The following is a 56,331-nucleotide window of genomic DNA, read 5'->3' as shown; positions in this document are numbered from 1 at the left end:
AGTCAACGATTGCGTATGTGGCAACAAATTGCTTTTGCGATTGGAGAGTCGCCATGGTGGGGCTATGGCTGGAATCAGACGCCAACCGCTTCCGCAGCCGGGGCTATTGCATTCCCTGGCCCGGGCCCCTATACCTATGCGCATAACTTTGTCATGGATCTCTTGGCTTGGAACGGCTTGCCCTTGGGTCTTTTGTTAACTGGTGCCATCGCTTATTGGTTTGTCACGCGCATCTGGAGCAGCGCTGGACTAAGTGCCGTTCATGCGATGGCTTGTCTCTTGCCTTTTGCGGTTCATAGCATGGTGGAATATCCATTTGCCTATGCTTACTTTCTGATTGCCGCGGGTTTGATGGCTGGCGTCGTCGAGGCGGCGCGAGGAACCGCAAAATCGTTGACGTTGGATTTACGGTGGGCTTGGAGCTTTTGGCTTGTATGGGTGGCCGTCGGAAGTTGTCTAGCGTACGAGTACTTTTTGATTGAAGAGGACTTCCGAATTGTGCGGTTTGAAAATCTGCGCATCGGAAAGACGCCAGAGGCCTATGAAATCCCCAATGTGCAGCTCATGTCGCATATGGCTGCAATGTTGAAAGCATCCCGGCAGCGACCTGAGCCGAATATGGCAAAGGCCGAAATTGAAACTTTGCGTCAAGTGTCAGAACGATTTGAATTTGGACCAATTCATTTTCGCTATGCCATCGCCTTGGCTCTAAATGGAAACCCTGAAGGTGCCAGTCATCGCCTCGCTATCATTCGGGGGGTGTTTGGTGACTTCTACTTTAAAGCCTGCGTGGCGGAGATGCGGCGTTTAGAAGAAGAGAAGTATCCGCAGCTTGCACTTGTCGCGATTCCCTGAACTATCGCCATTGTTGAACCATGAATTTAACCGTCGATGCAGTTGTGACAGCAACTGAGAGAGAAGACAGCTGCACTGCAATTTGCGAAACCACTACTTACTAATCATGTCTGCTATCACCACTCATTTCTGGAAAGTGCGCCTCAAAGCTGGCAGCATTCATTTCGCGATTAGCGTCCTGATCGCGGTTCTCGCGGCTGCGCTGGTGTTTGGGCTGTGGTACCCCTACCCATACCGGGAGATATCCGGTGGGCGAGAGTTGTTTTCAATAGTCGTTATTGTGGATGTCCTTTTGGGACCACTGATCACACTGGCCATTTTTAATCCCAGCAAATCGCGTCGCGAACTTCGATTGGATTTGCTCACCGTCGCTCTATTGCAACTTAGCGCACTGGGGTACGGTATGTGGACCGTGTTTGTGGCGCGCCCAGTTCACATGGTGTTCGAATATGACCGTTTTCGCATCGTGCACGCGGTCGATATCCCGCCCGAGTTGCTGAGCAGGACTCCACCCAATTTGGCTGCATTGCCGACAATGGGACCGACACTGCTTTCTCTGCGGCCATTCGTGAACGCCGATGAGCAAATGAATGCGACCATGATTGCCTTAGAAGGAATATCCTTGAGCGCTCAACCGGGTCTGTGGCAACCCTATGCCGATGCAAAAAGTGAAATTTGGAAAGCTTCCAAGCCGATTTCAGAATTGAAAACTCGGTTTTCTAACCAAGCGGCCGAGATTGACGCCCTGATCGCAAGCACCGGTCGCCGGCCGGAAACGTTGGCCTACTTGCCGTTGGTGGGACGCCAATCTTTTTGGACCGTGTTTTTTGATCCCATAAGTGGCGAGATGATTGCTTACATGCCGTTGGACTCGTTCTGACCGAAAGCAGCGCAATCTCAGGAAGTAGAAATAAGACCCAGAGCTACTGGGTCATGTTTTGAGTCACGTGTCGTGAGCGCTGCAAGCGCTAGGAAAACGTGAACTGTGGTCCCAATTCCTAGGCAAGTACATCACGTTCCATTAATAAAGCTCCCTGACTTCCCCCCGTGTTTTTCTAGCAACTTGACGTTGGTAATCGTCATACCACGATCAACCGCTTTGCACATGTCGTAGATGGTGAGCAGGGCGATTTGGACGGCGGTTAGGGCTTCCATTTCGACGCCGGTGGGGCCGACGGTCTCAACCGTGGCGGTGCAGCTGATGCTGGCCACGCCGGAGGTGTCCACCAGGCTGGTCTCAAATTCGATCGCCACGCGGGTCAGCGCCAAGGGGTGGCACAGGGGGATCAGGTCGCTGGTTTTTTTGGCGGCCATGATGCCGGCGATGCGGGCAATGCCCAGCACGTCACCTTTTTTGGCAGTTCCCGACTGAATGATGGCCAGGGTCGCAGGCAGCATTTCAATGCGGCCGCCGGCAACGCCGATGCGGTGGGTATTAGCCTTGGCGGCAACGTCCACCATGTGGGCCTGGCCTTGGTCGTCGAAATGGGTGAGTGAGCTCATGGGCAATTCAGATTGGGGGGGTAACAGGGGGTAAAAGGCGGGCGCTGAAGCTAATTTACAGAACCTTCATACAGATCACGCATCATACGGGCATGACATTGCCACCAAAGCACCTCAGAACCTCCGTTGCGCAGCAGCTCGCGAATGGATCAAACCATGCGTCAAAGGTCGTCAAACCGATTTACATGCCAAATTGGACCCTAGCCCCCGTACAACAGGCGCTAATAGCTCTACTTTTCATAGCAATAGGCATGGCAGGAGTCAGCCCACTGCACGCGCAGACTGTCACGCCGGCCCGCAACACCTCCTCCAGCCAACTCCCCACGCTGGGAGACGGCAGCGACATGACGCTCAGCGCAGAGCGTCGGCTGGGGGACCGCATCGCCCGCGGCATCTATCGTGACCCTGACTACATCGACGACCCGGTGTTGACCGAGTACGTACAAAACATCTGGAAGCCATTGATGGCGGCCGCTCGCCTGCGGGGCGATTTGTCGCCCGAACTGCAAGAGCGCTTTGCCTGGGAGATCATGCTGGGCAAAGACCGCACGGTGAATGCGTTCGCGATGCCGGGCGGCTATTTTGGTTTGCATCTGGGCCTGATTGCGGTGGTGACCAGTCGCGACGAGTTGGCCTCGGTGCTGGGGCACGAGCTGAGCCACGTCACGCAACGGCACATTGCCCGCCTGATGACCAGGCAGAGCCAGCAAACCCCCTGGATGATTGGCGCCATGGTGCTGGGCGCACTGGCGGCCAGCAAGAGCCCGGACGCCGGCAGTGCTTTGATTGTGGGTGGCCAGGCCATGGCCGCCCAGAACCAGCTTAATTTTTCCCGGGAGATGGAACGCGAGGCGGACCGTGTGGGTTTTGGCGTCATGACCCAGGCGGGTTTTGAGGCGCAAGGCTTTGTCACCATGTTTGACAAGCTGCAGCAAGCCTCCCGGCTGAACGACAACGGCGCCTACCCTTATTTGCGCAGCCACCCGCTCACCACCGAGCGCATTGCCGACATGCAGGCGCGCCAGCCCCTGGGCGCCAGCAGCGCGATCAACGCCACCTTGACGGCGGAACACGCCATGGCCGCTTCCCGAGCCAGCGTGCTGGCCAATGCTGGCATGGACGCCTTGCGCAGCGTGATTGCCGAGGCCGACAGCACCCGACTGGCGCAACAGCCAGCGGCCAAGCGGGCGGGCGTGTTGTATGGTGCGGCGCTGGCGGCCACCCAGCTGCGCGACTTCAAGCAAGCGCAGGCCTATCTGACTCGCTTGCGCACTGCCGTCGAGAGCGATGCACCTGCCACGCGGCTGACTGATCTGCTGGCCGTTGAGATAGCGCTGGCAGCGAACCAGGTGCCCCAAGCTGCGCAATTGATGGCGGCTTTAAGCGCCACGGCAAAACAGCGGCCTGAGTTGATGCTGGCCGCTTCCGTGGCGGCGCGCTCCGGTCAGCGCGCCTTGGCAAGTGGCGCCGCACAAAATTTGCAGGTTTGGGTGACAGATCACCCGACAGATGCCGGGGCTTGGCAGCAACTCGCCACGCTGTACGCGGCGCTAGGGCAAACCCTGCGCGCCATTCGGGCCGAAGCAGAGACGCAGGTGGCCCGGCTGGACTATGCCGCTGGAGTCGACCGGTTGCGCGCCGCCCAGGACTTGATTCTCGAAGGGAAAGTGGGCGCGAACGGCGGAGTGGACCACATTGAGGCGTCCATCATCGACACCCGCAAACGTGAGGTTGAACTACGACTTAAGGAACAGACTCTCGACAAAGGTGTCAATTAACACGCTGAACACCGAGTAGATCAGCGAGCCCAAGAGCGCGGCACCAAAGCCGCGCACATAAAAGCCGTCCAGTACACCGGCTGCCGACCAGAACATCAGCGCATTGATGACAAACAGGAACAAGCCCAGTGTGATGACGGTGATTGGCAGAGTCAGCACCGTCAGCACGGGTCGCAAAATCATGTTGAACAAGCCAATGACAAAGGCCGCAATCAGCGCCGCGCCAAAGCTGCTCACCACCACGCCGTTGTAAAGATAGGCCACGCCCAGCAGGGCGGCTGCGCTAAGCAGCCATTTGACGAGTAGTTTCATGGGCCGAGAATAGCACCGCAAGGGCACTTGCGCCGGCGCGGCGCCCGACTCAGCGAGGCTTGGGAAAACCGCTGTCCACCCACCGGCTGGCGCTGGCGCGGTTCAACTTGAAATTGGGGGCGACCCGCACACAGGCCAACTCATCACCCGCCTCGTCCTGCGCCGTCAAGGTGGCGTAGGGATTGTCTTCGTCGGGCACGATGTCCAGCAGCACCGTCACACGGGCCTCACCCGCCACCACGGCAATGCTTTGGTGCAGCGAGGCGTGCAACTGCTGCTCTTGGCGGCGCACAAATTCAGACGCCGTTTTGACCAGCGTGATGAAGGCCGTGCCATCCAGCGGCTTGGGGTTCTTTTTGTCGCGCCCCATCGTCCAGGGCCCCACCAGCGCGGGCTCGAAGGCGCCGTCCAGCGTCATGGCCACCGCCCAGCCGTCATCGTCGTCGTTCTTGATCACGCGCGCGGTCCAGCGTTCGTTTTGCCAGAGGCGGGGTTGCTGGATCAGGGCGTCGTCAGTTGGGAAATCGGTCACGGGGGAGTCAGTCGTCAAGAAGAGGGGTGGCAAGGCGCGCACGACACGCGCGGCGCTGGGCCCTGCAGTTTAACGGTCGCTGTTGAGCCACCCGCAATCCGGGCCGCAGCGCAAGCCCGGACAGGGTGTGGGGAAATCTGCGCGCTGGTCATAATTCGTCCACCTGTAAGGGGAGTAGCGACCTTGTGGCCAAAACGGCTTCAAGCGCTTGTGTTTCGTCAATACGTTGCTATGAAAATAGTAGCCGGAGCACATAGAGGGGCCGCCAGGCTCTCTCCCGCAAGACCTTTGGGTGCGCAATCGCGCTCAATTTTTTACAAGGTCTTGTTATGCACACTATTGCGCCGCTGTGGCTCTGGGTCACCTTCGTCGGCATCGTCCTTGCCTCCCTGTTCATTGATTTTGTTGTCCTCAAAAAGCAGGGCGCGCATGACATTGGCGTTAAAGAGGCGCTGAACTGGTCGCTGGTTTGGGTGGCGTTGAGCTTTTTGTTCAACGCCTTGTTCTGGTGGGCCGTCAAGGACAGCACTGGCTCTGTGGAGCTGGCCAACCAGAAGGCCGTTGAGTTTCTGACCGGCTACCTGATCGAGAAATCACTCGCGGTGGACAACATCTTTGTTTTCCTGCTGATCTTCACCTACTTTGCCGTGCCCACCCAGTACCAGAAGCGGGTGCTGATGATTGGCATCATTGGCGCCATCGTGCTGCGCACAGTCATGATTTTGGTGGGCGGCTGGCTGCTGGCCGAATTCCACTGGATCTTGTATGTCTTCGGCGCCTTTTTGATTTTGACCGGCGTGAAGATGTGGTGGGCTGCCGGCAAGGAGCCCAGCTTGGAGGACAACCCCGCGCTCAAGCTGCTGCGCCGCGTGCTGCCCGTCAGCAAAAACCACGACGGTGAAAAGTTCTGGACCGTGGAAAACGGCAAGAAGATTGCCACGCCACTGTTCATGGTGATCTGTTTGGTCGCACTCACTGACGTGATCTTTGCCGTGGACTCGATTCCCGCCATTTTTGCCATCACCCAAGACCCGTTCATTGTGCTGACCAGTAATGTGTTCGCCATTTTGGGCCTGCGCGCCATGTACTTTTTGCTGGCGGCTGTGGCCAACAAGTTCCACCTGTTGAACTACGGCCTGGCGGTGATTCTGGTGTTCATTGGCACCAAGATGTGTTTGATTGACCTGGTCAAAATCCCGGTGGGCGTGTCCCTGGGTGTGGTGGTGGGTATTTTGGCCATCACCATGCTGCTGAGCCTGCGCTCGGCCACCGCGACGACAAAACGTTAAAACCCTGCCGGGGTGGGTGAACAGCGGGCGGGCTATGATGCCCGTCCCCTACTGGACGGACCCCTCTCGGACACATTACTTGGCAGTCATTTTCATCACCGACATCGAGTCGGCCATCAACTTCTGGCGCGCTCAATCGCCCTCACCCGACGGATTTTCTCTGCCGGCCCCCACGCGGGCGCTGGCCGAGGTGTATGCGCACATGGTGTTTGATCACGCCCATGAGGTGGACGACGCCACGCTCACGCCTGAGGCCATGGACGCCTGGCTGGCCTGGTACGACAGCACCCAAGACACCCCGTGTATTGCCATTTGCTCCACCAGCCAGGGTGACGAAGAGTGCAGGGGCTGCGGACGCACCTTTACCGAAGTGCAGTACTGGCTGGAGATGGGCCCGGTTGCCAAGCGCCAGACTTGGCACCGCATCACGCTAGAGGCCCGCGCGCTGCGCTTTAACCGCTACGCCGAACGCGCCGCCAAGTAAGGGCCGCCCGGTAAGGCGATGCCTCGCCGGGCTTAGAGCGACATGCCGCCCGACACCTCAATCACCTCGCCGTTGATGTAGCTGGCCTCGTCGCTGGCCAAAAATGCGTACACATTGGCAATTTCTTCGGGCTTGCCCAAACGCTTGAGCGGCACCTTGGCCTCCAGGTCCTGGCGCACTTTCTCGGGCATGGCCGCCACCATGGGGGTGTTCACAAACCCGGGGGCCACCGCGTTCACGCGAATGCCTTTGGGGCCGAGTTCGCGGCTCCAGGTTTTGGTGAAGCCAATCACGCCAAACTTGCTGGCGGCGTAGTTGGTCTGGCCAAAGTTGCCATAAATGCCCACCACCGAGCTGGCGTTCAAAATCACGCCGCTGCCTTGGGCCACCATGGCGTCCGCCACCGCTTGCGAGCAATGGAAAACGCCGCGCAAATTGACATCAATCACCCGGTCGAACTGCTCAAGGGTCATTTTCTGCAGGCGCGCATCCTGGGTGATGCCGGCGTTGTTCACGAGCACGTCAATGCGGCCAAACTTGGCCAGCACGCTGGCCACCACGGCGTCCACCGCCGGGCGGTCCGTCACATCCACCACAAAGCCATCGGCCTGAACACCCAGCGCCTGGCATTGCGCTACGGCCTCGTCCACACCGGCTTGCGTGCGGTCGCACACGATGACGATGGCGCCCTCAGTGGCAAATTTAAGCGCCGTGGCCAGGCCAATGCCTTGGGCGGCGCCGGTGATGAGACTGACTTTGTCGAGCAAGCGGGGAGCGGTCATGGCAGATCAATAAGCAAGGGTTAAGAAGCCGCTGATCTTAGTGCCCCGGCACGATCGCTTCCCTGACAAAGCAGAAGGTGCTAGGTTAAAAACCCATATGAAAATAATGCCTCTGGCGCCCGTTTACAAAGCGGAAGTAGCTATTAAAACAATAGCTATCATCACCTGCCACGCTGGCATCTAGGTGGTTTAATCCTCTTCCTGCATCACCCCGTCGATGTAGTACCAGCGCCCCTCCTCGCGCACAAAGCGGCTGGTCTCGGCCATGCGCTGCGCGCCATTGCTGTCCCGGCAGCGGGCCACAAAGTCGACCACCCCGGCGTCGCCCGTCATCTCGGCGTGGCGCACCTCCAGCCCCAGCCATTTCACCGGGGGCAACTCCAGGTCGCCCGGCGAGGTGGAGCCATGCCAAGTGGCCAACAGGTAATCAATCAGCCCCAGCACATAGGCGCTGTAACGCGATCGCATCAGCGCCTCTGGCGTCGGGGCGTGGCGCCCCTCTTTCAGCCCCGCGTGCCAAGGGCCGCAGCAATCAGCGTAAGGCAAGCCGCTTTCGCAAGGGCAAGCACCACGAACGGGGTGAAGGTTTTTTTTCATGGACCGATCGTAGCGCCGGGGGCCGCGCAGCGCCAGACCTCTCGCGTGGCGTTTACCATCGGCCCATCCCTCACATCCCACTGACTCTTTCACGCACACGAAAGCCTCCCCCATGAATTTCGGACTTGCCGCGCACCGCCTTCACCGCCTCGGCCATGACAGCGGCCTGCTGCACTGGGCCCGCACCTGCGCCCCCGGCCTTCAAGCGCTGGGCCTGCAATTGCACGCCACCGGCGGCGCGCACGATGCGCTGGTCAAAAAAGCCCTGCTCAGCGAACAACTGGTGCCCGTGGGCGACGGGCGTGATGGCGGCCTCATGCGCCTGGTGTCTCGCATGGCGGGCGGGCTCACGCCCGAATCCGCGCTGGACGGCATGTTCTTTTTGATTGACCCGGTCGACCCCACCTCGCTCTACCCCGAGGCACAGGCGCTCAAACGCCAGTGCGTGATTCACGGCAAACCTTTTGTAGCCACCGTGGCCGGTGCCATTGAATGGGTGGCGGTGGAGTTGGCCAGTGCTGGCCTGGCCGCCCAAGCCCCGCCTGAAGCCAAAGCCCTGTTTGCACTGGAAGGCCAATCGTTGGCGCTGATTGCCCACGATGCCCGCAAAGAACAAATGGTGGACTTTGCTGGCACCCACTTTGACCTGCTCTCACGCTTTGCCAGCCGCGTGGCCACCGGTACCACCGGCAGCCGCCTGAACGAGATGGCCTGGTCGCGCGGCTGGCCTGCCGACACGCCCTGGGTCACCCGCTACCAAAGTGGGCCGCTGGGCGGTGATGCACAAATTGCCGAACTGGTGCTGGACCGTCGTGTCCAAAAAGTCATCTTCTTTGAAGACCCGCATGTCGCCCGCCAGCACGAGGCCGACATTCAACTGCTGGAGCGCGCCGTGTACAGCGCCGCCGCCAGCACCACTTGCTACAACACCCCCGCCATGGCCCAACGCTGGGCGCAGGCCGTGAATACCTTGAGCGGAACTCTCTGATGGACCTGCCCTCGCACCAACTCTCGATGACCGTGTTGATGACGCCCGACACGGCCAACTTTTCCGGCAAAGTGCACGGCGGCAACCTGCTCAAGCTGCTGGACCAGGCCGCCTACGCCTGCGCCAGCCGCTACGCCGGGCACTACGTGGTCACGCTCAGCGTGGACCAGGTGGTGTTTCGCCAGCCCATTCATGTGGGCGAACTCGTCACCCTGCTGGCCTCGGTCAACCACACCGGCACCTCGTCCATGGAGATTGGCATCAAGGTGATTGCCGAGAACATTCGCGACCGCGTGGTGCGCCATGTGAACAGCTGCTTCTTCACCATGGTGGCGGTGGACGAACACGGCAAACCCGTGCCCGTGACGCCCCTGCAACCCACCACTGCGGACGAGCGCCGCCGCCACTCGGCCGCTGAGGTGCGCAAACAAATGCGCCGTGAAATGGATCAGCGTTTTAGCGCCCTGCGCGCGCCCATGGAGCCGCCTTCGGCCTAAGGCGCAGAGGCCGGCGTTGGCAGGGCGCTGGCCAGCCAGTCGCGCACCTGCGCCGCCACCCAAAGGCCGTCGTCCAACGGCAGATCGTGCCCGGCGCTGGGGTGCAGCCGCAAGGGAGTGCGCCACAGGCGCGCCAGCGTTGTCGAGCAGTCCGGGGACACCAGTTGGTCGTTTTCACTGGCCAGCAGGAGCGTAGGCACCGCCGGCGGCTGCGCAGACGCCCGGTAGCCTGCCGCGGCCAGCAACTGGCGCAAGGCATTGGCGCGCGACACCGGGTTGGCCGCGCGCAACGCCAACCAGTGCGGCAACACCGCCTCAGGCTGATTCGCCCAATGATTGCTCGTCAAACGCAGAACCGCGCTTTCCCAGGCCTCGTCACTGGCCCGGCTCAGCACCAGGCGCAGCAACACGCCGTAGTTGGCGGGTTTGAGCCGTTGGTAAAACGGGCTGAAGGGCCGCAAGCTGGTGTTGATCAACACCTGGCTGACCACCTCTTGCGGGTGCGCTTGCGCCCAAGCCACCGCCACCATGGCGCCCAGCGACATGGCCAGCAGCCGCACCGGCCCGTCCACCTGGCGCAGGGCCAGTTGCCTGCGGCAGTGCGCCACCATGGCCGGCACCCGCGTTGGACTGGGGAATGAATTCAGGTGCCCATTGCCCGGCAAATCCAGCGCCATCACCCGGCTGCCCGGCAGGGCATGCGCAAACTCGTCCACAAAGCGGCCCCAGTGCCGGCTCTCGCGGGTCAGGCCGCGCAAAAACACCCAGGTGGGAGACACCACGCTGGCGGTCATTGGTGCTGTGTTTTCGGTTTTGGAAGTCGACATGGGTTCTAGCATGGGGCCTCAGTACCAATCCTGCAAGGCGCGCGCATGGTGCGGGGCCCGGGCGTCCCCCAGCGGCTGCCACAACTCATGGCCACTGGCTGCGCGTGAGAGGAAATCCAGCAACAACTGGTGCTGGCGCAGCACCCGCTGCTGGCGGTGCTCAATCAGCGGGTTGAACATGCCGTGGCGCGAGAAAAGCTGGCGCGGGTTCTTCTTCACCCACAGCCATGAGCCCATCTCCAGCGTCAGCGGCAAAAACACCCGCGCCGGGTCGGTGCACGCTTGCTGGTGCAGGTGGTCCCACAAGTCGCCATGCGCCAAATACTGCCCGCTTTGCGGCTCAATGATGTAGCGGTGGTGGCTGTGCGACTGCACAAAAATGCTTTTCAGCGCGTGCAGCTCCGCCAAATGCGCAATGGGCGCCCGCGTGTGGGCGTAGGGAAACCAGATGCGGTCGCGCCGCCCAAAGCCCGAATGGCAGTCCACCGACAGGCTGACCCGGCGCGACAACAGCTCTTGCGCCACCACCGCAGCCACGGCCAGGTTTTCCGGCTCCATGGGCACGCCCTTCAGGCCCCGAAACCAGGGCAGCCCTGCGCTGATGCGTTGCCCGCCCACCAGAAAAGGCACCGGCTCCAACGCATCCACCGGGGCGTTGCGCATCAGGTCCACACCATTGGGGTTGGCCCGCGTGCCCAGCGCCATGCCGCCGGGGTTCACCAGCCGCACCGACTCCAGCTGGCGGTGCAGCGTGCTGTCCCACTGCAGGCGCATCACCAGGCTGTGCAGGTAGGCAATCACCACCTCCGCGCCAATGCGCTCCAGCCCATGCACGCCGCCAAAATAGCCCACCGCAGGCACGTCGGGTGAGGGGTTGCCCAACGCCACCGCGTGCACCGGAAAACGCGCGCCGCTGGCCAAGCTCACCTCGCACACGGTGCGCGTGTCCAGCCGGTTTCCGCCCAGCTCGATGATGCGCTCCAGCACCGCCAACTCGGGCAATTCAAACGCCGCCACGGCAGCAACAATCGCAAAAATTAGGGGGTTGGGCAGCATCACCGGCCAGCATACAAGCGCCCTTTGACCTCTTGCAAGCGGCAAATTTGTGGCTGTCTGATAGGCGCACTGAATCGGTTTTAACCTGGCTTTGTCACACGCCGGTCACTCTTCACCCGTAGCTTTGGGGCCAGTTCAACTTGGCAATGCCTGCCCCACCACCATGTTTCACAAAGCCGCTTTCATTCGCGCCGTGGCCATTCCCGTTTGCCTGGCCTGGGGTCTGGTCGAGTTCATGGCCCTGCAACCGCAGATGCGCCTTGACTGAGATGGCCAGGGTCACTTTCGTGCAGGTTCTGTCGCCCCGCTCCCGCCCACACAGACCCTGAAACCAGTGCATTCACTCAGTGACCCATAATCACGCAAAAATCAATCTCAGGGACGGGATAAATCAATGGCTACCCTCATACCGGCGCTCGGCGCCTGCGTGTCACGCATGACCGCGGGCGAGCGCCGCCTGGCCGAACGGCTGGAACACAAGCTCGACGCGGACTACCTGCTTTGGTACGACGTGCCCGTGGGCCCCAAACACTCGCACCCCGACTTCATCATCATGCACCCCAGCCGCGGCATTCTGGTGCTGGAAGTCAAAGACTGGAAGCTCAGCACCATCGTGCGGGCCGACCTGGAGGTGTGGGAAATTCTGGACCACGGCACGCCTAAAAGCGTGCCCAACCCCCTGCTGCACGCGCGTAACTATGCGCATCAGGTCGTCAAATCGCTGGAACGCGACCCGCAGCTGGTCCAAGCCACGGGCAAGCACCAAGGCAAACTGGCTTTTACGTGGAGCTACGGCGTGGTGCTGACCAACATCACCCGCCAGCAGTTCGACACCGCCGGGCTGCGCCACGCAATCGAGCCCAGCCGCGTCATCTGCCAGGATGAGATGTTCGACACCGTGGACGCCGAAGACCTGCAACGCCGCTTGTGGGGCATGTTCCCTTACCTGATGGGCGGCCTGATGAGCCTGCCCCAGCTGGACCGCGTGCGCTGGATCATGTTCCCCGAGGTCCGCGTGGTCAGCCAAGCTGGCATGTTTGACGACACCAATGAAGAGGCCGACCTGCCCGACATCATGCGCGTGATGGACCTACAGCAAGAGCAGTTGGCCCGCAGCCTGGGCGACGGCCACCGGGTGATTCACGGCGTGGCCGGTTCCGGCAAGACGATGATTTTGGGCTACCGCGCCGAGTTTCTGGCCCGCGCCAACGCCCCGGCCAGCAAACCCATCCTCATCCTTTGCTACAACGAACCGCTGGCCGTGAAGCTGGCCAGCGCCATGGCCGCCAAGGGCCTGGGCAACAAGGTGCATGTGCGGCATTTTCACAGGTGGTGCTATGCCCAGTTGGTGGCTTACGGACAGAGCCTGCCGAACAACAACTTGCCGGTGGACGCCAAGATGATCGACATGGTGCAGCGCGTGATTGACGGCGTGGACCGCCAGCAAATCCCCGGCGGCCAGTACCAGCACGTGATGATTGACGAAGGCCACGACTTTGCGCCCGAGTGGCTCAGATTAGTGACGCAAATGGTGGACCCCACCACCAACAGCCTGTTGCTGCTGTTTGATGACGCGCAAAGCATTTATGAGCGCGCCCGCAGCAAACAGTTCAGCTTCAAGAGCGTGGGCATTCAGGCGCAGGGGCGCACCACCATTTTGAAAATCAACTACCGCAACACGCGGCAGATTTTGCAAACCGCCAGCCTGGTGGCGGCAGACCTGTTGACGGCAGACGACAAAGACGACGACGGCATCCCCCTACTTAAACCCGTGAGCTGCGGGCGCGATGGGCAAGCCCCCATCATCATTAAGTTGCCCACCCTGCGCGACGAAGCATTTGCGATAGCCGACCACCTGGCCAGCGCCCACCAAGAAGGCTTTGCCTGGGGCGACATGGCGGTTCTGTGCGCGGACGCCAAAACCCGCGACCTCTGCGCCCAAGCATTGGCGCAACGCAAGCTGCCTGTAGAAAACAGAACTCGCTCTGGCGACTTTGACCCCGCCAGCAACAAGATCAAGGTGATGACCATGAAGGTCAGCAAAGGCCTGGAATTCCCCGTGGTGGCGCTACCCGGCGTGGGGCACATGCCTACGCCCGGGGAGGACGAAAAGGATGCGGCACGGGTGTTTTATGTGGCGGCGACTAGGGCAACGCAGAGGTTGGTGATGGGCGTCGGTGGCGGTGGGGCACTTGGGCAGCGGTGGGAAAGTTAGCAGCCTCAGTATTGCAAGAGACAAGAAAACAGTTAGTGCTACTCAAGCATTGAAAGGATACCCAGTGAAAGTTGTAAACCTCAAGATTGCGAACTTCCGCAGTATTCAAAGTGCTGAGTTGAAGTTTGACGGGCATTGCTTAATCGTTGGACCAAATAACGTTGGCAAAAGCACCGTATGTGAAGCACTGGACTTGGTTCTCGGGCCTGATCGGATTTCTCGATTCCCGCCAGTCGAAGAGTTCGATTTTCACAATGCACGCTACTTTGTCCCGAGTGAGGTCGAAGGCGAGTACCCGACGGCAGTGCCGATCCGCATTGAAGTGATCCTGACGGACATCAACGCCGAAGTAGAAAATCGCTGCGGTCAACACCTGGAGTTTTGGAACACAGCGGAGAAGCGACTCCTGAATGAGGGTGAGATCGACCAAGCAAATCCGCCCTTGGTCGTAAGTTGCTTACGTCTGGAGACATTGGCTGCCTACAACCCGGAAGAGGACGAGTTTGAGGCACAGACCTATTATTCGCGCAGCCCCGGCGCAGGTCCCGGCGAGCTGGACAAGGTGAGCAAAGACGTTAAGCGCATGTTCGGATTCTTGTATCTGAGGGCCGTTCGCACTGGTTCTCGCGCATTAAGCCTCGAGCGCGGATCGTTGCTTGACGTCATTCTGAGACTACGCGGGTCACGAGCAGGTCTGTGGGAAAAGGCCATTGAACGACTCAGAGAACTCGATATCGAAAAAGATGCGACGCATCTTCACCCAGTCCTCAAGTCAATCGAGGCAAAGCTCGGCATGTACATCGCCTCGGATGCTGCGGGCAGAACTACCAAGTTGCACGTTTCACAACTTACGCGCGAGCACTTGCGTAAGACGATGGCGTTCTTTCTTTCGATGTCGAAAGACCAGACTCCGGTACCGTTTCAGCAAGTCGGCACGGGCACGTTGAACGTGCTCGTCTTGGCCCTTCTTTCATTTATCGCTGAACTTAAGCCATCTTCGGTCATATTCGCAATGGAAGAACCGGAAATAGCTGTACCACCTCATACACAACGACGGATTGCTGAATACCTACTCCGCAATACTACTCAAGCGTTTGTGACTTCCCACTCGCCATTCGTTATCGAACGTTTCGAGCCTGAGCAAACCCTGCTGTTGTCTCGTGGTCCAGATTCCAGTGTCACGGCAAAAAAAGTGTCAGAAGCCGGTGGGCTAAAAGGCAACGACTTCAAACGCTACGCTAGGCGCGGATTGACGGAATGTATGCTGGGCAAGGGTGCTATAGTAGTAGAAGGATTGACAGAGTTTCATGCATTGCCCGCAGCTGCGCGAATTATGGAGGCGCACGACCAAGCACTACAACCGCTTGACCTTTCCGGTGCAACATTCTTCGATGCTGAGACCGAAAGCAACATGCCAAAGTTTGGCATCTTCTTCAAATCTCTGGGGCTCAAGACCTTTTCGTTTTACGACTTCATCGTGCGACCCCCAGAAAAGAAACAACTCTTAACTGATGCTTTCGACATTGATTTTGAACATCCGCATGCCGGCTTTGAGGCACTTGTTGCGGAGGAGATGACTGTGGACAGCCTATGGCGCTTCCTTGAGGATTTGCGAAATTCGGGTGACAACGGCAGCTTCCCCATCCCAAGTGATAGACCAACAGACCTCGAAGTTAAGAAGTTAGCGAAATCAGCATTGAAAGGCAATAAAGGAGCTGGCTGGGCAGCCCGACTCTTTGAGGGTTGTGAGGTCGCGGAATTGCCCGTATCTGTTACTACCTTCCTAGAAAAGGTCTACTCAGCTTTTCCTAAACCGGTTGAAATTTCACTGGAAGATGGCGCTGAAGTAATGTTGGATGACGCGTTGCCACCGGGTGCGGAAATCGCTTGACCAAGGCAAGTTATGGAAATATGCGCCCTCCGACAGAGTCTCTTGGATTGCAACGGACATGCTCTTGTAATTGGTGGCCCCGGAAGCGGCAAGACCACTATTGCGCTCAAGAAGGCTGTGGTCAGGATACGCGCGGGTATGACACTAGGCCAGTCAGTTCTCTTTCTAAGTTTCTCCAGAGCGGCTGTAGCTCGGGTCGGAGAGGCTACTAGACAAGAGGTACCAAAGGATCAGCGTGGAATGCTGAGCATGCAGACTTTCCATTCTTTTTTTGGACATTGCTCTCAGCTCATGCCTACCTCCTTGGTTGCCCAAAATCGCTTCGCATATTGTTGCCGTCTGACGAGCAGGCTCTTTACGGCACGATCAAGAAGAAGGATCGAAATGAGGGGAATATTGATTGGCTGAATTGGCTCGCTGAGCGTGAACGGCTATTTCGCGAAGACGGCAAGATCGCTTTTGATTTGTTTGCATCGAACGCAGCAGATTTGCTATGCAGAAGCGCGCACTTGCGGCGCATCGTGGCACAAAAACATCCATTGATAATCGTCGACGAAGCGCAGGATACGAATGAACACGCTTGGCGCTGCATTGAATTGCTGGCACCACTCAGCCAGATTATCTGTTTGGCTGACTTGGAGCAACAAATTTTCGACCACCTTCCAGGCGTTGGGCCTGAGCGCATAGTCTCAATCAAGGCCTCGCTCAATCCCTTGGAAATCAATCTCGGTGCCCAAAATCACCGCAGTGCCGATACTGAGATCGCCATTTTTGCAAATGACGTCTTGTTAAGGAATGTTCGGGGCTCGCCGTATGTTGGCGTTTCATCGTTTAAATACAACCCGAAGCAAAATCAGCAGAGCGCGATCCTGCGCCGAGCCATCGGCATGCTTCAGCGTTCCATACGAACTGCAACTGGCAAATATGGCAGGAACATCGCAATTCTTACCCACTCAGGTGCATCTGCAGCCAAGATATCCGTAGCTCTAAACGCCGGTACAAAGCCGGTTCGGCACAAGTTGTCCTTTGACGAAGCGGAGGCGGTTTTGTCAGCTCGGTTCGCTGCATATTTGCTTGAACCGAAGCTGGAAGCCACTCGTTTCAGCGACCTAGCAACAGCGCTAGAGCTACTCGCCACGGCAAAGCGTGCTGGAGGGTTGGCGGCAGCGAAACAGTGGCAGGAATGGGCTATCAAGATTAGGTCGGGGAAAATGCCCTCTGCCGGGTTTGTTAAGGCAGTACTGGCAGTGATGGATGACCTGAAGGCGCAGCGATTCTCAGGTGATCCGGCCAAGGATTGGAACCAAGTCAAGCGCTCGCTCAGAAATGCCGCGAATGAAGAGCTAACCGGGGTTGCCAAGAATCTTGACTATTTGGTGGCATTCAATCGTGGGAAGCGCATTAGCGGTGGGCTCGGTGCTGTCTGGGTCCGCGATGGGCAGTACACCGGCGCACGAGAAGTACTCGATTCAGCGCTAGCTCAAGATCAAATACTTGGTGGTGTCGATGACCCACCTGGTTTGCAAGTGATGACCGTTCACAAATCAAAAGGGAAGCAATTCGATGGTGTCATCCTTGTCCGCGAGGGAAGACACGACGGCGCGCAGCTGGTGTCCTCCTTCGTGTGGTGGGGCGACACAGTACCATTTCATCGGAGTCGAAAAATACTTCGTGTCGCTATCACGCGGGCTAGGGTTCATACGTTAATCGTTGAACCGATGTTTCCCAAATGCCCGATCATCGGCCCCCACAAGTTGTGAGTAAACATTCAAGCAGATAGATCGCGCGCACTACATTTGGACCTCTTGCAAACTGCGTGAAGTACTTCAACGAACGGCGCGCGCCGAACGATCAGGTTTCGATCAGCAATAACAATCACTCAGAATGCGTATCCGAAAATGTACGTGGTGCGGCCGCAGTTCTTTGTGCCCCTGATCACGCTTCTGCGCAATGCCGCTTTGAACTCCATGAAGTACAAGTCTGAGCTGGCGCTGGTGCGCTCGCAGAACGTGGACATTACGAAATTCGAAACCCAGCTCGACGAATTCAAGACTGCGTTTGGGCGCAATTGGCGCCTGGCCTACGAAGGCTTTGAAGAAGCAATCAAGCGCATCGACGAAGCAATCAAGGACCTGGAAAAAACCAAGGAAGCGCTGCACAAGTCAGCGAACAATTTGCGACTCGCCAACGACAAGGCCGACGATCTGACGATCAAGAAGCTCACACGGGGCAACCCCACGATGGCGGAAAAATTTGCCGAGCTGCCGGGCACCATGACCTCGGCTGAGACTGAGTAGAGCCCGCTGGGATTCCCAGAGGGGCAGCTTGAGGGTGCCCTACAAAGCTGGGCAGCGGGGTCGTTTTGGAGTGCCGCCAGAAAGTCTTCGGGCATCACCATGGTGGCGCTGCCGGCGTAGGCGCTGGCCCAGCGCCCATCGCTGCGCGCGGCGTGGCGTGAGGCGTTGCAGAAACGAGGTGTCGTCCAAGGCCTTGCGCAGCCCGTCGATCCAGCCCCACGCAAGGGCAGCCACCACGCAATCGTCCCAGGTGACGGAGGGCTGGCCGCTTGCCTTTTTGAAGATGCGCACCCAAAGCTCAGACTCGCCGGCGTGGTTCACCCGCAGCTACGCGTGGAGCTGCTCAGGTGTTTCAAAGGTGTGGTGCGCTTTATCGCTCATTAATTGATAGCTGCTTGCGCATACTTTACGGGGGCTAGTGGCCTATTTGGCACACAACTCATACCCCGTACTCCGACCCCCGCCCTCCAGCCTGCGCAGCACGCCGCGCTCCAGCAGGTCGTTGATATCGCGCAGCGCCGTGTCCGCAGAGCATTTGCCAATGGCCGCCCATTTGGCGTTGGTCAGCTTGCCCTCAAAGCCGTCCAGCACACGGTTCAGCACCTGGGTTTGGCGCGCGTTCATGGGCGAGCCCGCCCAGCGCTGCCAGAACTGGGCTTTATCCAGCACGCCCACCAAGGTGGCGTCTGCGCCTTGCACGGCGCGCAGCAGGCAACCCAAAAACCAGTGGAGCCATGGAGTCACGTTCAGCGGGCCCTTTTGCGTAGCCTCCAACTGGTCGTAATAGGCTTTACGCTCGCGCTGTATCTGGGCGCTGAAGCTGTAAAAACGTTGACCTGCTCCCTCGGCCCGGGCCAGCGCCATGTCGCCCACGGCGCGGCTGATGCGGCCATTGCCGTCGTCAAACGGGTGCAGGGTGACCAGCCACAAATGGGCCAGCCCGGCTTTGATGAGTGCGTCGCCCACCGGGGCGGCTTCAAACCAGTCAAAGAAGGCCTGGGTTTGCGCGGGCAAGGTGTCAGCGGGCGGGGCTTCAAAGTGCACTTTCTCCCGTCCCACGGGGCCGGACACCACTTGCATGGGGCCGCTGGCATCTAGCCGCCATTGAGCCACGGTGATGCGCATGCGCCCGCTGTAGCCGGTGGGGAACAGCGCCGCGTGCCAGCCAAACAGGCGCTCGGGGGTGAGTGCCTGGTCAAAGTTGCGGGTGGCGTCCAGCACCACATCCACCACGCCGTCCACATGCCGGTCACTGGGCGCCAAGGCGCCGATATCCAACCCCAACTTGCGGGCCACGGACGAGCGCACGGCGTCCAAGTCCAGGCGCTCGCCCTCGATGGCGCTGGTCGTGATGACCTCTTGTGTGAGCACTTGCAAGGTGGCCTGATCGCGCGGCGCCTGCCCCAACTGGGCCATACGCCCGGCCAGCAGGCCTTGCGCGCGATGCACCTGGGCCAGTGGCGCGGCCAGCGCCGTTGCGTCAAAGGTAAGGTGGGGCCATTCGGGCAATTGCCAGATGTAGCGGGGCGTTCGGGTGTGGCGGTGAGGGCGCATGCGGTGATTATGCAACCTATTCACCGCAATATGTGCGGCAAATAACACCGAAATACGCCTCATGGACACACCGAACCCACCCAAAGTTCCCTATCAACCCACGCCAGAGCCAAGTGCTGGAGCGCTTGCTAGAGGCCGGTCACGTGGGCTCGGGCGGCGGGTAGAAGGCGCGGGCAAAGCCACCCGCTATTGTGTGAACGTCCCCGGCTGGGAGCAGCCTGCGCTCAAGGCCGGGCTACCTTGAATTTGCTGCGCTTTCAGTTGCGGTTTACTTCATCACCACAGGGCCACCCTTGGCCAGTGCGCGCTGGTAGGCCGGGCGGGCGACCATACGGGCTTTGTACGCCACCAAGTTAGGGAACTGGCTGGCGTCGGCACCACGTGCCAGCGCCGCCTCCACGGCAAAGCTCATCTGAAAATCTGCCACGCTGATCTGCTCCCCGGCAAACCAGGCGTGCGTGCCCAGGTGGGTCTCCATGAACGCCAGGGCGGTGGCCAGATTGGGGTCAATGAGTTTGGCCTGCACTTTGGCGCACAGTGCCCGCGCGATGGGTCGCACAAAGAAGGGCATGGGCTGGGTGGGGATGGTCATGAACACCAGCTTCATCACCAGCCAGTTCATCAACGAGCCTTCGGCGTAGTGCATCCAGAAGCGTGACTGACGGTACTGGGGGGTGCCCGTGGCGGGTTGCAGGCCAGCCAGGTCGCCCTTGGCCTTGGCGCCATATTTTTCGACCAAGTACTCAAGAATGGCAGCGGATTCGGCCACGGTCTCATTGCCGTCGGTGATCACGGGCGATTTGCCCAAGGGGTGAACCGCCTTTAACGCAGCCGGCGCGAGTTTGGTGACAGGGTCTCGCTTGTAGAGCTTGAGGGTGTAGGGCACGCCCAGTTCTTCAAGCAGCCACAAAACGCGCTGGGAACGAGAGGTTTCTAGGTGGTGGACAGTAATCATGGGGGAATTATGGGGGACCGGGGCCGTTGGGCCAAGGGGGTGGCAAGGGCTGCTGCACTTGAAGTGAAGGCCGCGCCATCATGTGGCTACGCCACACCCAGAGGAGTGAACGGCGCAACCTCTACTATCTATTTGATAGCTGGTTGCGCATGTTCTACTGGGACTATTGGCCTATTTGGTACAAAATTGAATCGACCTACAGAGCACATTGCCCGCCCCTGCCCCCATGAACCACGACGACTTAGACGACCTGCGCGACCGCAACCGGGCTGCCGACGAGGCCCGGCGGTATCGTGCGTCTGATCAACAGAAGCAGCGCCAGGCAGACGACCTGAAGCGCCGCTTTGCCCGCTACAGCGGTGGCGCCCCGAAGGTGGCGTGGCTCAAAGGGCCAGCCCGAAGCTGGGGCCGCTGGGCCTTGGCGGCGCTGGTGGTGGCCTATGTGGCGTGGGTGATTTTGGCTTGAGGTGTCTGCAGTGTGCGGCTACGGCGTTTGGCCAATTACTATTGATTTCATAGCTGCTTGCGCATATTGCACGGAGGCTAGCGGTCAATTTCTCTCTCAATCTCAGACCACTCCGCCAGTTTCTGCTGCAGCTCTTCTTTGCTCGGCAAATAGAGTTGGTATTCCCGGGCGTGGATGTTTGCGTCTTTGGGCAAGGTGATTTCCACCAGCGCCTCGTGCTTCTTCTTGCACAACACGATGCCAACGGTGGCGGCTTCGGCATCGGTTTTGACGTGGCGGTCAAAATAGTTGACGTACATCTGCATCTGGCCCAAATCCTGGTGGGTGAGCTTGCCGATCTTGAGGTCAATCAGCACATAGCAGCGCAACAAGCGGTTGTAAAACACCAGGTCTACAAAGAAGTGGTCGTCGTCAAAGGTGAACCGTTTCTGACGCGCCTCAAACAAAAAGCCTTTGCCCAGCTCCAGCAGAAAGTGTTCGATCTGGTTGATGATCGCGGCCTCAAGATCAGACTCGGAAAACCGGGCTTGTTCGGACAGGCCCAAAAACTCCAGCACCAGTGGTTCTTTGAGCAGGTCGCTTGCGTTGCTGACGAGTTGCCCTTGCCGGGCCAGTTGGCGAATGCCGTCTTGGTCGCGGCTCAGGGCCAGGCGCTCATACAGGCCGCTTTGGAACTGGCGACGCAATTCGCGCAGCGTCCAGTTTTGGTGGGTGGATTCGATTTCGTAAAAGCTGCGTTCTTCGCTTTTTTTGATGCCCAGTAGGAAAACGTAGTGTGACCAGCTGAGGGAAAACGGGCGATTTTTGGTGGTGGCCAATAGGTCAGACAGTGTCTGACCTATTGGCTGTTGTGTCCGAGTCTCGAATAAGCCAGACGCTGTCTGACCCATTCTTTGGGCGTGCAGTGCGTAAAACTGGCGCATGAGTTTGAGGTTGGTGACTGAGAAGCCGCTGCCAAATTCGGCCGTCAGGCGTTCAGCCAAGTTCTTGAGCATTTGCGTTCCGTATTCCGCCCGGCTCTCGCCTTGCTGTTCAAACTCAACAATATGCCGACCAATCTCGAAGTTGGTGTGCACCTGCACCAGATCAACGCCACGGGCAACCGTGTTGCGAGCGGACTCAATCAGCGTGCGGATGTTGGCAAACAGTGTGGACTCGGCGTTGTCTGCGGCGGGAATGCGTGGCGTTTTCTTCATGGCTGCTCCTGAAACTGGGGCTCTTGATACCTCGTCTTTATACTGTATTTATAACCAGCCTCGAAGAACTATCCGGCGGACAACAAGATTAGCGAGCTGCACCGTCCACCCATGGCTTAACGCTACTTATTCAATAGCTGCCTGTCTATATTTGACAGTGGCTATCGTCCTATTTTCCATGTAGATTCAATTTGACTGGGATCGGCTGATCAGCCGGCACGGCCACCGCCGTCACGCTGTTTTTAGGGCTGCCGTCGATGATTTTGTCGGAGTACACCAAATAGACCACCGTATTGCGCTTGACGTCCACCATGCGCACCACCCGCACGTGTTTGAACAAGAAGGACGAGCGGGCGTTGAACACCTCGTCTTGCTTGTCGATCTTCTCTTTGAAGCTGATGGGGCCCACCTGGCGGCAGGCCACGGCGGCGTCTGATGTGTCTTCTGCCAGACCCAGCGCACCGGCGTAGCCCCCGGTTTTGGCGTGCGACAGATAGCACGCCACGCCGTCGACCGCCGGGTCGTCAAACACATCGACCACCACCTTGTCGTTGGGGCTGAGCAGTTTGAAGGTGGTGCTGACGCTGCCAACGGTCTCGGCGCTGGCGGCCAGCGCAAGGCTGCTGAGCAGCAGCGAGGCAAATAGTGTTTTCATGGCAAATTCTCTGGGTTGGAATAGGGTTGGTGCTTGATTGCGGGCCCGTGCACACACAGGCCGCTAGCGTATCGTGCGGGTATTGAAAACCAAAGGGAGACTTGCCATGCAACTCGGCTACACCATCCTCTACGTGCCAGACGTGCCTGCCACGCTCAAGTTTTACGAAGCTGCCTTCGGACTCACCACGCGGTTTTTGCATGAAAGCGGGGACTACGGCGAGCTGGAGACGGGCAGCACGGCGCTGGCGTTTTCAGCGCATCGCCTGATGCAGCAGCTGGGCAAGAACCCGCAGGCTGCCAGCCCCACAGCGCCCTGCTTTGAGATTGCGCTGTGCACCCCGAATGTAGCCACCGCGCTAGAGCGCGCCGTGGCCGCCGGGGCCACACCAATGCGCCCCCTTGAGGTGATGCCCTGGGGCCAGACGATTGCCTATGTGGCCGACATCAACGGCTTTCTGGTCGAGCTGTGTACGCCCATGACGTAGCCGCTACGCGAGGGCCGCTGGAACTTGGCCGCGCAGGGGTGGCCGATGGGCGTCGGTGGTTTTGGCTTGAAGTTTCAGCGGTGTGGCGGCCCCGGCGCCTAGCCAAATACTCCTGATTTAATATCTACTCCCGCAGGTGATACTTAGGCCAGAGGCTGATTTAGTACTTGAAAAGTGACTTCACTCGCACCAAGTTCACGACAGTCCCTGCTGAGAGGTTCAGGAAGTAGGCTGCCTGCCAGGTTTGGGTGGCTTGGGCTGGCCGGTGGGTGCGGGGTGCAGACCAAAAAGGCAGGCTGAACCGGCTGGGATGTGGGTCGGCTTGATTTGGGTCAAAACGGTAGAGAAGCAGCCGCCCATACTGGCAGATTAGTGACTTGCAGGTGAATGCTCCATGACAGAACGTACCCCGACCCCACCGTCCAACGGGTCCACCAGATCCAAAGCCGCGCCCCCCGCACGGCCAGCGCCAAGGCGCAAAACGGCGCCAGCGGCCAAACCGCCGGCGACGCGGTCCGCCGCCACACCCACCACCAAACCCGCGCCGAAAACGACGGAGGTGCCCAGGCGCACCAAGCTCGGCGACGTGACCGGCAGCCAGCTGCCCAAGCGCATTGCCAAGATTGCGGTGGCCACCAAGGTCAACGCGCGCCAGCGGGCCAAATTTGCCGCCGTGCGGGACGTGCTGGCCAAGCCCCGGGCGAGTAAGGCAGACAAAGCGACTTCCCTGCGCGCCATCCTGGAGGGCGCAGCCCCCGACGACGTGAAGGCCATACGGCGTCTGTTGAAAGAAGATGCGGTTGCCGTTCGCAGCAAGGCGCGCGAAAACGCCAGTCCTGACGAGTTGCTGGCTGGCGATTGGCGCAGCGGTGCCTACCCCTACAAGAACCTCCTATCGCGCAAGACCTACGAGGCCCAGAAGTACCAATTGCAGGTTGAGCTTCTCAAGTTGCAGGCTTGGGCCAAGGAAACGGGCCAACGCATCGTGATTCTGTTTGAAGGGCGCGACGCCGCGGGCAAGGGAGGCACCATCAAACGCATGATGGAACACCTGAACCCAAGGGGGGCGCGCGTGGTGGCACTGGAGAAGCCGACTGAAGTCGAGCGGGGCCAGTGGTATTTCCAGCGCTATGTGCAGCACCTACCCACGGCCGGCGAGATTGTGCTGTTTGACCGCAGTTGGTACAACCGCGCCGGGGTGGAGCGCGTGATGGGCTTTTGCGACGAAGACGAATACCAGGAGTTCATGCGCCAGGCGCCGCAGTTTGAGCGCCAGTTGGTGCGCAGTGGCGTGCACCTGATCAAGTTCTGGTTTTCAGTGAGCCGCAAGGAGCAGCGCCGCCGCTTCAAGGAGCGCGAAGCGCACCCGCTCAAGCAGTGGAAGCTCAGCCCGATTGACCTGGCCTCGCTCAATAAGTGGGAGAGCTACACCAAGGCCAAAGAAGCGATGTTTTTTGAAACGGACACCGCTGATGCGCCCTGGACCGTGATCAAGAGCGACTGCAAGAAGCGCGGGCGCCTGAACGCCATGCGCTATTTGCTTCAGAAACTGCCCTACACCAACAAGGAGGCGGCCAACATCGGCTCGCTCGATTCGCTGATTGTGGGTCGCGCCCACGTGGTGTACGAACGCGGTGAACACCCCGGCGGCGCCATTCTCTGAACTCGGTCGGTCGATTTAAAGGGGCCGAAGGCTGCAGCCGAGAGTGCTTGGGTGCGGGCTAAACCACCAGCCGCGAGTGCCCCACGCCGCCGCCTTTTTCGACGCGAATCTGGGCGGGGATGCGTTCTTTCAAGCTCTCGACGTGGCTGATGATGCCGATCATTTTGCCGGTGGCGTTCAGGGTGTCCAGGGCGTTGAGGGCAATGTCCAGCGTGTCGCCGTCCAGCGTGCCAAAGCCTTCGTCCAGAAAGAGCGAGTCAATCGAGGTTTTGTTGCTCACCAAGTCTGAGAGCGACAAGGCCAGCGCCAAGCTGACGAGAAAGCTTTCGCCGCCGGAGAGGGTGCGGGTGTCGCGGGCAGCATCGCCTTGCCAGCCGTCCACGATGTCGAGCTCCAGCTCGCCGCTGAGTTTGCGGCGTAGCAGGTAGCGGCCGTGCAGGCGGGCGAGGTGGCGGTTGGCCAGGTGCAGCAGGTGGTCAAGCGTGAGGCCTTGCGCAAACTTGCGGAACTTGTCGCCTTTGGCGGAGCCAACCAGGCTGTCCAACCGCTGCCAGAGATCGACCTCGGTGGTTTGGGCGCTGATGCGGGCCAGCAGGGTTTGCTGGCTTTGGCGGTTGTGCTCGTCCTGGGTGAGCAAGGCGCCCTGGGCGCCCATTTGCTCGCTGAACGTAACGCGCTGGGCTTCTTGCACTTCCAGCTGGGTGGCCAGCTCGTCCAGCGTGAGCGGGGTGAGGAGTTGGGCTTGCAGCTGGGTGTGTTTGGCGGTGGCGGCTTTGAGCAGGGCGGCAGCTTGGTATTGCGCGGCTTGCAGCGCGTCTTTCAGCGCGGTGAGGCGTTGGCGCTCTGGCGGGGAAAGTAGCGCTGCCTCAAACGCGGGCACGTCGGCAAACGGGCTGGCGGCCAGAGCGGCTTGCCACGCTTTTTCGGCGTTAACCAACCCTGCCTGATGCTGGGTGAGCTGGGCCTGCGCCTGGGTGGTTTGGCCTTGCAGGTCGGCAATGGCTTGGGACAGGCGATCAATCTCGTCGCTGCACTGGCTCAGGGCGGCGGGCAGGTTGGCGTCAGCATCCGCAGTGAGCGGTGCCAGTGAGGCGGAGTCGCTGGCGGTGGTGGCGCGTAACACGGCCCACAACTGCGACCACAGCGCGGCCTGCTGCTGCGCGGCTTCGCACTCCCCCGTTTGGCGGGCGATGGCTTGAGCCAGGGTCTGAAGCTGGGTTTGGGTCTGCTGCCAGTAGCGCCATTCGCCTTCTCGGGCTTGCAACCAAGGTGCGGACTCGTCGGGCAGGGTGTGGCCGGCGTCCAACAGCGCGGTGCTCAGGCTGTCTTCGAGTCCCGCCAACTCAGTTTGAAGCGCTTGCAACGTGGTTGACAGCGTTCTGTGGCGGGCCACGGCGTCTTGCTCGGCTTGCTGCAGTCGCTCCAGCTGGTGGGTGGCGGTTTGTTGGGCTTGCGCACTTTGCTGGGCCATTTGTGCGGCGCGCTGCAGGGCTTGGTCGCCGGCTTCGGCGGCTTGCAGGGTCTGCGCGGCCTGATCCAGCGCTTGCGTGGCGGTCTCGCGGGCGGCGCTTAATTGCGCTTCGTTTTGCCAGTCGTCTGCCGTGACCGCTGTGGGGCGGGTGATGGCTTGAGCCAGCGCGGCCCACTCGGCTTGCCAGTGGTGAATGTCTTGGGCGGCTTGCTCTTGCTGGCTGCGTTTGGCGGCCAAGCTGGCTTTGCTGGCGGCCAGATCAGCGGCGGCTTTTTGGCCGGCGCCAACCAAGGCGTCGAGCGCGGCTTGTTTGTCTTGCAAGGCGGCGGCCGTGGCGGAGAGGTCAAGCGCTTGGTAGCTGCCGACCCAGGGGTGCTCGGCGGCGCCGCACAAGGGGCATGGCTCGCCGGGTTGCAGGGCGAGGCGGTGGGCCTCCAGGCTTTGGATGCGGCGCTCTTGGTCCAGCAGTTTTTGCTTGTCGTTGACTTGCTCTTTCAAGCCCTTGTGCTGCTCGCGCAAGGCCAGCACCGCGGCCTCTTGCGTTTGAATCGTGCCCGCCAATTGCTGCAACTGGTTGGATAAGGCAGCTCTTTGGGCGGCCAGCGTGCGGCGCTGGCGGGCCAGGGTATCGACTTGTTGCCAGCGGTGCAGGTTGGCTTGTTCGTCTTGGCGCTGCTCGCGCAGGGCCGCCAAGGTGTGGCCGGCCAAGCGCTGGTCTTGCGCAGTTTGCGCGGCCTGGCGGGCGGCTTCGGCGTCTTTTGCGGCCTGGGTGGCGGTGGCCACGGCGGTGTGCTGCGCTGCCAGCTTGGCGGCGCGCTCTTGCTGCTCGGCCACCAAGGCTTGCACGGCAAGCTGCTGGGCACTGAGTTGTTGTTGCAGCTTGTGGCGCTGGTCAAACTGCTGGCGCCAGCCGCCCAACTGCTCGCCCAAGGTGGCGTGCTGCGGGTGGGCGCTGCAAAAGTCGTCCAGTTGCTGGCGCCTGGCCTGCGTTTGCGTCAACTGTGTTTGCGCGGCCTGCGCAATGCGCTCGGCCAGCGCGTGGGCACGGTGGTGCTGCTGGTGGTGGGCGGCGTGCTGGCGCTCGGCGGTGGCGCTGAAAGTGGCCAGCGTGGTTTGGCTTTGCGTGCACGCGGCCTGCGCTTGCTGCCAAGAGAGGTGCAGGGGTTGCAACTGCTGCGCGGGCTCGCTTTGCCGCAGGCGGTGCAACTCTGGCGCACTAGCCTCTTGGGCGGCTTGGGCCTCTGCGCCGTGGGCTTGCGCGGCTTGCACGTCGAGCGCGCTTTGGGCCAGGTTGTGCTGCCACTGGCGCTGCGCCTGCGTGGTTTGGTGGGCGGTTTGCAGCGTGGCCAACTCGGCGCTCAGGCGCTCAATGTCGCTTTGCATGGCCGCGCGCTGTTCGGTGCTGAGCAGGGCCATGCCAGCGGCCTGGGCTTTGAGCTGGTCAAGCTGTTGCTTGGCTTCGCGGGCTTGCTCAAACACTTTTTTGGAGATTTCACCGTAAATCTCGGTGCCGGTGAGTTCCTCCAGCAGCTCGGCGCGCTCATTGGCGCTGGCATTCAAAAAGGCCGCAAAACCGCCCTGCGCCAGCAGCATGGATTTGGTGAAGCGCGGAAAGTCCAGCCCCGTGATGGCCTCGATGCGTTTGAGCTTGTCGTTGGTCTGGGTGCTGAGAATCTGACCCGCGCCGGTGGCGAGTTCCACCTTGGGGGCTTGCAAGGCGCCGTCGATCTTGTCGCGGGCGCGGCGCTGGCTCCAGAAGGCACGGTAGACGGCACCTTTGACCTCAAAGGTCACCTCCGCCAGGCAGTCGGCGGTGTGGCGGGTCATGATGTCGTTGGCCGAGGCCGAGATGCTTTTGAGGCGCGGGGTCTCGTGGTACAGGGCCAGACAAATGGCGTCCAGCAGGGTCGATTTGCCGGCACCGGTGGGCCCGGTGATGGCGAACAGGCCGTTGTCCACAAACGGCGGCTGGGTGAAGTCGACCGACCACTCGCCTTTGAGCGAGTTGAGGTTTTTGAGGCGCAGGCCGAGGATTTTCATGACTGGCCCTCTTGCAGGCCGGTGACCACCTGGCGGTAACGTTTCTGCAGGGCGAGCTTCAAATCGTCGGCCAGTTCTTCTTGCGCCAGGCGGCGCTCAAACACATCGTGCGGGCTGAGTTCGTCCAGCGTTTCGCGGACCGCGGCGGCCAGAGCGGCGGCGGCATTGCCGCGCTGGCGGCGAATGCGCAGCACCTCAACCGGCAGACCTTCCACCATGGCCTCGATGCGGGCGGGCAGGTCAGACAGGTAGTCATCTTCGGCCACGGTGACTTCCAGCCACACAGGGCACTCTGGCGTGCCTTGCGTGGCGGCGGTTTGAATGTGTTCAGCTAGAGTAACCAAATTGCCGCTGACCGAGGCCAGGTGCTGAAAGCGGGGCACGGGCAGCGGGGTGATGGTTTGCAGGCCGGCGTCGTTCAGGTCCACCAGCAGCACTTCTTTGGTCTGGCGCACCTCGTCAAAACTGAGTGGAATGGGCGAGCCGCAGTAGCGGATGTGGTCCAGCCCGCCGACTTTTTGCGGCTGGTGAATATGGCCCAGCGCGATGTAGTCCACGGCGGGGAAGGCGCTGGTGGGGAAGGCGTTCAAGGAACCCACGTAAATCTCTCGCACCGACTCGCTGGTGCTGGCGCCCACGGTGGTGAGGTGGCCGGTGGCAATGAGGGGCAGCGCGTGGCCGAGTTCGGCCTGCAGCGCGGCTCGGTGGGTGTTGGCGGCGTCGAACACCGCCGTGTAATGGGCCTGAATGGCGGCTTGCAACGACTGCTCTTTGTCTTGCGCACTTTGGCCGGGCAGGCTTTGCAGCACGTCACGCGGGCGAATGAAGGGAATGGCGCAGACCACGCAGCCGGGTTCATTCAAGCCTCCCCGGCGGGACAAAACCACCACTTGCGCCTGGGGGTCGTTGGCGGCGCCGACCACGGTGGTGCTCAGGCAGGCCAGCAGCGCCCGGCTCTCGCCCAGGGTAGAGACCGAGTCGTGGTTGCCACCGAGCAGCAATAGCGCCACGCCCGCGCCGTGCAGGCGCACCACCAGCTGGCTGTACAACTCACGGGCGTAGCTGGGCGGCGAGCCGGTGTCAAAAATGTCGCCGGCAATGAGCACCGCGTCCACGGCCTGCTCGTCCACCTGCTGCACCAGCCAGTCAATCAACTGCTGGTGCTCAGCCTGACGGCTTTTGCCCATGAAGTGCTGGCCAAGGTGCCAGTCAGAGGTGTGGAGGATACGCATGGCTTGGGGGTGAAACGGTGTGGTGAGGGGGAAGCGGGCTAGCTTACAGGGTTGGGGTGTCTCACTTGCTGATTTGGGCTGCGATTTTTTGGATTTCTACCTGGTTCAGTGGCGCTTTTTCCTAGTCTTGTTTTTTTTATGGGATTTATGCCTTCGGCGCCCGTTGAAACTGCGCAGGTCGCTATTGAATGTGTAGCAATTTTTGCGCTGCAACCCCCACTCTCACCCCCAACCCCTCTCCCGCCCCGCCGGGCGGGAAAGGGGAGCCAACAGCCATATTTGGTCGGGTGTTGGAAGGGGTTGAGTTCATGTTGGGCTGGCAACTGACTTCAAGTGCTGGGTGGTTGGCGCGCTGATGCGGTTCAATGCCGCTCGCGTGAGTTGGCCAAATCGGGCGGTGCCGATGGGTCAAACCTGGCAACGGGCGGGCCTGCGAGTCAGCACCCAGGGTCAGGCGCCATCAGGAGGCGCCCGTCCTTCATGCCTTGAAAGATCGCCCGGACCTGGTCACTTCGGACGGGCTTGGTAGGCGCGCCATCCGCCGAAGGTGGTGATATCGGTGGCGCCTTGCAGGCCACCGGGCTCACAGATGAAACCGGCGACCTGACTGCCGTCTGCCAGCACGGTGCGGCCAATACCCAGCGGCGCGGGGATGGCGTCCACAAAGCTGCCGAACTGGCAGGCGGGCAGCTCCCACACTTCCACTTCAATCGTACTGCCGCCCTCGCTCACACGGGCCAGGCCGGGGCGACGGCCGTCGGGCAAGGCATAGAGGCGGTATTCCGGCGCGGTGGTGGTGCACTGCACGAGGCGGGCGCCCCGGCTGGTGAGCTGCGGGTTGAGCGGATGGCCTTGCAGATGTGCGCCGCACACAGCGACCCGCACCTGGCCGGAGGGCACGGCCACGGCCGGCTCGAACGACACGGCGGTATGGTCGGTTGCCCCCAGCGTGGCGGCCTGCCCCTGCAGCGCGCCCTGCCAGCGCTGCGCCAAATGCAGCAGCGGCTGGTCCTGGTGCGCCTGGGCGACAAAGGTCACGCCACAGGGCAGACCGTCAGGGCGAAACCCAGCTGGCACTGCAATGGCGCTGTAGTCCAGCAGATTGACAAAGTTGGTGTAGTAGCCAAAGTCACTGTTGCGGGCAACCGGCTCAGCCAGCATGGTGGCGATGGTGTGGATGGTAGGTGAGGTGGGCAGCAACATGCAATCGATGTCGGACCAGACCCCGGCACAGCGCTGGGCCAGCGCGCGCAGCCGGTACTGGGCGGCAAAGGCATCGGCGGCCAGCGGTTTGGCACCGCCCAGCGTGATTTCCCGGGTGACGGGGAACACGGACTCGGGGTGGGCGTCGATGAATTCCCGAATGGCTTGGTAGCGCTCAGCCACCCACGGGCCTTCGTACAGCAGGCGCGCCGTTTCCGCAAACGGGGCAAAGTCAATTTCAACCAGCTCGGCGCCCAATGACTTGGCGTGAACCAGCGCGTCGGTGTAGCACTGGGCATAGGCGTCGTCACCGCAAAACTGCAGCTGGTCTGCGCGCGGAACGCCGACGCGCAACTCGGCGGTGCGGCCAAAATCAAAGCCATGGGGCTGCGCGGCACGCGAGAAGGCGTCTTTGGCGTCATAGCCTTGGGCCACTGAGAACACCTGTTGCGCATCATCCGCCGTCAGGGCAAAGATGGACACCACGTCCAGCGAGCGGCAGGCGGGCACCACGCCGTACGTGGACAGCAGACCCAGGCTGGGTTTCAGCCCCACCAGGTTGTTGAAGCCAGCGGGCACCCGGCCCGAACCGGCGGTATCGGTCCCCAGTGAAAAGCTCACCTGGCCCAGTGCGACCGAAACCGCAGAGCCTGCGCTGGAACCGCCCGAGACGTAATCAGGGTTGAAGGCGTTGTGGCAGGCGCCGTAGGGGGAACGCGTGCCGTTGAGGCCGGTGGCGAATTGATCCAGGTTGGTCTTGCCAATGGCGATGGCGCCCGCGTCCAGCAGGCGTTGCACCACCGTGGCGCTGGCCTCGGGCGTGTAGGCGTAGTCCGGGCAACCAGCGGTGGTCGGCACACCCGCCAGGTCAATGTTGTCTTTGATGGCAAACGGGATACCCCACAAGGGTAGCCCCTGCGGGCCACTCGCCATCAGTGCCTGCGCCCGGGCACGCAGGGCGTCTGCACCGATGCGATGAATCCAGGCCTTGTGGGCGTCGTCGCCGACGGTGGCCACAACCTGCTCCACCACGTCAACCGGCGTGAAGGTGCCGTCACGGTAGCCCTGCTGCAGGGCACCCAGGCTGAGAGAAATAGAGGACTTTTTCATGCGATTTCTCCTTGAATAACAACAACGTCTTGCCCTGCCGAAACGGCGCTGCCTTCGCGGCAGGCCATGCGAAGAACCTGGCCAGCGCAGGGAGCCGACACGGTGAATTCCATCTTCATGGACTCGATGACCAACAGGGCGTCGCCCTCGGCCACCAGGTCGCCTTCGGCCACCAGCAGCTTCCACACACTGCCGGGCACGGCGGTGGCCACGCCACGCGCCCCCTCGGGCAGGCTGGCGGGCGCGGCGCCCGCATCCAGTGCGGCGGGTTCACCCACGTACTCGGCCAGGCCCGCGACACGCCAGCGCTCGCGCTCCTCCTCAAACGCCTGACCTTGCTGGGTGCGAAAGGCTGCAATGTCGGTCTCGTTTTCGCTCAGGAATTCACGGTACTGGTGCAGGCTGAAGGTGCCCTCTTCGACGCGCAGTGGGTAGCGCCCGGCCGGGAAATCGCGGCGGATTTGCAGCAACTCCTCCTCGCCCACCGGGTAGAAGCGGATTTGATCGAAGAAGCGCAGCAGCCAGGGCTTGCCGGGCTCGAACGCGGGGGCGCCACTGTCGGCATCGCGCCAGCGGTTCCACATCTGCAAGGTGCGGCCCACAAACTGGTAGCCGCCGGGCCCTTCCATGCCGTAGACGCACATGTAGGCGCCGCCAATGCCGACGGCATTCTCGGGGGTCCAGGTGCGGGCCGGGTTGTATTTGGTGGTGACCAACCGGTGCCGTGGGTCCAGCGGCGTGGCCACCGGCGCGCCTAGATAGACGTCGCCCAAGCCCAGCACCAGATAGCTGGCGTCGAACACCGTTCGGTGCACGGCACCGATATCCGCCAGGCCATTGATGCGGCGGATGAACTCGATATTGCTGGGGCACCAGGGCGCATCGGGCCGCACCGACTGCATGTATTTTTCAATCGCCAAACGGGTCGCACTGTCGTCCCAAGACAAGGGCAGGTACACGGTGCGCGATGGCACGACGAGGTCGTCGGTGTCGCCCAGCGCATCGTCTGCGGCAAAGATCGCCGCCACCAGATCGGCGCGTGACAAGTGTTGCGGCTCAAAATGAATTTGCAGTGAACGAATGCCGGGCGTCAGGTCGACGATGCCCGGCAACTGTTGCGCCTGCAAGGACTGCATCAGGCCATGCACCCGAAGGCGCAGCGCGATGTCCAGCACCGCGTCACCCAGCTCCACCAAAACATAGCGGTCACCGGCCTGGCGCAGCACCAGTGCCGGGCGCTCGTCTTGCGCTGCCCGTTGGGAGAGGATGGGTAAACCCACGGCCTCGGTCCGCTGGGGAATGGCGGGCGCGGCCCACACCAAATCGGCAATGCGCCGTTCTTGCACGGCCTGCAAAAGCAATGCTTCTTCAGCGGTCACACAGCGAAAGCGCACGGTGTCGCCGGGACGCAGTTGGCCCATTTTCCAGCGCTCGCTGGCCAGCACCACGGCCGGGCAAACAAAGCCGCCCAGACTGGGGCCGTCAGGGCCGAGAATGACCGGCATGTCGCCGGTGAAATCGATGGCACCAATGGCATAAGCGTTGTCGTGGATATTGGACGGGTGCAACCCTGCCTCGCCGCCATCCCGGCGGGCCCATTCGGGCTTGGGGCCAATCAGGCGCACCCCCGTTCGGCTGGAGTTGTAGTGCACCTGCCAGTCGGTGCCGAAGAACATGAGCACGTCGTCATCGGTGAAGAAATCCGGCGCGCCATGTGGGCCGTAAAGGACAGCGATGTCCCAATGGTGTTGGTAGACCGGCACCACCTCCGTTGGCAAATGGGCCAGCGGCGCGGTCACGGCATCGGCACCGATGTGCAGCATGTCGCCGGTGCGCAAGGTGCGCCCGCCATGGCCACCGAACTGGCCCAGCGTGAAGGTGGAGCGGCTGCCCAGGTACAAGGGCACATCCAGCCCGCCGCGCAATGCCAGATAGGTGCGTGCGCCGGCCCCCTGCACGGCGCCCATCTTCAGCACACTGCCGGCCTGGACGGTGTGCGACTGCCACAGCGGCAGCGCCACGCCGTCCACACTCACCGCCATGGCGGCGCCGCAGACGGCCATCACCGTGTCGTGCAGAAAGCGCAGGGTTGGGCCGGTGAGCGTGCACTCCAGCGCGGCGGCCTGGGGCGCGTTACCGACCAAGCGGTTTGCCAGGCGCATGGCCAGATCGTCCATTGGTCCGCTGGGCGGCACGCCCACGGCCCAGTAGCCGACACGGCCCGGGTGGTCTTGCACCGTGGTTTGCACACCCGGCTCCAGCACCTCCAGCGCCTGCGGCTGGTAGTGCAGGTCGGCCAGGCTGCGGGTGATCATCCGGCCCTGCACAAAGACGGGGTCGGCCACCACGGTACGCAAATAGCGCAGATTGGTCTCAATGCCTGCCAGCCGCGTGGCGGCCAGCGCGTCTTGCATCTTGGCGACGGCATCGGCACGGTCGGTGCCGGTGACAATTAACTTGGCAATCATCGGGTCGTAATGAGGCGGCACCTCGCTGCCCGTAGCCACCCAGGTCTCAATGCGCGCGTCTTTCGGAAACACAACCTCCGTCAAGCCGCCAGCGCAAGGCTGAAAGTTGCGCGCAGGGTCTTCGGCATAGAGGCGCACCTGAATGGAGGCGCCCTGCGGCGTGGGTACCTTCAAGTCAAAGTCATCGCCGCGTGCCAGGCGCAACATCCAGGCGACCAGGTCGACACCGGTCACTTGTTCGGTTACGCCGTGCTCCACTTGCAGGCGGGTGTTGACCTCCAGAAAGTAGAAGGCGCCGGTATCGGCGTCCAGCACGTATTCCACGGTGCCGGCCGAGCGGTAGTTGACGGCTTGCGCCAGACGCACAGCGGTTTGTTGCAGCGCGGTGCGGGTCGCCTCCGACAGACCGGGTGCAGGCGTTTCTTCAATCACTTTCTGGTTGCGCCGCTGGGCCGAGCAGTCCCGCTCACCCAATGACACGACTTTGCCTTTGCCATCGCCAAACAGTTGCATCTCAATGTGGCGGGCGTGTTCGACGAACTTCTCCAGAAACAGGCCAGCGTCCTTGAAGTTGGCTTGCGCCAGGCGCTGCACGGCCTCGAACGCGGGGCCCATCTCGACGTCGCTGCGGATCAAGCGCATGCCAATACCGCCGCCGCCCGCCGTGCTTTTGAGCATGACCGGGTAGCCAATGCGCGCGGCCTCGCTTTGGGCCTGTGCCAAGTCGCTCAGCAAGCCGCTGCCCGGCAACAAAGGCACGCCCTGGGCTTCGGCCAATGCGCGCGCCGTGTGCTTCAGGCCAAAAGCGCGCATCTGAGCGGGGGTGGGGCCAATGAAGGCCATGCCCGCGTCTTCACACGCTTGGGCAAAGTCAGGGTTCTCGGACAAAAACCCGTAGCCGGGGTGGATGGCGCCCGCACCGGTGGCACGGGCAGCATCCAGAATGCGCTGGGGGTCGAGGTAACTTTGGGCAGCGGGTGCCGGGCCAATGCAGACGCTGACGTCGGCCATCGCGACATGCAGCGAGTCGGCGTCGGCCTCGGAATACACCGCGACCGAACGCAGGCCCAGGGCTTTCAGGCTTCGAATAACGCGGCAGGCAATGGCGCCGCGGTTGGCGATCAAAACGGTATCAAACATGGGGTGATCCCTCATGAAGCGGGTCGTCCCGCCGGGTGATGCGACGCCTCGGGTCGTCCCGCGCGCAAGGGTCAAATATTCAAGCCAAATTGGCCGCTAGCGCATATGAAACATGCGCAAATTGCTACTTATTTAATAGCAAATCAATCCCAAACCAGCAGCCGGATCGGCGTTGGGTTGTAGCCGTTACAGGGGTTGTTGAGCTGCGGGCAGTTGGAGATCAGCACGACTACGTCCATGGCCGCCTTCAGCTCCACGTACTTGCCGGCGCCGGAAATGCCGTCGGCAAACGACAGGTGACCCTCCGGGGTAACGGGCACATTCATGAAGAAATTGATGTTGGGGGGAATGTCGCGTTTGCTCATGCCCAGTGCAGCCGCCTCGTGACAGTGGCACAGGGCGTGCATGAAGCTGTCGCGGCAGCTGTGCATGGGGCGTTTGTCCAGCGCGTAACGCACGGTGTTGCTCTCACAGGAGCAGGCCCCGCCCAGCGTGTCGTGGCGGCCACAGGTGTCGGCCACGATGTCGAGCATCACCCGGCCGGCGTTGGAATACAGCTTGGAGCCCAGCCCCAGGTAGAGCTGCGCGTTGCGGGCAATCGTATCGGCCGCGCTGTAACGCTCTGACGCATCAGCCGCGCTGTAAAACAGCGTGTCCACGGCCTGATTGCCTTCGAGGTCGAGGATGCGAAAGGTTTGCCCGGCTCGCACCGTGGCCATCCAGGGGTCGCCAGCGAGGCAGGTTTGGTCCAGCACCGCATTCGCGGGGTTCAATGGGCTTTCCAGCAGGGCGCTCATGCGGCTTCTCCACAGTAACGTTCGGTGTTGATGAAGGCTCGCCCGTTTTGCGGGCATTTGAGGCGACAGGCGTCGTCGGCCGTGACAGGCGCTGCGCGGTAGGCGCTAAGCTGCATGTCGGCAGGGGCGTAATCGGAACGTGCATCCAGCGGGTGCGGTGCGCTGCTCAGCACAACCAGAGTGTCCATCTCGAAGCGCAGATCAACATAGCTGCCCACCACGCTGTGGCCGGGCACATGGCTCAACGCCCCGTCGGCATCGGGCACCACTTTGCTGAAGAAGTTGACGTTGGGCACCAGATCGCGCACGCCCAAACCCCACTTGGCCAGTTCAATCAGCAAGCCGTCGCGGCCGTTGCGGTGCATGGCGTTGCGGTGCGCCTGGTAGCGTTTTTCACCGTACTTGGCGAGCACCATGGCGGCGTCGCTCACGCCACACCAAGTGTCATGCCAGCCCAGACTGTCTGCGGTCAGGGAACACAGCACACGTCCCATGTCGGACTGGCACACAAAACCGGCGGTGAGGAATGCTGTGTGCTGTGACTTCAGGGTGTCTGGCATGTTGTACCGCTCCAGCGGCTGCTCGGCGTTGTAAAACAGCGCGGCTACGTTGGCGCCGCCTTGCAGGTCGGTCAGACGCAGCACGGTGCCGCGGCGCAGGCGGGCAGACCAATGATTGCCACCGGGGAGTTGTTCTTCCCACAGCAGGGAGTTGGCAGGGATGGAGGTCATTCGGGGTTACTTTCTTCGGCCACTTGAGTGAGCCGCGCTAGTTGATCCAGGTCGGTTTTCATGCCAGAGGTTTCACGGATTCGGTCCAGCAACTGGCGCTTGAGACGGGTGAATTCCGGTGAGAGCTTCATGTCCTGCTCGCGTTTGGCCGGTAATGGCACCTCATAGATCGAGTCGATTCGGCCTGGGCGCGGCGCCATCAGCACCACACGGTGGCCGAGGTAGATGGCCTCTTCCACGTCGTGCGTGACAAAAACGATGGTGGTGCGCTCCAACCGGTGAACATGGAGGATGAGGTCGTGCATGACCTCGCGGGTTTGCGCATCCAGCGCGCCAAAAGGCTCGTCCATCAGCAAAATTTGCGGCTTGCCCATGAGGGCACGGGCAATGGCCACACGCTGCTGCATGCCGCCCGACAACTGGTTGGGGTAGGCCTGGGACGAAGCCGTCAACCCCATCAGCCGCAACAATGAATCCGAGCGGCCCGAGGCGGCTTCTACATCGGCGCTGCTGCGGTTTTGAGTGTGCACGCCGAGTTCGCGGCAGAAACGGATGTTCTCCATCACCCGCAGCCAGGGGTACAGGCTGTAGTGCTGAAACACCATAGCGCGGTCTTGCCCTGGCCCGGTGATGGACTGACCGTCGACCCGCACATCGCCCTGACTATGCGTTTCCAGCCCGGCCAGTGTGCGCAGCAAGGTGGACTTGCCACAGCCCGAGGCACCAACCAGGGTAATGAACTCGTTATTGGCAATGTCCAGATTCACATCTTGCAGCGCGGTGGTCCGCTTCGGTTCATCCCCGAAAAATTTCCAGACGCTTTTACATTCGATTTTCATGGCGCTTACCTTCCGTGCATCCAGGGGAACGACTTGCGATGCAGCAGGCGAAACAGTTGGTCAATGGCCAGGCCGATGACGCCAATCAGCAAGATGCCGGCAAAGATCTTGTCGGTCTGCAGGAAGCGCTGGGCTTTCAGGATGGCAAAGCCCAGGCCCGAGTTGGCAGCCACCAGTTCGGCCACCACCAGGTAGGTCCACGCCCAACCCATGGTGATGCGCAGGGTATCCAGCAAGGCCGGTTTGGCAGATGGCAGGATGACCTTTTCCAGCACCTCAAGGCGGGTCGCGCCCATGGTCTGCGCGGCTTCAATCTGCGCCATCGGGACACGGCGCACATCCTCGGCCACCATCAGCACCATCTGGAAAAAAGTGCCAATAAAGATGATCGCAACCTTGGCACCCTCGTCAATGCCGACCCACAGCATCACCAGCGGAATGAAGGCGACCGCGGGCATGTAGCGAATGAAGTCGGTCAGCGGCTCCAGCAGCGCCTGCACCGCTCGCCAGCTTCCGATAAAGAGGCCCAGCGGCACGGCCAGCAGCGCCGACAGCGTCCAGCCCATGACGACGCGCAGCGTGCTGATGAAGGCGTCCCCCAACAGGTCGTCCTCCATCGCCCAGGTGCCGATGCGTGTCACCACTTTGGCGGGGCCTGGAAGAAATATCGGATTCACCCCTGCAAACATACTAAGGAGCGCCCAGCCAATCAGGGGAATCAGCAGCCCGGCCAACGCCAGCAAAAGATAACTTCGACGTGAGATCGCCAGCCGTATGGACCACATGGTTCGAGACCTATTTCAGGGCGTCTTGCAGCAAGCTGCCGTCGATGCCCTTGGCAGCATCTGGCGTACCTTCAATCAGCTTGTGTTGGGCCAGGAAGGCCGCAATCGTCGGCGCGGTGCGGGTCAGAGACAGGGCTTGACTGGAGTCAAATGCCTTGGTGTTGGCGGCTGCATCAAAGAACTTGGTGCCAGGCAGGAAAACGGCGTACTCCTCGGGCGACATGCCGACCACCTTGGCCATGATCTTGGCCGCCTCGGCGGGTTGTTCGCGGATGAATTTCTCGGTTTCGAACCACGCCTTGATCATGCCAACCAGCTCTTTGCGCTTGGTTTGAATGGCCTTTTCCTGCGCGACCAGTAAATCGGGCACCAAACCGGGCATATCCTTCGAAGTGAAGAGTGGCTTGCCTTTGCCACTTTTTTCAATTTGACTCACCCAGGGGTTCCACAACACGGCGGCGTCCACCTTACCGCTGATGAAGGCAGCAGCGGCATCGCCAGCGGACAGGTTCACAAGCTTGACATCCGACAACTTCAGGCCGTTTTTGGCCAATGCCGTTGCGAGCACAAAGTGCGAGATGCTGAACTGCTCCAGCGCCACTTTCTTGCCTTTGAGCTGGGCAAAGGAGGTGATCTTGGGCCCGACCATCAGCGCGTCATTGCCCGCCGAGTTGTCGTTTACCAAAATGGCTTTCAGTGGCAAACCCATAGCGAGGGGGCCCAAGGTGTCCGACCAGGTTTGAGAGTTGGCATCCAGCTGGCCGGAGGACAGGGCGCCTATCGAGTCTGTGTAGTTGGCAAACCAGACCAGTTTGACATCGGCACCATTCTTTTTGAAGAATCCCTTTTGCTCCGCTACATACCAGGCCACCCAGCCCGGCCAGTCGGAGACACCGACTTTGACTTCAGCAGCGGCGGGCATGGACACACTGGCCGCCCCGATACCCGTCAACACCAGGCAAGCACTGGCAATGGTGCGCTTTAGCGCACTGGAAATCGACAAGAGAGAAGTAGACACAGGGGGACTCCAGGTTGTGGGACAAATGCGGGAGACCACCTCGGTCACGAAGTGATATCTCCCGGGCTTTTGTCCCGCCGTGGAGCCCGCAGTGGTAATTGCCACTGATGGCCGGCTGCTCTCGGACCAGACATTCCTTGGTGAAAAGAAATCGGAACCCTAGCGTCCATTTTGATAAGCAAACCGAGTTGGTTGCCCGCCCTATCCATATGCATAAGGCATGCCAACATTTATTCCCTAAACAGGCTCAAAAATCTTGCGCCCAGGGGATTTGGCGCGCAATGTTGGTGCAACCCGCACCATTTAGATGCGCCTACATGGTGCGGCGGGCGGACAGATTGTCCGGGGGCGGTTGGTGGGCGATCTCAGGGCCAATGGAAGACCTCTATTTACTCCTTGCGCGCCACAGCGTCAGAACAAAATTGTTGTTCAACATTGCACATGTCAATGACCAAAGCAAGGACAGGGACTGACCTTGCCCTCGAAAAACGTATCTCTTGCTGAGTGTTTAAATTCACGCAAGGAGAACGGAAATGACGAAGACAGCAAGAGCGCGCTACACGCTCGAATTCAAGCAAGAAGCAGTTCGACTGGTCGAAGGTGGCCAGAGCATTGCAGCCGCGGCACGCACGCTGGGAGTGGTCGACCAGACGTTGTTCAATTGGGTCAAGGCGCAGCGCCAGGGCCAGCTCAAGGGAGCTGACAGCAAGGTATTGGTCAGCGCCGAGCAGATGGAGATCAGCCGGTTGCGGGCCGAGCTGGCGCGTGTGAAGATGGAGCGTGACATTCTGGGAAAAGCGACGGCGTACTTCGCAAAGGGATCGATTTGAAGTACGCCTTCATCCAGCGCCACCGCAGCACATGGCCGATCTCGGTACAGTGCCGCGTACTGGGGGTGAGCATCGCCGGGTACCACGAACACTTTGTGCGACTGGCCAGTCCGGCCCAGCTCCGCCACCTGAGCGATGACGCCTTGCTGGTGCACATCAAGGCCATCCATGCCGAGACGCGAGGCGGCTACGGCTGGCCACGCACCTGGAAGGAGCTGCTTGCCCGTGGCATCCGTGTGGGCAAAGAGCGCGTGCAAAAGCTCATGCAGTTGCACGGCATCCGTGCCAAGGGAAAGCGGCGCTTCAAGGTCACCACCGATAGCAATCACGATCTAGCGATCTCACCCAACCTGCTCAACCGGGAGTTCGATGTGGCAGCACCCGACAAGGTCTGGGTGGGTGACATCACGTACATCGCCACGGACGAAGGCTGGTTGTTTCTGGCCGTGGTGATTGACCTGTTCAGCCGCCAAGTAGTGGGCTGGTCGTTACGAGAGGAAATGACGCGGGACATCGTCATTGATGCGCTGCGCATGGCATGGTTCAAGCGGCATCCGGGCAAGCAGGCTGGCCTGATGTTCCATAGCGACCGCGGCAGTCAGTACGCCAGCAAGGACTTCCGGGAAGTGCTCAAGGAGTACGACATCACCAGTTCAATGAGCCGGCGCGGCAACTGTTGGGACAACGCCTGCAGCGAGACGCTGTTTGGATCATTGAAGGTGGAACGGTTATACGGACAGAAGTTCAAGACTCAGCGGGAGGCAAAGGATGAAACGATTGCTTGGATGCTTTGGTATAACCGGACTCGACTGCATTCGACACTGGCCTACGTCAGCCCGGTGCGGTTCGAGCAAAACTGGCTTGCTAATCAGCCCAAGCAAGCCAACTCATGATCTCGGTTATGGGATACGGATTCCAGGGGCAAGGTCAGACTGTCCCGCAGGGTGAGAGCCCCTGTCCATTAGCCCCGCGAATGCCCCGAAGAAACGCCTGATCTCTATTCCCCATCGCGTCACCTTGTTTCACACTGTTCTTTCCAAAAACAAAAGGAGACACGCCATGCGCATCGGACTACCCAAGGAAATCAAGAACCATGAATACCGCGTGGGGCTCACGCCTGCCAGCGTGCGGGAGTTGGCCTCACGCGGCCATCAGGTGCTGGTGGAAACCGGCGCTGGCGCCGGCATTGGCCTGGGAGACGAGATGTACCAGGCGGCAGGTGCCAACCTGGTGGCCGACGCCGCCCATGTATTCAGCCAGGCGGACATGATTGTCAAGGTGAAAGAGCCCCAGCCCCAGGAGTGCGCCATGTTGCGCCCGGGGCAGATTTTGTACACCTACCTGCACCTCGCCCCAGACCCTGAGCAAACCAAGGCACTGGTCAGGTCCGGGGCGATTTGTTTTGCCTACGAGACCATCACCGGCCCAGGCGGCGGGCTGCCTCTGCTGGCGCCCATGAGTGAGGTGGCCGGGCGCATGTCGGTGCAGGCCGGGGCGGCGCACCTTGAAAAGTCCAAAGGTGGTATGGGCGTGTTGCTGGGCGGTGTGCCCGGTGTGGCGGCGGCTCATATGGTGATTTTGGGTGGTGGCGTGGTGGGCACGCATGCGCTACAGATGGCGGTGGGCTTGGGAGCGAGGGTGACGGTGCTGGACAAAAACGTGGATCGCTTGCGCCAACTGGACCTGGTGTTTGGCAACCGCATTGCCACGGTGTATTCCACGGGCCAAAGCGTGGAGGAGGCGGTGCTGGATGCTGAACTCGTGGTGGGCGGGGTGTTGATACCCGGCGCGGCCGCGCCCAAACTGGTGACGCGGGACATGATTTCGCGCATGAAGAAAGGCGCCGTGGTGGTGGACGTGGCCATTGACCAAGGGGGTTGCTTTGAGACCTCTCACGCCACGACGCATGCCGACCCCACCTTCATGGTGGACGGCGTGGTGCATTACTGCGTGGCCAACATGCCGGGCGCGGTGGCTCGCACCTCAACCTTTGCTTTGAACAACGCCACCATTGGCCACGCAGTGGCGCTGGCCGACAAGGGTTGGTTGCAAGCCATCAAAGACAACGTGCACCTGAAGCACGGCTTGAACGTGGCCCAAGGCAAAGTCACCTACGAAGCGGTCGCACGTGACCTGGGCTACGACTACGTGAGCGCCGACGCCATCAAGGCGTGACCGGTCGACCAACCGGCCACCAAGGGCCCTAGTTCAGTGCTTGGCGTGGAGCACCGGACAGGGCAAGCTGCTCTGGCCTTGGGCTGCGCCGCGATGGCAGAGCTGACAAGGAGGCGCTTTGCGGCGCCACTTTGAACACAGCCACCACTTCAACCAGTTCTTGCGCCTGAGACTTGAGGCTGCTGGCGGCGGCAGCCATTTCCTCAACCAACGCCGCGTTTTGCTGGGTGGCCTGGTCCATTTGCGTGATGGCCTCCCCCACCTGGGCCACGCCAGTACTTTGCTCGGCGCTGGCTGCGCTGATCTCCGCCATGATGTCGGTCACCCGGCGAATGCTGGTCACGACTTCCGTCATGGTGGCACCGGCCTTGTCGACCAGCGCGCTGCCGTGATCGACTCGGGCCACGCTGGCGTTGATCAATTCTTTGATTTCTTTGGCCGCATCTGCTGAGCGCCCTGCCAGGCTGCGGACCTCGCTGGCAACCACCGCAAACCCACGCCCCTGATCGCCCGCCCGCGCGGCTTCGACGGCGGCGTTCAGGGCCAAAATATTGGTTTGAAAGGCGATGCCGTCAATCACCTGAATGATGTCGGATATCTTGCTGGAGCTTTGGTTGATGTCTTTCATGGTCTCAACCACCTGCCCCACCACCTCGCCTCCTCTGGCCGCCACGGTGAAGGCGTTGACCGCCAGCTCATTGGCCTGCTTGGCGCCGTCGGCGTTTTGCCGCACGGTCGCACTCAGCTGCTCCATGGAGGCGGCTGTTTCTTGCAAGGCGCTGGCTTGTTGCTCGGTACGGGAGGACAGGTCATGGTTGCCCTGGGCAATTTCAGCACTGGCGGTGGCCACACCTTCTGCGCCGCTGCGTACTTTGGCCACCACGCTCACCAGGCTGTACTGCATCAGATTCAGCTGCGCCATCAGGCTGCCTGTGTCGTCAGCCCTGAGTGCCACCTGCCCACTCAGGTCCCCCGCAGCGACAGCTTGCGCCACCCGCACGGCGTCACCCGGCTCCGCGCCCAATTGGCGGTTAATGGACCGGATCAGCACGAACCCGAACCCGCCAGCAAACAGCAAGCCCAGGACAATTGAGGCAAGGGAGATAAACCGAATCGTCGAGTAGCGCGCATTGGCGTCCACATATTCGCCCTTCGCCACGTCCATTTCGAAGGTCACCAGTTGATCGACACTTGCCCCCACGGGCGGCCAAAGAACGCGGATTTTTTGCTCAATGATGGTTTGTACCTTGCCCATGTCGCCGGTGCGCATGGCGGCCAGGGCGGGGAGGATTCCCTCTTTGACAAACGCCCCACGGGCGGCGGCGAATGTCTTTGCCAAGACCTCCTCCTCAGTCGTCAGGTGTGACGCCATGAAGGATTCCCAGTGCTTTGTGATTGCGGCCACATTTGACTCAACGGTGGCGATGCTGGAGGCCAGAATGGCGAGGGTCGGTGTGGCTAGCGCGGCGGTAATGGCAATCCGGTTGCCGAGCAACAAGGCCCGAATTTCACCTAGCTGCCCAATCGGAACCGTCCTTTCCTCGTAAACCTGTTTGAGTGCCTAGTTGGCGCGGTCAATGCCAAACAGCCCCAAAACCCCTTGGGCGATCAGCAACACGATCAACACTCCCACCAAAACGCCAAGGCGTGTCGATATTTTCAGACTGTTCATTGTTTCCCCTTGAAGCACATCGAACCAACGCTGGTGTGACAGACTCACCCCGACCCGACGGAGCGCCCAGCGCAACAGAAACCGGTCGCGGCAAATTGCCTCGACCAGCACCTGTCTTGAAAGTACTCGTTGGATTCAGGTACGTCTACCCCCCATTTGGGGGATAGGCCGCAGCCACCATGGCGCAGTGGCCTGTCAAAGGGTCTGCGAATGGGTTGGGGGAGCAGGGGAAATCACAGAGACACTGTGACAAAGCTGGCGCTCAATGAGCCCAGCCTAGTGGTTCAGCGCCCTTGGGCCGAACCACTTGGGTGCACCAACAGGATTACTGTTTGACGGCTTCGATCTGGACCAGAATACGAACGTTTTTCGGGAAGCCCCAATCCACGCCGTAGTTCATGCCGAACGCGGTGCGGTCGATGGTGGTCTCAAAATCACCGCCGCAAACTTCGCGCTTGAGCATCGGGCTGTCGTAGCAGTTGAAGCCAGTGGACTTGAGCGTCACGGGCTGGGTCTTGCCCAGCAAAGTCAGGGTGCCGGAGACTTCAGACACTTTGTCGCCGTTGAAGCTGAACTTATCGGACACAAACTTGGCGGTAGGGTGCTTGGCGGCGTCGAACAGGTCGGCGCTTTGCAGGTGTTTGTTGAACGCGGCAGTGCCGGTGTTGATGGAGGTGATGTCAATCACGACCTCAACCTTGCCGGTTTTGGCGGCGCGATCAAACTGGACCGTGCCTTCTTTTTTGTCAAAACGGCCGCGATTGGTGGAGGTACCGAAGTGGCCGATCTCAAACGATGCGAAGGTGTGGGTCGGGTCAATGGCGTAGTCAGCAGCATGAACTTGGGCGGTGCCGGCCAACAGGGCAGCGGCGGCGAAGGATAAAGCGGAAAGGCGCATAGAAATCTCCAATGGTGACAGTGAAAAGGTTGAAAAACAGGGGCGAATTTTGTGAAACTTTTGCTTAGAGCTTGCCAACGCCGTTGAGCGCCAGTTTGAATTTGACTTGAACATCGTCGGCGACCATGGAGGTGTCAGCCCACTCGTTTTCGCCAATCTTGAAACCCAGTCGTTTGATCGGGAACGCGCCCGTGGCGGTTGTGACAGCGCCAGCTTGGGTCATGGTGAGCGGCACGACCACGTCGCGCTGCATGCCCTTGATGCTCAGCTTGCCAGCGACTTCGTACTTGCCAGCGCCCAAGACTTTGAAGGAGGACGAAGCAAAGGTGGCCTGTGGAAATTTGGCGGTGTTGAACCACTCAGCCTTGGGCAACTCGGTATCGATCTCAGCGGAGCCGAGGGTCACACTGGCAATGTCCACGGTGAAAGCCACTTTGCTGGCGGCGGGCTTGGCTGCGTCAAAGCTGATCTGGCCGTCAAATTTCTTGAAGCGGCCTTCGACGGGCACGCCCATTTGTTTGAACTCAAAGCGAATCTCGCTTTGCGCGGGCAGGAGCTTTTGCTGTGCGGCGGCGGGCAAGGCAACGGCCGCCATGGCTGTGGCCAACAAAGGCAATAGAAACGAGGTCTTGGTCATGGGAAATTCCTTCAGTGGTGTCAGTCGCGGGTGGGCAGCATGCGATGCAGCAAGCCGTCGCGATTAATAAAGTGGTGTTTGAGGGCGGCCGCAATATGCAGCGAAGCAAGCGCCACCAGTGCCCAAGCCGCGTAGCCATGCAGCGGTTTGATCAAGTCGGCGATTTCCTTGTTCTTGCTGAGCAAGTCAGGCAACTGAAGCTGGCCAAACCAGACAATCGGAAAACCAGCCGCTGAGCTGTACGCCCAACCCATCAAGGGCACCGCAAAGAACAGGATGTACAACAGGTGGTGAGTGGCGTGGTGAGCGCGGGTCTGCCAAGTGGGCATGCTTCGCAACACTTTTTCAGGCAAGGCGGGCGGGCGATGGGTGAAACGCCACAGCAAGCGCAGGATTGACAGCGCCAAAATTGTCACACCGGCCCATTTGTGCCAGTTGTACAGCTTGAGGCGCCAGGGAGAAAACGGCAGGTCGGCCATGTAGAGGCCAACCGCAAAAAGGCCGAGGATGCCCAGCGCGAGCAGCCAATGCAAGGCCATGGCAACGGGACTGTAGCGCCGGGTGGCTTTGTCGTTCAACGAGCGGGGCGTAGGGCTCAAAATTCTCTTCCTGAAGGTTAAAACGGGCTTGAGCCCGTGATGTCCACCAAGTTTAGAGAGCGTCCAATGCAAACAAGTTCACTTTGCTTGTAGCCTGAATTCAAATATTTTGAATTAAAAAGAGACTTGCTCGGCCCCCCAAGGCGAAGCCATGTCGAATGCCACTGAGCCGCGCAGTGCAGCGGCAACGACTTGAGTAAGGCGGGGTTCAGTCTTTACAAGACCGATAACGACTCAGAGCTGCCCAAGCGGGATGCCGCCCGCCTTTTCATCCGCATTGAGCAGGCGGATCAACTCCAGCAAATCCCCGTCCATGCGGGTCAACGTCGCCAAAGGCAATTGGCCCAGCGCTTCCGGCAAAACGCCTTCAAATGGCCCGGTCACCTTGGCCAACACAGCCAGGCCGGCGGGCAGAATTTTCATTTCCACGTTGCGCCTGTCCACCACGGCTTTGGTCATGCTCAGCATGTCTTTCTTCTGCAGGGCCTTGACCAGATTGCTGGCGGTGGACTGGTGAATGTCCATGCTTTTGGCCAAGCCGCCCATGCCAATGCCGGGCTGGTCCCGAACCACGCTCAGCGCCCATACCTGCGCGCCCCCAACTCCGGCCTGCTTTTCAACCTGCTGGAAATGCCCCCGCACCGTATTGAAAACCACGCGAAAACGTCGCAGAACCTGAGCGGTGTTGACGGAAGGGGGGGTGATGGCTTTGGCGCTGGGCATGGTGGGTTCGTCGAGGTTCGGGAGGTGGGAATGATAGGGCGCAATTCAATATGCCGCTCGAAGTGGCCAAGCGCAATGGCCATCTCGGGTCAGTCCAGAGCGAGTTGACTGCGCACCAGCTTCATCAACAGATCGTCAAAAGTGTAGAACCCGTTCTCACATTTCAGCAGCTCACCCAATGCAAAAACCGCCCCGGTCCCGAATGCTTTGCGTTCAATCGAGTTGTGAATGAGGCGAACTGTTTGATAAGGAAAGCCAAAAATCACCTCGTGATGGCCAATGATGCCGCCAAGCCGCAAGGAGGTAATTCGATCGGCATCCACCTCCAGGGTGTCGGCAATCTTGCGCGCGGTGCCAGACACCTCGGGTTTGCCTCGAAAGTGCTGCTCCAGAATTTCAACGTCCGCAAACGGGGCGATCGTGCGCAGCAATTTGGCGGCAAGAATCAAAAAATTGATGCCGACTGTCATATTGGGCGAGCAAAGAACACGGGTCGATTGCCCCAACGTGTGGGCGTATTGGAGTTGCTCCGGCGTGTAGGACGAAATGGCGCTGACCAACATCAGTTGGCGTTGTCGCACTTCCTCACCGTAGCTCAACAGCGCCTCCGAGTTCGAAAAATCCACGATGGCATCCACGGGATGCGCATCGAGCAGGCTCCCCATCGAGGTCGTATCAAGTCCCATCACAGGAACACCGGTTGCGGCGTGGACTTCCCCGGCGCTTGCTGTGGTGCGGCGCGTAATCCAGCACAATTGGTAACTCGGGTCAGCATGGAACACCTCGGCCACTGCCTGACCGGCCTTGCCGTAACCCATTAGGCCGACTTTGATCATGACTGATTCCCTTTTCATAAATCGCTTCCAGCATTTGATTTTGGCGATTACATTCAACTGACTGCATCCCATCATATTGATATTGGATGAACGGTTTTTGACACAAGCACGAAGACACCGCCTTGCATAACGAACACGACCTCTCCAGCCACTCGGCGGTCACGCCCCACCCCTCCGTTTTCTCTGCTATTCAGGAAGAGTTGTACGACTGGCGCTTATGGACTGGCCGCGGCCTGGTTCTGGCCTTCGCTGCAATAGCCGGTCTCACGGTTGTGGCCTTCACCTGGATGACCGAGACCGCATTTGAGCATTTCACCGAGTTTCGGGTGGGCTACTGGTGGGGCCCGCTGATCTGGATTCCATTTTCCACAGCAGCCATCGTCTGGCTCACGCAGAAGTTTGCGCCAGGTGCTGCCGGCTCTGGCATTCCGCAGGTGATGGCAGCCCTGGAGCCCGAAGTCCATCGAGAAAACCGGGCGTTATTTGTCTCGATCAAATTGACTTTGGCCAAAATGTTTCTGACCACATGGGGGCTACTGGCGGGTCTGTCTTTGGGACGCGAGGGTCCGTCCGCACAAATTGCCGCAGGCGTCATGCACCATGCGCGCCGCTGGCTGCCCGATCGTTCCCGCGTGTCAGAGCACGGCATGATCCTGGCCGGCGGTGCGGCAGGTATCGCGGCGGCGTTCAACACCCCGCTGGGTGGCGTGATGTTTGCCATTGAGGAGCTGACCCGGCGCCCCGGCCAACGCAGCAATGGCTTGTTGTTGGCAGCGATTGTTCTCGGCGGCTTGATGGCCGTCTCGGTTTACGGCAATTCGACTTACTTTGGCGTGATCCGCGTTCAAAACCTTAGTGTGGCCCTGATCCTGCCCGGTTTGCTGGTGGCCGTGTGCTGTGGCCTGGCGGGCGGCCTGTTCTCTCGATTGCTGATTGTTTCCTTGGGCGGAAAATCTAATGACTGGTTCAGCCGGTGGCGTCAAAAAGCACCGGTGCGTTTTGCCGCTGCTTGCGGACTGGCCATTGCCGTGCTGGGTATCCTCACCCATGGCGACACTTACGGCAGCGGGTACGACCACACTCGCAACATGCTCGAAGGCAATGGCGACGCGTCGTCGCTGTATGTGCTGCTGAAATTCATTGCCACCTGGATCACGACTTGGGCTGGCGTGCCTGCCGGGGTCTTCGCACCCTCCCTGGCCATCGGCGGCGCGCTAGGCAATGACATTGCCCAATTGATGTCTTACCCCAATGCGCCAACCCTGATCGCGCTGGGCATGGCGGGCTTTCTGGCCGCCGTCACCCAGGCACCACTCACCTCATTCATCATTGTCATGGAGATGATTGACGGCCATGCGCTGGTGCTGAGCCTGATGGCCACGACCATGGTCGCCTCCGGCGTGTCACGCCTCGTCAGCGCGCCCTTGTACCCGTCTCTGGCGGGTATGCAGTTGCTGCGGCTTCCACCGGCCAAAGTGAAGACATAAAAAAAGGAGCCCCGAAGGGCTCCAACTCGCTAGGCTGTTCTTGCTGCTGTGCAAGAACCGCTAGCTGCATTCTATTTGCGCAAATTAATAAAATAGACGGGGATAACCCTGAGAGAGCTCAAAATCTGAATTGGTTCAATGTAGGTCCTACCGGAGAATCAGCACAGGCACCTCGCTGAGACGCAGCAAGGTGGTGGTTGTGCTGCCAACAATCAATTGGCGAATGCGCGAGTGGCCATAGGCACCCATCACCAGCAATCCAGCTTCCTTCGTCCTTATCACCTCAGGCAATGCCTGCTCTGGCTCGCCAGGCACCAGTGCCACCGTCACGCTGAAGCCGACGGCTGTCAGCGTTTGGCGAGCCCATTCCAAATGTTTCCGGGCTGCGTCGCTGTCCGTGCCAGCCATGGCGACCACGGCGGGAAGGCCGCGCAAAAACGGACTGGCCGCCACGGTTTCAACTGTTTTTCGAGCCGTGGGGCTGCCGTCGAAGGCGATCACAAAGCTTTTCGGCGCATCAAACTGCTCCTGAGTGGCGACCAGAACTGGACGTTTGACGGAGCGAATGACCCGCTCTACATGATGATCCAGGTGAAGGAGGGAGGGCTGTGTGGCATGGTAGTGCTCGCCCAAGACAAACAGCCGTGCATCCGCTTCGACGTCCTGCAGGGTGTCCACCAATTCGCCGTGGCGCATTCGGCCATCCAAACGGGTCACGCCCAAGGCCATGGCCCTGTCTCTCGCTGAGGCCAGTATCTGCCTTGCCGCCTCTTGAGCCAACTTGCTGCGCCTGGCATCCAACTCGCTCAATTCGAGCAGCAGGGACTCTTGCGCGCCAAAACCGATGGCACCGCTGTAGTCACCAAAGGCGGCTCGGTCAGGCTGCTGCTCCAGCACATGGAGAAATTCAAGCGGCGTGTCCAACCGCTGCGCCGACCAGGCGGCCCAATCGATCACGGCAGCGGTGCTGGCCAATCCGTCAATGCAGGCATAAACCTTGTTCATGTTTTTCTCCTTCAGTGCATGAGTTGTTCAACAGCGCCTGGTTTGTCATGGACGGCAAATCGGTCCATCAAGGTGGCACTGGCCTCATTCAAACCAATCACCTCCACCTCGGCGCCTTCACGTTTAAATTTAAGCACGACCTTGTCCAGTGCGCTGACGGCCGTGATGTCCCAGAAATGGGCCTTGCTCACGTCAATGCAAACTTTCTCCACCACTTCCTTGAAATCAAACGCCGCGATAAATGTGTCTGCGGAGGCGAAAAAAACCTGCCCGATCACGTTGTAGGTTCGGACGCGGCCCTCGGCGTCGCTGGCACGATCGATGCGGAGCACGCGTCCCACCTTGTTGGCAAAGAAAATCCCGGAGAGCAACACACCCACGAAAACGCCCTTGGCCAGGTCGTGTGTGAAAACGGTCACGACCACCGTTGCCAACATCACCAGGCTGGAGCTTGGCGGGTGCTCACGCAGCTTGAGAATCGAGTCCCAGCTGAAAGTACCAATGCTGACCATGATCATCACGGATACCAGCGCGGCCATGGGGATTTGCTTGACCCAGGGTCCGAGAAAAACGATCAAAATCAACAGGAACAGGCCCGCCACCAGTGTGGACAGACGCCCTCGTCCGCCAGATTTGACGTTGATCACCGACTGACCAATCATGGCGCAGCCCGCCATGCCGCCAATGAAACCGGTGGCCACGTTGGCGACGCCCTGTCCTACACATTCGCGGTTCTTGTTGCTTGTGGTGTCGGTCAACTCATCCACAATGGACGCGGTCATCATCGACTCCAGCAGGCCGACCACGGCCAGCGTGACCGAGTACGGGAAGATGATCTTGAGCGTTTCCAGGTTGAGCGGCACATCTGGCAGCAAGAAGATGGGCAGACTGTCGGGCAGCTGACCCATGTCTCCCACGGTGCGAATATCAAGATTCATCACCATGGCGATGGCCGTCAGAACAACAATAGTGACGAGCGGCGAGGGCACCGCCTTGGTGAGATAGGGCAAGCCATAGATGATGGCAAGACCGCCCGCCGTCATCGCATACACCACCCAGCTCACATTGGTGAGCTCCGGCAATTGCGCCATGAAGATCAATATCGCCAGCGCGTTCACAAAACCCGTGATCACCGAGCGGGAAACAAATCGCATGAGCACTCCCAAACGGAAAGCACCCGCGACCATCTGAAGCAGGCCGGTCAGAACCGTGGCCGCCAAAAGGTATTGCAGGCCATGGTCTTTGACCAAGGTCACCATCACCAGCGCCATGGCTCCGGTGGCAGCGGAAATCATGCCGGGTCGCCCGCCCGCAAAGGCAATCACCACCGCCATGCTGAACGAGGCGTAGAGACCAATTTTAGGGTCCACGCCCGCGATGATGGAGAAGGCAATCGCCTCGGGAATCAAGGCCAGGGCCACAACCAAGCCGGCCAGCACATCACCGCGAAGGTTGGACAGCCAGTCTTGGCGAAAAGAAGAGTAAATCATATGAAAAAGCGACCCCGACCAAGCCGGACCGCCGCGAAGAAGCAAATAGAGGGATAACCCTTGACCTTAACAGGTCAAGCGAATAGAGGGGGTGCATCCTACAATTTGTGGATGAACTCTCCTACCCTCACCATCGACGTGGTGTCTGACGTCGTTTGCCCCTGGTGCTACATCGGAAAACGCAAGCTGGAAGCCGCGCTGGCGTTGCCCGAGGCCGCTGATCTGCCCAATATCGTCGTCCGCTGGCACCCTTTTCAACTGAACCCCGACTTGCCGAGCGAGGGAATTTCCCGGCAGGACTATCTCGAAAACAAATTTGGAGGCGCTGAGGCAGCCGCTGAGGTTTACGACCGGGTTCGTGCGGCCGGGTTAAGTGTGGGCCTGCCGCTGAACATCGACGGCATCGAGTTGCAGCCCAACACGTTGGCGGCTCACGCCCTGATTGCCTTTGCCCAGGCCGGTGATGCAGATGGCGGGGACATCAAGGAGCGCTTGCTAAAAGCCTATTTTGTGGAAAACCGGTTCATTGGCGATGTGGATGTGCTGGCCGAAATCGCCGAGGAAGCTGGCCTGAACGGCGACGATGCCCGCGCCTTCGTCACCAACCCCGATCAACTCGCGGCCGTGGCGCAGTCTGATGCCGAAGCCCGACAACTCGGGGTCAGCGGTGTCCCCTTCTTTATTTTCAACCGCAGCATTGGTGTATCTGGTGCGCAAGACCCAGAGACTCTTCTGGCCGCGATGCAACAGGCCGTCGCCGGCCAGGAATGAGGCCGCAAACCGCGCAGGGGACATGCCGGCGACCCGACCCTGCACTGACCGGCTCACTCAGTGTTGCGCCAAAACGGGCCTGAAAAGGCGGGCTGAATGGCTCTCCGGACTCGATCTAGCGAACCGTGGGCGAGGGCGCTCTCGCCGTGACGGTGGGCGTAATGGTGCCTTCCATCCAATTTTGCAAGTCACTCCACATGCGCTTGATTTCAACGTCAGTGGGAGTCTTCAGCGCATTGGGCAGCTCAACGGTGACCACTGGCATGCCGTTCTGCACGCCGCCAAAATTACCCAATGAGCCCGGGAAGATGCCCACCTGATTCAGGTGCAAATGGCCCAGGCGGTCGGGCGCCCGAACCGGGCCATCGAAATCCAGCACCCCATACGGCGCGTGGATGCTGACGATCAGGTGCGGCTGAAAGCGCCTGATTTCGTCATACAGGTACTGGGATTCGGGCTCGCTCAGAGAGGTCTTCCCCGGCCAGCGGCGCGGGTCCTTGCGAACGCGCTTGTCCCAGTATTCAGCCGTCTCTTTTTCCCAATCAGGCGTTGGGAAGTTGCGGTTGAGGTCGACGCCATTCGCGTTGACGCGGCTGGACGGCCGGCTCAGCAGCCCGTCCGGATTCAAGGCAGGAATAAACAACCAGTGGGTTTGACTTTGTTTCTGTGCGGCCTGGGAAAGTTTGATCCAATGCAAAGCCACCGACGCTGACGACAACTCGTCACCGTGCATCGCGCCCACCACCAGCACCCGGCGCCGGGCATTTTCAACCGGCACGTCCCGGGTGTACAAGGTCCGTCACTTGACGCTGCGGGCGTGGCTGGGTTTCAGCAAAGCCTCGTTGCACAAGGCGCGCGAGACATTGGGGAGTCGCGCATAAAAGTCCGCACAAGGCCCTGCCGCTCTGGCCGGATTTGAAAAGAGACCACTGGCAATTAAAGGCAGTGAAAGGAGAAAAAGGCGCATTGGCCGATTTTATTCCCCCACCTTCAATGCCAGTGCGCGGCTCAGAGTCACTTGATATCGGTTAAATTGCCGGCATGTCTTTGTCTGAATCACGCCTGCGGGCGAACCCGCCTAGTTTCTCCAACGCCGAGTTCCGCACGGCGCTGGGCATGTTCGCCACCGGCGTCACCATCGTCACGGCACGCACCCAAAAGGGCGAATTGGTCGGACTCACCGCCAACTCTTTCAACTCGGTGTCGCTTGACCCTCCGTTGGTGTTGTGGAGCCTGTCCCGTGCCGCTGCGTCTTTGCCGGCCTTTCGGGCGGGCTCGCACTACGCCATCAATGTGCTGGGCGCCGACCAGCAGACGCTGGCCTTGCGCTTTGCCAGCAAAAACGTGGACCGTTTTGCCGATGTCGCGTTTGAGGACGGCGCCGGCGGCGCCCCCATCCTGGCCGGTGCGGCGGCCTCTTTCGAATGCTTCAACCGAAGCCGCTACGAAGAGGGCGACCACGTCATTTTTGTAGGTGAGGTCGAGCGTTGTACGCGCCGCGAAGGCGCCTCTCCCTTGCTCTACCACGGTGGCAAGTTCTATGCCGAGCACCCGCTCTGATCTTGAGTGATGGCCGCACCAGGCCAAGGCGAATAAAAAGGTAGGATTCATGCAGGCGATCAAACTGTCGGAACTCATCGGGGCGCTGAGTCATGCACTGGACATCACCGAAGGCCAGCCTGTGGGCCACTGCGTGCGCTGCTGCTGGATTGGTATGCACATTGGCCAGCGGCTTCGATTGCCCGAGTCCGATCTGAGAGCTTTACTACACCCTGCTTCTCAAAGATCTGGGCTGCAGCAGCAATGCCTCTCGCATTTGCGAGCTCTATCTAACCGATGACCTGAGTTTTAAGCGTGACTTCAAGTGGGTCGATGGCACCCTGCCGCAAGTCTTGCGCTTTGTACTGCGCCACACCGGGCCAGCCTCAGGGCTGAAAGACCGTCTCAAAGCACTGGGGGGCATTTTGACCAACGGCGACGATATCGCCCAAGAGTTGATTCAAACCCGCTGCACCCGTGGCGCCGACATCGCCCGCCAGTTGCGATTCTCAGAAGGCGTCGCCCAAGGCATTCACTCATTGGACGAGCACTGGAACGGCCAGGGTCGCCCCATGGCCTTGCAAGGCGACGCGATCCCCGTCTACGCTCGCATTGCGCTGATGTCCCAGGTCATCGACCTCATCAACGGCTCCGATGGCCGAGACGCCGCGTTGCGTGAGGTTCGTCAGCGCAGCGGCAAGTGGTTTGACCCGAATCTGGTGGACACCCTCCTGGCCGTGGCTGAGGACAAGGCGTTCTGGACCATGCTGAACTCACCCGAGGTGGAGTCCAGGGTGTTTGCCATGGAGCCGGGCGATCAGGAATCCGAGCTGGACGAGGACTACCTGGACGACATCGCCGAAGCGTTTGGGAAGGTGGTGGACGCCAAAAGCCCTTACACCGCCGGCCACAGTGCCCGGGTGGGGCTGTACACCGCGCTGCTGGGCGAGTCGCTTGGCCTACCCGAGTCGCGTCGACGCTGGCTCAAACGCGGCGCGCTCTTGCACGACATGGGCAAACTCGGGGTGAGCAACACGATTCTGGACAAACCGGGCAAGCTTGATGACGCCGAATGGGCCGCTGTCAGGCGGCATGCCTCCTACACCCAAACGATTCTCGGGCAAATCAACATCTTTGAAGAATTGGCCCGTGTGTCATCGGCCCACCATGAACGGCTCGATGGCAAGGGTTATTCACTGGGACTCAAAGACGCGGAAATTGCGCTGGAAACCCGGATCATCACGATGGCCGATATTTTTGACGCCATCACGGCGGTGCGTCCTTACCGCGGCGCCATTCCGGTCGAAAAAACGCTCTTAATCATGGCCGAGACCGTGGGGACTGCCATTGATGGACAGGTTTTTGAGCATCTGAAGGCCGTCGTCAAGGCCAACCCGGAACTCTTTCCGGAATAGGCGGTCACCTTGTCTCGGCCAAGGCAAGGGATAATGCGCGCCACATGGCACTTATCACTTTACTTGACGCCCAGCTGGCATTTGGGCACGTTGCCCTGCTTGACCACGCTGGTTTTTCCCTTGAAACCCAGGAGCGCGTGGGGCTGATTGGCCGCAATGGCGCGGGCAAGTCCTCTATGCTCAAAATACTGGGCGGGCTTGAAAAACCGGACGACGGCACCGTGCAGGTGCAAGGCGGCATCCGCATTGCCTACGTCGCGCAAGAACCCCAACTCGACGCTAACGCTACTGTTTTCATAGCTGTTCGCGAAGGCCTATCAAGGGTGATCGACCTGATTGAAGAGTATTGCCTGGGTCATGGTGATCTGGATGCCATGCAAGGCGAAATCGAGGCGCTGGACGGCTGGAACTGGGAGCAGCGGGTCAACGAGACTCTGCAGCGCCTGCATCTGGACCCAGAGGCCATCGTCAGCACCCTGTCGGGCGGCACCAAAAAACGCGTCGCGTTGGCGCAGGCGCTGGTGACCCAGCCTGAGGTTCT

General features: G+C 60.4%; 52 protein-coding genes, 2 pseudogenes and 1 riboswitch (2 of these 55 running past the window's edge). Of the genes and pseudogenes, 22 read left to right on the top strand and 32 right to left on the bottom strand.

Translation table 11 applies throughout. The features are described from left to right. On the top strand, positions 1-855 hold the 3' portion of the coding sequence (locus J8G15_RS15945) for a PglL family O-oligosaccharyltransferase (protein WP_210543324.1). Its footprint begins 828 nt before the window's first position; the window shows 855 of its 1,683 coding nt (coding positions 829-1,683); its start codon lies off the left edge, out of view; its stop codon occupies positions 853-855. 106 nt (positions 856-961) lie between these two features. Next, the gene (tfpZ, locus tag J8G15_RS15940; RefSeq protein WP_210543322.1) at positions 962-1,735 is read left to right on the top strand and encodes a TfpX/TfpZ family type IV pilin accessory protein; all 774 of its coding nucleotides are present in this window, start codon (positions 962-964) and stop codon (positions 1,733-1,735) included. Between the two features lie 131 nt (positions 1,736-1,866). Here the strand turns inward: tfpZ and moaC are convergent, their stop codons facing one another. After that, positions 1,867-2,358, bottom strand: a complete 492-nt coding sequence (gene moaC, locus J8G15_RS15935; protein WP_210543320.1) for a cyclic pyranopterin monophosphate synthase MoaC — start codon at positions 2,356-2,358, stop codon at positions 1,867-1,869. A gap of 251 nt (positions 2,359-2,609) precedes the next feature. Between moaC and J8G15_RS15930 the strand changes: the two genes are divergently transcribed. After that, positions 2,610-4,136 (top strand): M48 family metalloprotease, encoded by a 1,527-nt coding sequence (locus tag J8G15_RS15930; protein WP_240538330.1) that lies wholly within the window; start codon positions 2,610-2,612, stop codon positions 4,134-4,136. On the opposite strand, the gene J8G15_RS15925 is transcribed toward J8G15_RS15930, so the two are convergent. Together J8G15_RS15925 and J8G15_RS15920 are read right to left on the bottom strand one after the other, a co-directional pair. Then, entirely contained in the window at positions 4,095-4,448 is a 354-nt protein-coding gene (locus tag J8G15_RS15925) for a phage holin family protein (protein WP_210543316.1), read from the bottom strand. The two genes, J8G15_RS15930 and J8G15_RS15925, sit on opposite strands and share 42 nt — an antisense overlap. A 49-nt stretch (positions 4,449-4,497) precedes the next feature. Continuing rightward, entirely contained in the window at positions 4,498-4,980 is a 483-nt protein-coding gene (locus J8G15_RS15920) for a hypothetical protein (protein ID WP_210543314.1), read from the bottom strand. A gap of 329 nt (positions 4,981-5,309) precedes the next feature. On the opposite strand from J8G15_RS15920, the gene J8G15_RS15915 reads away from it, so the two are divergent. Next, positions 5,310-6,269, top strand: coding sequence for a TerC family protein (locus tag J8G15_RS15915; protein WP_210543313.1), 960 nt, complete (start codon positions 5,310-5,312; stop codon positions 6,267-6,269). 79 nt (positions 6,270-6,348) lie between these two features. After that, positions 6,349-6,753, top strand: coding sequence for a DUF3717 domain-containing protein (locus J8G15_RS15910; RefSeq protein WP_210543311.1), 405 nt, complete (start codon positions 6,349-6,351; stop codon positions 6,751-6,753). Positions 6,754-6,785: 32 nt separating this feature from the next. Here J8G15_RS15910 and fabG read toward each other — a convergent pair whose 3' ends face one another. Next, positions 6,786-7,535: a 3-oxoacyl-[acyl-carrier-protein] reductase gene (fabG, locus tag J8G15_RS15905; RefSeq protein WP_210543309.1), complete on the bottom strand. Its 750-nt coding sequence runs from the start codon at positions 7,533-7,535 to the stop codon at positions 6,786-6,788. 189 nt (positions 7,536-7,724) lie between these two features. After that, positions 7,725-8,132, bottom strand: a complete 408-nt coding sequence (locus J8G15_RS15900) for a YchJ family protein (RefSeq protein ID WP_210543307.1) — start codon at positions 8,130-8,132, stop codon at positions 7,725-7,727. 112 nt (positions 8,133-8,244) lie between these two features. Between J8G15_RS15900 and J8G15_RS15895 the strand changes: the two genes are divergently transcribed. After that, positions 8,245-9,120: a methylglyoxal synthase gene (locus J8G15_RS15895; protein ID WP_210543305.1), complete on the top strand. Its 876-nt coding sequence runs from the start codon at positions 8,245-8,247 to the stop codon at positions 9,118-9,120. Further along, positions 9,120-9,617, top strand: coding sequence for an acyl-CoA thioesterase (locus tag J8G15_RS15890; RefSeq protein ID WP_210543304.1), 498 nt, complete (start codon positions 9,120-9,122; stop codon positions 9,615-9,617). The genes J8G15_RS15895 and J8G15_RS15890 overlap by 1 nt, the downstream gene beginning before the upstream one ends. Here J8G15_RS15890 and J8G15_RS15885 read toward each other — a convergent pair. Together J8G15_RS15885 and J8G15_RS15880 are read right to left on the bottom strand one after the other, a co-directional pair. Then, positions 9,614-10,444, bottom strand: a complete 831-nt coding sequence (locus J8G15_RS15885) for an alpha/beta fold hydrolase (RefSeq protein ID WP_240538329.1) — start codon at positions 10,442-10,444, stop codon at positions 9,614-9,616. The genes J8G15_RS15890 and J8G15_RS15885 overlap by 4 nt on opposite strands. Positions 10,445-10,462: 18 nt before the next feature. Next, on the bottom strand, positions 10,463-11,500 hold the full coding sequence (locus J8G15_RS15880; RefSeq protein WP_210543302.1) for a M14 family zinc carboxypeptidase: 1,038 nt from the start codon (positions 11,498-11,500) through the stop codon (positions 10,463-10,465). Between the two features lie 394 nt (positions 11,501-11,894). On the opposite strand from J8G15_RS15880, the gene J8G15_RS15875 reads away from it, so the two are divergent. The 5 genes and pseudogenes from J8G15_RS15875 to J8G15_RS15860 form a co-directional block, all read left to right on the top strand. Beyond that, a complete protein-coding gene (locus J8G15_RS15875) occupies positions 11,895-13,715 on the top strand; it encodes a DEAD/DEAH box helicase (RefSeq protein WP_210543300.1) in 1,821 nt (606 codons plus the stop codon). Between the two features lie 64 nt (positions 13,716-13,779). After that, positions 13,780-15,606, top strand: coding sequence for an ATP-dependent endonuclease (locus J8G15_RS15870; protein ID WP_210543297.1), 1,827 nt, complete (start codon positions 13,780-13,782; stop codon positions 15,604-15,606). A gap of 12 nt (positions 15,607-15,618) precedes the next feature. Further along, the gene (locus J8G15_RS21655) at positions 15,619-16,014 is read left to right on the top strand and encodes a UvrD-helicase domain-containing protein (protein WP_240538328.1); all 396 of its coding nucleotides are present in this window, start codon (positions 15,619-15,621) and stop codon (positions 16,012-16,014) included. Beyond that, a complete protein-coding gene (locus J8G15_RS15865) occupies positions 15,936-17,366 on the top strand; it encodes a UvrD-helicase domain-containing protein (RefSeq protein ID WP_240538327.1) in 1,431 nt (476 codons plus the stop codon). Before J8G15_RS21655 ends, J8G15_RS15865 begins: the two co-directional genes overlap by 79 nt. A gap of 126 nt (positions 17,367-17,492) precedes the next feature. After that, positions 17,493-17,903: pseudogene (locus J8G15_RS15860) on the top strand (DUF2130 domain-containing protein); the annotation flags it as partial. Between the two features lie 39 nt (positions 17,904-17,942). On the opposite strand, the gene J8G15_RS15855 reads toward J8G15_RS15860, so the two are convergent. The 3 genes from J8G15_RS15855 to J8G15_RS15845 all read right to left on the bottom strand — a co-directional run bounded on the left by J8G15_RS15855 (position 17,943) and on the right by J8G15_RS15845 (position 20,412). After that, a complete protein-coding gene (locus J8G15_RS15855; RefSeq protein ID WP_240538326.1) occupies positions 17,943-18,224 on the bottom strand; it encodes a YdeI family protein in 282 nt (93 codons plus the stop codon). 102 nt (positions 18,225-18,326) lie between these two features. Next, positions 18,327-19,457, bottom strand: coding sequence for a Fic family protein (locus J8G15_RS15850; protein ID WP_210543296.1), 1,131 nt, complete (start codon positions 19,455-19,457; stop codon positions 18,327-18,329). A 268-nt stretch (positions 19,458-19,725) separates the two neighbouring features. Beyond that, positions 19,726-20,412 (bottom strand): glutathione S-transferase family protein, encoded by a 687-nt coding sequence (locus J8G15_RS15845; protein WP_210543294.1) that lies wholly within the window; start codon positions 20,410-20,412, stop codon positions 19,726-19,728. 226 nt (positions 20,413-20,638) lie between these two features. Here J8G15_RS15845 and J8G15_RS15840 point away from each other — a divergent pair, with 226 nt between their 5' ends. Continuing rightward, positions 20,639-20,878, top strand: a complete 240-nt coding sequence (locus J8G15_RS15840) for a hypothetical protein (RefSeq protein ID WP_210543292.1) — start codon at positions 20,639-20,641, stop codon at positions 20,876-20,878. A 77-nt stretch (positions 20,879-20,955) separates the two neighbouring features. Here the strand turns inward: J8G15_RS15840 and J8G15_RS15835 are convergent, their stop codons facing one another. Together J8G15_RS15835 and J8G15_RS15830 are read right to left on the bottom strand one after the other, a co-directional pair. After that, positions 20,956-22,074 (bottom strand): YhcG family protein, encoded by a 1,119-nt coding sequence (locus J8G15_RS15835; RefSeq protein WP_210543290.1) that lies wholly within the window; start codon positions 22,072-22,074, stop codon positions 20,956-20,958. 169 nt (positions 22,075-22,243) lie between these two features. After that, entirely contained in the window at positions 22,244-22,729 is a 486-nt protein-coding gene (locus tag J8G15_RS15830) for a CreA family protein (protein WP_210543288.1), read from the bottom strand. A gap of 106 nt (positions 22,730-22,835) precedes the next feature. Between J8G15_RS15830 and J8G15_RS15825 the strand changes: the two genes are divergently transcribed. Together J8G15_RS15825 and ppk2 are read left to right on the top strand one after the other, a co-directional pair. Beyond that, a complete protein-coding gene (locus tag J8G15_RS15825) occupies positions 22,836-23,216 on the top strand; it encodes a VOC family protein (RefSeq protein ID WP_210543286.1) in 381 nt (126 codons plus the stop codon). Between the two features lie 394 nt (positions 23,217-23,610). Next, positions 23,611-24,879, top strand: a complete 1,269-nt coding sequence (gene ppk2, locus J8G15_RS15820; protein ID WP_210543285.1) for a polyphosphate kinase 2 — start codon at positions 23,611-23,613, stop codon at positions 24,877-24,879. A 58-nt stretch (positions 24,880-24,937) separates the two neighbouring features. Here ppk2 and J8G15_RS15815 read toward each other — a convergent pair whose 3' ends face one another. From J8G15_RS15815 to J8G15_RS15775, 9 genes are all read right to left on the bottom strand, one after another. Further along, entirely contained in the window at positions 24,938-28,390 is a 3,453-nt protein-coding gene (locus tag J8G15_RS15815; RefSeq protein WP_210543283.1) for an AAA family ATPase, read from the bottom strand. After that, positions 28,387-29,622 (bottom strand): exonuclease subunit SbcD, encoded by a 1,236-nt coding sequence (sbcD, locus tag J8G15_RS15810; protein ID WP_210543281.1) that lies wholly within the window; start codon positions 29,620-29,622, stop codon positions 28,387-28,389. Before sbcD ends, J8G15_RS15815 begins: the two co-directional genes overlap by 4 nt. Positions 29,623-30,129: 507 nt before the next feature. After that, entirely contained in the window at positions 30,130-31,935 is a 1,806-nt protein-coding gene (gene atzF / locus J8G15_RS15805; protein ID WP_210543279.1) for an allophanate hydrolase, read from the bottom strand. After that, positions 31,932-35,543, bottom strand: coding sequence for an urea carboxylase (gene uca / locus J8G15_RS15800; RefSeq protein ID WP_210543276.1), 3,612 nt, complete (start codon positions 35,541-35,543; stop codon positions 31,932-31,934). The genes atzF and uca overlap by 4 nt, the downstream gene beginning before the upstream one ends. A gap of 143 nt (positions 35,544-35,686) precedes the next feature. Continuing rightward, positions 35,687-36,340 carry an urea amidolyase associated protein UAAP2 gene (locus J8G15_RS15795; protein ID WP_210543275.1) on the bottom strand — a complete coding sequence of 218 codons (654 nt, stop codon included), beginning with the start codon at positions 36,338-36,340 and terminating at the stop codon, positions 35,687-35,689. Beyond that, positions 36,337-37,071 (bottom strand): urea amidolyase associated protein UAAP1, encoded by a 735-nt coding sequence (locus J8G15_RS15790; protein ID WP_210543273.1) that lies wholly within the window; start codon positions 37,069-37,071, stop codon positions 36,337-36,339. The genes J8G15_RS15795 and J8G15_RS15790 overlap by 4 nt, the downstream gene beginning before the upstream one ends. Then, positions 37,068-37,910, bottom strand: a complete 843-nt coding sequence (locus J8G15_RS15785) for an ABC transporter ATP-binding protein (protein ID WP_210543271.1) — start codon at positions 37,908-37,910, stop codon at positions 37,068-37,070. The genes J8G15_RS15790 and J8G15_RS15785 overlap by 4 nt, the downstream gene beginning before the upstream one ends. A gap of 5 nt (positions 37,911-37,915) precedes the next feature. After that, entirely contained in the window at positions 37,916-38,695 is a 780-nt protein-coding gene (locus J8G15_RS15780; protein WP_210543269.1) for an ABC transporter permease, read from the bottom strand. 10 nt (positions 38,696-38,705) lie between these two features. After that, positions 38,706-39,713 carry an ABC transporter substrate-binding protein gene (locus tag J8G15_RS15775; RefSeq protein ID WP_210543267.1) on the bottom strand — a complete coding sequence of 336 codons (1,008 nt, stop codon included), beginning with the start codon at positions 39,711-39,713 and terminating at the stop codon, positions 38,706-38,708. 56 nt (positions 39,714-39,769) lie between these two features. Then, positions 39,770-39,887: riboswitch (guanidine-I (ykkC/yxkD leader) on the bottom strand. Positions 39,888-40,246: 359 nt separating this feature from the next. On the opposite strand from J8G15_RS15775, the gene J8G15_RS15770 reads away from it, so the two are divergent. Continuing rightward, a protein-coding gene (locus J8G15_RS15770; RefSeq protein WP_210542005.1) for an IS3 family transposase occupies positions 40,247-41,436 on the top strand; the annotation gives its coding sequence in 2 pieces (ribosomal slippage) (positions 40,247-40,505 and positions 40,505-41,436; 1,191 coding nt in all). Positions 41,437-41,602: 166 nt separating this feature from the next. Next, positions 41,603-42,718, top strand: a complete 1,116-nt coding sequence (ald, locus tag J8G15_RS15765; protein WP_210543265.1) for an alanine dehydrogenase — start codon at positions 41,603-41,605, stop codon at positions 42,716-42,718. Positions 42,719-42,746: 28 nt separating this feature from the next. Here the strand turns inward: ald and J8G15_RS21935 are convergent, their stop codons facing one another. The 8 genes and pseudogenes from J8G15_RS21935 to J8G15_RS15730 form a co-directional block, all read right to left on the bottom strand. Further along, positions 42,747-43,859: a methyl-accepting chemotaxis protein gene (locus tag J8G15_RS21935; protein ID WP_370627551.1), complete on the bottom strand. Its 1,113-nt coding sequence runs from the start codon at positions 43,857-43,859 to the stop codon at positions 42,747-42,749. After that, positions 43,851-44,267, bottom strand: a pseudogene (locus tag J8G15_RS21930) (Tar ligand binding domain-containing protein); the annotation flags it as partial. The gene J8G15_RS21935 and the pseudogene J8G15_RS21930, both read right to left, overlap by 9 nt. Positions 44,268-44,279: 12 nt before the next feature. Then, entirely contained in the window at positions 44,280-44,390 is a 111-nt protein-coding gene (locus J8G15_RS15755; protein ID WP_210543263.1) for a Tar ligand binding domain-containing protein, read from the bottom strand. A gap of 325 nt (positions 44,391-44,715) precedes the next feature. Next, positions 44,716-45,288, bottom strand: a complete 573-nt coding sequence (locus J8G15_RS15750; RefSeq protein WP_210543262.1) for a YceI family protein — start codon at positions 45,286-45,288, stop codon at positions 44,716-44,718. A 64-nt stretch (positions 45,289-45,352) separates the two neighbouring features. Beyond that, positions 45,353-45,925 carry a YceI family protein gene (locus tag J8G15_RS15745; RefSeq protein WP_210543260.1) on the bottom strand — a complete coding sequence of 191 codons (573 nt, stop codon included), beginning with the start codon at positions 45,923-45,925 and terminating at the stop codon, positions 45,353-45,355. Between the two features lie 20 nt (positions 45,926-45,945). After that, positions 45,946-46,464, bottom strand: a complete 519-nt coding sequence (locus J8G15_RS15740; protein ID WP_210547620.1) for a cytochrome b — start codon at positions 46,462-46,464, stop codon at positions 45,946-45,948. Between the two features lie 294 nt (positions 46,465-46,758). Further along, positions 46,759-47,247: a MarR family winged helix-turn-helix transcriptional regulator gene (locus J8G15_RS15735; RefSeq protein ID WP_210543258.1), complete on the bottom strand. Its 489-nt coding sequence runs from the start codon at positions 47,245-47,247 to the stop codon at positions 46,759-46,761. A gap of 89 nt (positions 47,248-47,336) precedes the next feature. Continuing rightward, the gene (locus J8G15_RS15730) at positions 47,337-48,083 is read right to left on the bottom strand and encodes a 4-hydroxy-tetrahydrodipicolinate reductase (protein ID WP_240538324.1); all 747 of its coding nucleotides are present in this window, start codon (positions 48,081-48,083) and stop codon (positions 47,337-47,339) included. Positions 48,084-48,205: 122 nt separating this feature from the next. Here J8G15_RS15730 and J8G15_RS15725 point away from each other — a divergent pair, with 122 nt between their 5' ends. Next, positions 48,206-49,570, top strand: coding sequence for a chloride channel protein (locus J8G15_RS15725; protein WP_210543255.1), 1,365 nt, complete (start codon positions 48,206-48,208; stop codon positions 49,568-49,570). A gap of 147 nt (positions 49,571-49,717) precedes the next feature. On the opposite strand, the gene J8G15_RS15720 is transcribed toward J8G15_RS15725, so the two are convergent. Both J8G15_RS15720 and J8G15_RS15715 read right to left on the bottom strand, forming a co-directional pair. Beyond that, complete coding sequence (locus J8G15_RS15720) at positions 49,718-50,575, bottom strand: universal stress protein (RefSeq protein WP_210543253.1); 858 nt, start codon at positions 50,573-50,575, stop codon at positions 49,718-49,720. An 11-nt stretch (positions 50,576-50,586) separates the two neighbouring features. Next, positions 50,587-52,065, bottom strand: a complete 1,479-nt coding sequence (locus J8G15_RS15715; protein ID WP_210543251.1) for a SulP family inorganic anion transporter — start codon at positions 52,063-52,065, stop codon at positions 50,587-50,589. Positions 52,066-52,176: 111 nt separating this feature from the next. Between J8G15_RS15715 and J8G15_RS15710 the strand changes: the two genes are divergently transcribed. Further along, positions 52,177-52,836 carry a DsbA family oxidoreductase gene (locus J8G15_RS15710; RefSeq protein ID WP_210543250.1) on the top strand — a complete coding sequence of 220 codons (660 nt, stop codon included), beginning with the start codon at positions 52,177-52,179 and terminating at the stop codon, positions 52,834-52,836. A gap of 115 nt (positions 52,837-52,951) precedes the next feature. On the opposite strand, the gene J8G15_RS15705 is transcribed toward J8G15_RS15710, so the two are convergent. Then, the gene (locus J8G15_RS15705) at positions 52,952-53,629 is read right to left on the bottom strand and encodes a DUF2817 domain-containing protein (RefSeq protein WP_240538323.1); all 678 of its coding nucleotides are present in this window, start codon (positions 53,627-53,629) and stop codon (positions 52,952-52,954) included. A gap of 248 nt (positions 53,630-53,877) precedes the next feature. Between J8G15_RS15705 and J8G15_RS15700 the strand changes: the two genes are divergently transcribed. The 3 genes from J8G15_RS15700 to J8G15_RS15690 form a co-directional block, all read left to right on the top strand. Next, a complete protein-coding gene (locus tag J8G15_RS15700; protein WP_210543248.1) occupies positions 53,878-54,396 on the top strand; it encodes a flavin reductase family protein in 519 nt (172 codons plus the stop codon). Between the two features lie 332 nt (positions 54,397-54,728). Continuing rightward, positions 54,729-55,790, top strand: a complete 1,062-nt coding sequence (locus tag J8G15_RS15695; RefSeq protein ID WP_240538322.1) for an HD-GYP domain-containing protein — start codon at positions 54,729-54,731, stop codon at positions 55,788-55,790. A 44-nt stretch (positions 55,791-55,834) separates the two neighbouring features. Next, positions 55,835-56,331: the 5' end (the start) of an ATP-binding cassette domain-containing protein gene (locus J8G15_RS15690; protein ID WP_210543246.1), read on the top strand. It continues 1,477 nt past the right edge of the window; only the first 497 of its 1,974 coding nucleotides appear in the window; its start codon is at positions 55,835-55,837; its stop codon lies off the right edge, out of view.

Origin of the sequence: Rhodoferax sp. PAMC 29310, from assembly GCF_017948265.1 — a bacterium.
Taxonomy (GTDB): domain Bacteria; phylum Pseudomonadota; class Gammaproteobacteria; order Burkholderiales; family Burkholderiaceae_C; genus Rhodoferax.
Note: the sequence above shows the minus strand (reverse complement) of the source record. Positions and strands in the feature narration are given on the sequence as shown.

What these genes read in the sequence shown, in the direction of transcription:
- tfpZ (WP_210543322.1), top strand. Translation starts at nt 962, where the DNA reads ATGTCTGCTATCACCACTCATTTCTGGAAAGTGCGCCTCAAAGCTGGC.
- moaC (WP_210543320.1), bottom strand. Translation starts at nt 2,358, where the DNA reads ATGAGCTCACTCACCCATTTCGACGACCAAGGCCAGGCCCACATGGTG.
- J8G15_RS15930 (WP_240538330.1), top strand. Translation starts at nt 2,610, where the DNA reads ATGGCAGGAGTCAGCCCACTGCACGCGCAGACTGTCACGCCGGCCCGC.
- J8G15_RS15925 (WP_210543316.1), bottom strand. Translation starts at nt 4,448, where the DNA reads ATGAAACTACTCGTCAAATGGCTGCTTAGCGCAGCCGCCCTGCTGGGC.
- J8G15_RS15915 (WP_210543313.1), top strand. Translation starts at nt 5,310, where the DNA reads ATGCACACTATTGCGCCGCTGTGGCTCTGGGTCACCTTCGTCGGCATC.
- fabG (WP_210543309.1), bottom strand. Translation starts at nt 7,535, where the DNA reads ATGACCGCTCCCCGCTTGCTCGACAAAGTCAGTCTCATCACCGGCGCC.
- J8G15_RS15900 (WP_210543307.1), bottom strand. Translation starts at nt 8,132, where the DNA reads ATGAAAAAAAACCTTCACCCCGTTCGTGGTGCTTGCCCTTGCGAAAGC.
- J8G15_RS15895 (WP_210543305.1), top strand. Translation starts at nt 8,245, where the DNA reads ATGAATTTCGGACTTGCCGCGCACCGCCTTCACCGCCTCGGCCATGAC.
- J8G15_RS15890 (WP_210543304.1), top strand. Translation starts at nt 9,120, where the DNA reads ATGGACCTGCCCTCGCACCAACTCTCGATGACCGTGTTGATGACGCCC.
- J8G15_RS15885 (WP_240538329.1), bottom strand. Translation starts at nt 10,444, where the DNA reads ATGTCGACTTCCAAAACCGAAAACACAGCACCAATGACCGCCAGCGTG.
- J8G15_RS15880 (WP_210543302.1), bottom strand. Translation starts at nt 11,500, where the DNA reads ATGCTGCCCAACCCCCTAATTTTTGCGATTGTTGCTGCCGTGGCGGCG.
- J8G15_RS15875 (WP_210543300.1), top strand. Translation starts at nt 11,895, where the DNA reads ATGGCTACCCTCATACCGGCGCTCGGCGCCTGCGTGTCACGCATGACC.
- J8G15_RS21655 (WP_240538328.1), top strand. Translation starts at nt 15,619, where the DNA reads ATGGAAATATGCGCCCTCCGACAGAGTCTCTTGGATTGCAACGGACAT.
- J8G15_RS15850 (WP_210543296.1), bottom strand. Translation starts at nt 19,457, where the DNA reads ATGCGCCCTCACCGCCACACCCGAACGCCCCGCTACATCTGGCAATTG.
- J8G15_RS15845 (WP_210543294.1), bottom strand. Translation starts at nt 20,412, where the DNA reads ATGATTACTGTCCACCACCTAGAAACCTCTCGTTCCCAGCGCGTTTTG.
- J8G15_RS15840 (WP_210543292.1), top strand. Translation starts at nt 20,639, where the DNA reads ATGAACCACGACGACTTAGACGACCTGCGCGACCGCAACCGGGCTGCC.
- J8G15_RS15835 (WP_210543290.1), bottom strand. Translation starts at nt 22,074, where the DNA reads ATGAAGAAAACGCCACGCATTCCCGCCGCAGACAACGCCGAGTCCACA.
- J8G15_RS15830 (WP_210543288.1), bottom strand. Translation starts at nt 22,729, where the DNA reads ATGAAAACACTATTTGCCTCGCTGCTGCTCAGCAGCCTTGCGCTGGCC.
- J8G15_RS15825 (WP_210543286.1), top strand. Translation starts at nt 22,836, where the DNA reads ATGCAACTCGGCTACACCATCCTCTACGTGCCAGACGTGCCTGCCACG.
- ppk2 (WP_210543285.1), top strand. Translation starts at nt 23,611, where the DNA reads ATGACAGAACGTACCCCGACCCCACCGTCCAACGGGTCCACCAGATCC.
- J8G15_RS15815 (WP_210543283.1), bottom strand. Translation starts at nt 28,390, where the DNA reads ATGAAAATCCTCGGCCTGCGCCTCAAAAACCTCAACTCGCTCAAAGGC.
- sbcD (WP_210543281.1), bottom strand. Translation starts at nt 29,622, where the DNA reads ATGCGTATCCTCCACACCTCTGACTGGCACCTTGGCCAGCACTTCATG.
- atzF (WP_210543279.1), bottom strand. Translation starts at nt 31,935, where the DNA reads ATGAAAAAGTCCTCTATTTCTCTCAGCCTGGGTGCCCTGCAGCAGGGC.
- uca (WP_210543276.1), bottom strand. Translation starts at nt 35,543, where the DNA reads ATGTTTGATACCGTTTTGATCGCCAACCGCGGCGCCATTGCCTGCCGC.
- J8G15_RS15795 (WP_210543275.1), bottom strand. Translation starts at nt 36,340, where the DNA reads ATGAGCGCCCTGCTGGAAAGCCCATTGAACCCCGCGAATGCGGTGCTG.
- J8G15_RS15790 (WP_210543273.1), bottom strand. Translation starts at nt 37,071, where the DNA reads ATGACCTCCATCCCTGCCAACTCCCTGCTGTGGGAAGAACAACTCCCC.
- J8G15_RS15785 (WP_210543271.1), bottom strand. Translation starts at nt 37,910, where the DNA reads ATGAAAATCGAATGTAAAAGCGTCTGGAAATTTTTCGGGGATGAACCG.
- J8G15_RS15780 (WP_210543269.1), bottom strand. Translation starts at nt 38,695, where the DNA reads ATGTGGTCCATACGGCTGGCGATCTCACGTCGAAGTTATCTTTTGCTG.
- ald (WP_210543265.1), top strand. Translation starts at nt 41,603, where the DNA reads ATGCGCATCGGACTACCCAAGGAAATCAAGAACCATGAATACCGCGTG.
- J8G15_RS15755 (WP_210543263.1), bottom strand. Translation starts at nt 44,390, where the DNA reads ATGAACAGTCTGAAAATATCGACACGCCTTGGCGTTTTGGTGGGAGTG.
- J8G15_RS15750 (WP_210543262.1), bottom strand. Translation starts at nt 45,288, where the DNA reads ATGCGCCTTTCCGCTTTATCCTTCGCCGCCGCTGCCCTGTTGGCCGGC.
- J8G15_RS15745 (WP_210543260.1), bottom strand. Translation starts at nt 45,925, where the DNA reads ATGACCAAGACCTCGTTTCTATTGCCTTTGTTGGCCACAGCCATGGCG.
- J8G15_RS15740 (WP_210547620.1), bottom strand. Translation starts at nt 46,464, where the DNA reads ATGGCCTTGCATTGGCTGCTCGCGCTGGGCATCCTCGGCCTTTTTGCG.
- J8G15_RS15735 (WP_210543258.1), bottom strand. Translation starts at nt 47,247, where the DNA reads ATGCCCAGCGCCAAAGCCATCACCCCCCCTTCCGTCAACACCGCTCAG.
- J8G15_RS15730 (WP_240538324.1), bottom strand. Translation starts at nt 48,083, where the DNA reads ATGATCAAAGTCGGCCTAATGGGTTACGGCAAGGCCGGTCAGGCAGTG.
- J8G15_RS15720 (WP_210543253.1), bottom strand. Translation starts at nt 50,575, where the DNA reads ATGAACAAGGTTTATGCCTGCATTGACGGATTGGCCAGCACCGCTGCC.
- J8G15_RS15715 (WP_210543251.1), bottom strand. Translation starts at nt 52,065, where the DNA reads ATGATTTACTCTTCTTTTCGCCAAGACTGGCTGTCCAACCTTCGCGGT.
- J8G15_RS15710 (WP_210543250.1), top strand. Translation starts at nt 52,177, where the DNA reads ATGAACTCTCCTACCCTCACCATCGACGTGGTGTCTGACGTCGTTTGC.
- J8G15_RS15700 (WP_210543248.1), top strand. Translation starts at nt 53,878, where the DNA reads ATGTCTTTGTCTGAATCACGCCTGCGGGCGAACCCGCCTAGTTTCTCC.